The sequence below is a fragment of the Mycolicibacterium tusciae genome (genome assembly GCF_002086795.1).
GTDB lineage: Bacteria > Actinomycetota > Actinomycetes > Mycobacteriales > Mycobacteriaceae > Mycobacterium > Mycobacterium tusciae.
Genome location: NZ_MVIM01000005.1, coordinates 56,179 through 113,849, shown reverse-complemented (window position 1 = coordinate 113,849; position 57,671 = coordinate 56,179). Strand labels below are relative to the sequence as shown.

56 protein-coding genes and 1 pseudogene (2 of these 57 only partly in view) are annotated in these 57,671 nt (G+C 64.7%); 22 read left to right on the top strand and 35 right to left on the bottom strand.

Annotation, left to right across the window (positions count from 1 at the left end):
* Positions 1-185 carry the 5' end (the start) of an aldehyde dehydrogenase family protein gene (locus BST47_RS11365; RefSeq protein ID WP_083125648.1) on the bottom strand. Its footprint begins 1,330 nt before the window's first position, so only the first 185 of its 1,515 coding nucleotides appear in the window; it begins with the start codon at positions 183-185; its stop codon lies off the left edge, out of view.
* A gap of 145 nt (positions 186-330) precedes the next feature.
* Between BST47_RS11365 and BST47_RS11360 the strand changes: the two genes are divergently transcribed.
* Positions 331-1,632 carry an acyl-CoA dehydrogenase family protein gene (locus BST47_RS11360; protein ID WP_083125647.1) on the top strand — a complete coding sequence of 434 codons (1,302 nt, stop codon included), beginning with the start codon at positions 331-333 and terminating at the stop codon, positions 1,630-1,632.
* A 42-nt stretch (positions 1,633-1,674) separates the two neighbouring features.
* The gene (locus BST47_RS11355; RefSeq protein ID WP_083125646.1) at positions 1,675-3,039 is read left to right on the top strand and encodes a cytochrome P450; all 1,365 of its coding nucleotides are present in this window, start codon (positions 1,675-1,677) and stop codon (positions 3,037-3,039) included.
* Positions 3,040-3,048: 9 nt separating this feature from the next.
* On the opposite strand, the gene BST47_RS11350 is transcribed toward BST47_RS11355, so the two are convergent.
* From BST47_RS11350 to BST47_RS11340, 3 genes are read right to left on the bottom strand one after another with little or no spacing between them, the layout of a single operon-like run.
* The gene (locus BST47_RS11350) at positions 3,049-4,608 is read right to left on the bottom strand and encodes an acyl-CoA synthetase (protein WP_234809666.1); all 1,560 of its coding nucleotides are present in this window, start codon (positions 4,606-4,608) and stop codon (positions 3,049-3,051) included.
* Entirely contained in the window at positions 4,608-5,813 is a 1,206-nt protein-coding gene (locus BST47_RS11345) for a CaiB/BaiF CoA transferase family protein (RefSeq protein WP_083125645.1), read from the bottom strand. Before BST47_RS11345 ends, BST47_RS11350 begins: the two co-directional genes overlap by 1 nt.
* Positions 5,810-7,306, bottom strand: a complete 1,497-nt coding sequence (locus tag BST47_RS11340; protein ID WP_083125852.1) for an aldehyde dehydrogenase family protein — start codon at positions 7,304-7,306, stop codon at positions 5,810-5,812. Before BST47_RS11340 ends, BST47_RS11345 begins: the two co-directional genes overlap by 4 nt.
* Positions 7,307-7,442: 136 nt before the next feature.
* On the opposite strand from BST47_RS11340, the gene BST47_RS11335 reads away from it, so the two are divergent.
* From BST47_RS11335 to BST47_RS11285, 11 genes and pseudogenes are all read left to right on the top strand, one after another.
* Positions 7,443-7,685 (top strand): ferredoxin, encoded by a 243-nt coding sequence (locus BST47_RS11335; RefSeq protein WP_083125644.1) that lies wholly within the window; start codon positions 7,443-7,445, stop codon positions 7,683-7,685.
* 56 nt (positions 7,686-7,741) lie between these two features.
* Positions 7,742-8,887, top strand: coding sequence for an amidohydrolase family protein (locus BST47_RS11330; RefSeq protein WP_083125643.1), 1,146 nt, complete (start codon positions 7,742-7,744; stop codon positions 8,885-8,887).
* Positions 8,888-8,977: 90 nt separating this feature from the next.
* Positions 8,978-9,412, top strand: a complete 435-nt coding sequence (locus BST47_RS11325) for a Zn-ribbon domain-containing OB-fold protein (RefSeq protein ID WP_083125642.1) — start codon at positions 8,978-8,980, stop codon at positions 9,410-9,412.
* Positions 9,409-10,566, top strand: a complete 1,158-nt coding sequence (locus tag BST47_RS11320; RefSeq protein ID WP_083125641.1) for a thiolase C-terminal domain-containing protein — start codon at positions 9,409-9,411, stop codon at positions 10,564-10,566. The genes BST47_RS11325 and BST47_RS11320 overlap by 4 nt, the downstream gene beginning before the upstream one ends.
* Positions 10,563-12,146: a FadR/GntR family transcriptional regulator gene (locus BST47_RS11315; RefSeq protein WP_083125640.1), complete on the top strand. Its 1,584-nt coding sequence runs from the start codon at positions 10,563-10,565 to the stop codon at positions 12,144-12,146. The genes BST47_RS11320 and BST47_RS11315 overlap by 4 nt, the downstream gene beginning before the upstream one ends.
* A 49-nt stretch (positions 12,147-12,195) precedes the next feature.
* On the top strand, positions 12,196-13,452 hold the full coding sequence (locus tag BST47_RS11310; protein ID WP_083125639.1) for an amidohydrolase family protein: 1,257 nt from the start codon (positions 12,196-12,198) through the stop codon (positions 13,450-13,452).
* Entirely contained in the window at positions 13,453-14,208 is a 756-nt protein-coding gene (locus BST47_RS11305; protein WP_083125638.1) for an SDR family NAD(P)-dependent oxidoreductase, read from the top strand.
* 6 nt (positions 14,209-14,214) lie between these two features.
* Positions 14,215-14,574, top strand: coding sequence for a DUF4286 family protein (locus BST47_RS11300; protein WP_083125637.1), 360 nt, complete (start codon positions 14,215-14,217; stop codon positions 14,572-14,574).
* A complete protein-coding gene (locus tag BST47_RS11295) occupies positions 14,568-15,602 on the top strand; it encodes a phosphotransferase family protein (protein WP_420094035.1) in 1,035 nt (344 codons plus the stop codon). Before BST47_RS11300 ends, BST47_RS11295 begins: the two co-directional genes overlap by 7 nt.
* Before the next feature lie 19 nt (positions 15,603-15,621).
* Positions 15,622-16,625 (top strand): annotated as a pseudogene (locus BST47_RS31620) (LLM class flavin-dependent oxidoreductase).
* Positions 16,626-16,713: 88 nt separating this feature from the next.
* Complete coding sequence (locus BST47_RS11285) at positions 16,714-18,147, top strand: WS/DGAT/MGAT family O-acyltransferase (RefSeq protein WP_083125635.1); 1,434 nt, start codon at positions 16,714-16,716, stop codon at positions 18,145-18,147.
* Here the strand turns inward: BST47_RS11285 and fadD12 are convergent.
* Both fadD12 and BST47_RS11275 read right to left on the bottom strand, forming a co-directional pair.
* Complete coding sequence (gene fadD12 / locus BST47_RS11280) at positions 18,144-19,715, bottom strand: acyl-CoA ligase FadD12 (RefSeq protein WP_234809679.1); 1,572 nt, start codon at positions 19,713-19,715, stop codon at positions 18,144-18,146. The two genes, BST47_RS11285 and fadD12, sit on opposite strands and share 4 nt — an antisense overlap.
* A 63-nt stretch (positions 19,716-19,778) precedes the next feature.
* Positions 19,779-20,579: a lysophospholipid acyltransferase family protein gene (locus tag BST47_RS11275; protein WP_083125634.1), complete on the bottom strand. Its 801-nt coding sequence runs from the start codon at positions 20,577-20,579 to the stop codon at positions 19,779-19,781.
* 98 nt (positions 20,580-20,677) lie between these two features.
* On the opposite strand from BST47_RS11275, the gene BST47_RS11270 reads away from it, so the two are divergent.
* Both BST47_RS11270 and BST47_RS11265 read left to right on the top strand, forming a co-directional pair.
* Positions 20,678-21,754 (top strand): NAD-dependent epimerase/dehydratase family protein, encoded by a 1,077-nt coding sequence (locus tag BST47_RS11270; protein ID WP_083125633.1) that lies wholly within the window; start codon positions 20,678-20,680, stop codon positions 21,752-21,754.
* A gap of 17 nt (positions 21,755-21,771) precedes the next feature.
* Positions 21,772-22,605, top strand: coding sequence for an SDR family NAD(P)-dependent oxidoreductase (locus BST47_RS11265; RefSeq protein ID WP_083125632.1), 834 nt, complete (start codon positions 21,772-21,774; stop codon positions 22,603-22,605).
* A 72-nt stretch (positions 22,606-22,677) separates the two neighbouring features.
* On the opposite strand, the gene BST47_RS11260 is transcribed toward BST47_RS11265, so the two are convergent.
* The 9 genes from BST47_RS11260 to BST47_RS11220 all read right to left on the bottom strand — a co-directional run bounded on the left by BST47_RS11260 (position 22,678) and on the right by BST47_RS11220 (position 32,618).
* Positions 22,678-23,484, bottom strand: coding sequence for an SDR family NAD(P)-dependent oxidoreductase (locus BST47_RS11260; RefSeq protein ID WP_083125631.1), 807 nt, complete (start codon positions 23,482-23,484; stop codon positions 22,678-22,680).
* Between the two features lie 9 nt (positions 23,485-23,493).
* Positions 23,494-25,896 carry a CaiB/BaiF CoA-transferase family protein gene (locus tag BST47_RS11255; RefSeq protein ID WP_083125630.1) on the bottom strand — a complete coding sequence of 801 codons (2,403 nt, stop codon included), beginning with the start codon at positions 25,894-25,896 and terminating at the stop codon, positions 23,494-23,496.
* 5 nt (positions 25,897-25,901) lie between these two features.
* Positions 25,902-26,870 carry an enoyl-CoA hydratase/isomerase family protein gene (locus tag BST47_RS11250; protein ID WP_083125629.1) on the bottom strand — a complete coding sequence of 323 codons (969 nt, stop codon included), beginning with the start codon at positions 26,868-26,870 and terminating at the stop codon, positions 25,902-25,904.
* Positions 26,871-26,880: 10 nt separating this feature from the next.
* A complete protein-coding gene (locus tag BST47_RS11245) occupies positions 26,881-28,017 on the bottom strand; it encodes a M24 family metallopeptidase (protein WP_083125628.1) in 1,137 nt (378 codons plus the stop codon).
* 3 nt (positions 28,018-28,020) lie between these two features.
* Positions 28,021-29,196, bottom strand: a complete 1,176-nt coding sequence (locus BST47_RS11240) for a M24 family metallopeptidase (protein ID WP_420094034.1) — start codon at positions 29,194-29,196, stop codon at positions 28,021-28,023.
* Positions 29,197-29,267: 71 nt separating this feature from the next.
* A complete protein-coding gene (locus tag BST47_RS11235) occupies positions 29,268-30,464 on the bottom strand; it encodes an amidohydrolase family protein (RefSeq protein WP_083125627.1) in 1,197 nt (398 codons plus the stop codon).
* A 42-nt stretch (positions 30,465-30,506) separates the two neighbouring features.
* Complete coding sequence (locus BST47_RS11230; RefSeq protein ID WP_083125626.1) at positions 30,507-31,742, bottom strand: cytochrome P450; 1,236 nt, start codon at positions 31,740-31,742, stop codon at positions 30,507-30,509.
* Between the two features lie 10 nt (positions 31,743-31,752).
* The gene (locus tag BST47_RS11225; protein ID WP_083125625.1) at positions 31,753-31,947 is read right to left on the bottom strand and encodes a ferredoxin; all 195 of its coding nucleotides are present in this window, start codon (positions 31,945-31,947) and stop codon (positions 31,753-31,755) included.
* Positions 31,944-32,618: a TetR/AcrR family transcriptional regulator gene (locus BST47_RS11220; protein ID WP_234809663.1), complete on the bottom strand. Its 675-nt coding sequence runs from the start codon at positions 32,616-32,618 to the stop codon at positions 31,944-31,946. The genes BST47_RS11225 and BST47_RS11220 overlap by 4 nt, the downstream gene beginning before the upstream one ends.
* 116 nt (positions 32,619-32,734) lie before the next feature.
* Between BST47_RS11220 and BST47_RS11215 the strand changes: the two genes are divergently transcribed.
* Positions 32,735-33,457 carry an alpha/beta fold hydrolase gene (locus BST47_RS11215; protein WP_083125623.1) on the top strand — a complete coding sequence of 241 codons (723 nt, stop codon included), beginning with the start codon at positions 32,735-32,737 and terminating at the stop codon, positions 33,455-33,457.
* Here BST47_RS11215 and BST47_RS11210 read toward each other — a convergent pair.
* Genes BST47_RS11210 through BST47_RS11165 form a run of 10 tightly spaced genes read right to left on the bottom strand, consistent with a single transcriptional unit; the run spans position 33,454 to position 44,030 of the window.
* Positions 33,454-34,266 (bottom strand): SDR family NAD(P)-dependent oxidoreductase, encoded by an 813-nt coding sequence (locus BST47_RS11210; protein ID WP_083125622.1) that lies wholly within the window; start codon positions 34,264-34,266, stop codon positions 33,454-33,456. The genes BST47_RS11215 and BST47_RS11210 overlap by 4 nt on opposite strands.
* Positions 34,263-35,102 (bottom strand): alpha/beta fold hydrolase, encoded by an 840-nt coding sequence (locus tag BST47_RS11205; protein ID WP_083125621.1) that lies wholly within the window; start codon positions 35,100-35,102, stop codon positions 34,263-34,265. Before BST47_RS11205 ends, BST47_RS11210 begins: the two co-directional genes overlap by 4 nt.
* Positions 35,099-35,692, bottom strand: a complete 594-nt coding sequence (locus BST47_RS11200) for an NADPH-dependent FMN reductase (protein ID WP_083125620.1) — start codon at positions 35,690-35,692, stop codon at positions 35,099-35,101. The genes BST47_RS11205 and BST47_RS11200 overlap by 4 nt, the downstream gene beginning before the upstream one ends.
* A 9-nt stretch (positions 35,693-35,701) precedes the next feature.
* Positions 35,702-36,691, bottom strand: a complete 990-nt coding sequence (locus tag BST47_RS11195; RefSeq protein ID WP_083125619.1) for a cyclase family protein — start codon at positions 36,689-36,691, stop codon at positions 35,702-35,704.
* 10 nt (positions 36,692-36,701) lie between these two features.
* Positions 36,702-37,514: a coniferyl-alcohol dehydrogenase gene (locus tag BST47_RS11190; protein ID WP_083125618.1), complete on the bottom strand. Its 813-nt coding sequence runs from the start codon at positions 37,512-37,514 to the stop codon at positions 36,702-36,704.
* 3 nt (positions 37,515-37,517) lie between these two features.
* Complete coding sequence (locus tag BST47_RS11185) at positions 37,518-38,849, bottom strand: LLM class flavin-dependent oxidoreductase (RefSeq protein WP_083125617.1); 1,332 nt, start codon at positions 38,847-38,849, stop codon at positions 37,518-37,520.
* Between the two features lie 4 nt (positions 38,850-38,853).
* Positions 38,854-40,614 (bottom strand): FAD-binding protein, encoded by a 1,761-nt coding sequence (locus BST47_RS11180; RefSeq protein WP_083125616.1) that lies wholly within the window; start codon positions 40,612-40,614, stop codon positions 38,854-38,856.
* Positions 40,611-41,531: a 3-carboxyethylcatechol 2,3-dioxygenase gene (locus BST47_RS11175; protein WP_234809662.1), complete on the bottom strand. Its 921-nt coding sequence runs from the start codon at positions 41,529-41,531 to the stop codon at positions 40,611-40,613. The genes BST47_RS11180 and BST47_RS11175 overlap by 4 nt, the downstream gene beginning before the upstream one ends.
* Positions 41,479-43,167, bottom strand: coding sequence for a bifunctional 3-(3-hydroxy-phenyl)propionate/3-hydroxycinnamic acid hydroxylase (locus tag BST47_RS11170; protein ID WP_083125615.1), 1,689 nt, complete (start codon positions 43,165-43,167; stop codon positions 41,479-41,481). The genes BST47_RS11175 and BST47_RS11170 overlap by 53 nt, the downstream gene beginning before the upstream one ends.
* Positions 43,164-44,030 (bottom strand): alpha/beta fold hydrolase, encoded by an 867-nt coding sequence (locus BST47_RS11165; RefSeq protein WP_083125848.1) that lies wholly within the window; start codon positions 44,028-44,030, stop codon positions 43,164-43,166. The genes BST47_RS11170 and BST47_RS11165 overlap by 4 nt, the downstream gene beginning before the upstream one ends.
* A 157-nt stretch (positions 44,031-44,187) precedes the next feature.
* Between BST47_RS11165 and BST47_RS11160 the strand changes: the two genes are divergently transcribed.
* Both BST47_RS11160 and BST47_RS11155 read left to right on the top strand, forming a co-directional pair.
* Positions 44,188-44,901, top strand: a complete 714-nt coding sequence (locus tag BST47_RS11160; RefSeq protein WP_083125614.1) for an IclR family transcriptional regulator — start codon at positions 44,188-44,190, stop codon at positions 44,899-44,901.
* A gap of 23 nt (positions 44,902-44,924) precedes the next feature.
* Positions 44,925-46,532 (top strand): FAD-dependent oxidoreductase, encoded by a 1,608-nt coding sequence (locus BST47_RS11155; protein ID WP_083125613.1) that lies wholly within the window; start codon positions 44,925-44,927, stop codon positions 46,530-46,532.
* A 22-nt stretch (positions 46,533-46,554) separates the two neighbouring features.
* Here the strand turns inward: BST47_RS11155 and BST47_RS11150 are convergent, their stop codons facing one another.
* From BST47_RS11150 to BST47_RS11130, 5 genes are all read right to left on the bottom strand, one after another.
* Positions 46,555-46,851, bottom strand: a complete 297-nt coding sequence (locus BST47_RS11150) for a cytochrome C oxidase subunit IV family protein (RefSeq protein WP_083125612.1) — start codon at positions 46,849-46,851, stop codon at positions 46,555-46,557.
* A gap of 3 nt (positions 46,852-46,854) precedes the next feature.
* Entirely contained in the window at positions 46,855-47,442 is a 588-nt protein-coding gene (locus BST47_RS11145) for a cytochrome c oxidase subunit 3 (RefSeq protein ID WP_083125611.1), read from the bottom strand.
* The gene (locus tag BST47_RS11140) at positions 47,439-48,275 is read right to left on the bottom strand and encodes a hypothetical protein (RefSeq protein ID WP_165799772.1); all 837 of its coding nucleotides are present in this window, start codon (positions 48,273-48,275) and stop codon (positions 47,439-47,441) included. The genes BST47_RS11145 and BST47_RS11140 overlap by 4 nt, the downstream gene beginning before the upstream one ends.
* Complete coding sequence (locus BST47_RS11135; RefSeq protein ID WP_083125610.1) at positions 48,272-48,979, bottom strand: hypothetical protein; 708 nt, start codon at positions 48,977-48,979, stop codon at positions 48,272-48,274. Before BST47_RS11135 ends, BST47_RS11140 begins: the two co-directional genes overlap by 4 nt.
* A 74-nt stretch (positions 48,980-49,053) precedes the next feature.
* Positions 49,054-50,352, bottom strand: coding sequence for a glycosyltransferase (locus BST47_RS11130; RefSeq protein ID WP_083125609.1), 1,299 nt, complete (start codon positions 50,350-50,352; stop codon positions 49,054-49,056).
* A 52-nt stretch (positions 50,353-50,404) separates the two neighbouring features.
* Here BST47_RS11130 and BST47_RS11125 point away from each other — a divergent pair, with 52 nt between their 5' ends.
* From BST47_RS11125 to BST47_RS11115, 3 genes are read left to right on the top strand one after another with little or no spacing between them, the layout of a single operon-like run.
* The gene (locus BST47_RS11125) at positions 50,405-51,091 is read left to right on the top strand and encodes a TetR/AcrR family transcriptional regulator (RefSeq protein ID WP_165799771.1); all 687 of its coding nucleotides are present in this window, start codon (positions 50,405-50,407) and stop codon (positions 51,089-51,091) included.
* A 22-nt stretch (positions 51,092-51,113) separates the two neighbouring features.
* Positions 51,114-51,716, top strand: coding sequence for a TetR/AcrR family transcriptional regulator (locus BST47_RS11120; protein ID WP_083125607.1), 603 nt, complete (start codon positions 51,114-51,116; stop codon positions 51,714-51,716).
* Entirely contained in the window at positions 51,694-52,158 is a 465-nt protein-coding gene (locus tag BST47_RS11115) for a nuclear transport factor 2 family protein (protein WP_083125606.1), read from the top strand. The genes BST47_RS11120 and BST47_RS11115 overlap by 23 nt, the downstream gene beginning before the upstream one ends.
* On the opposite strand, the gene meaB is transcribed toward BST47_RS11115, so the two are convergent.
* Positions 52,155-53,030 (bottom strand): methylmalonyl Co-A mutase-associated GTPase MeaB, encoded by an 876-nt coding sequence (gene meaB, locus BST47_RS11110; protein ID WP_083125605.1) that lies wholly within the window; start codon positions 53,028-53,030, stop codon positions 52,155-52,157. The two genes, BST47_RS11115 and meaB, sit on opposite strands and share 4 nt — an antisense overlap.
* 85 nt (positions 53,031-53,115) lie before the next feature.
* Between meaB and BST47_RS11105 the strand changes: the two genes are divergently transcribed.
* On the top strand, positions 53,116-53,856 hold the full coding sequence (locus BST47_RS11105; protein ID WP_083125604.1) for an SDR family NAD(P)-dependent oxidoreductase: 741 nt from the start codon (positions 53,116-53,118) through the stop codon (positions 53,854-53,856).
* Positions 53,857-53,858: 2 nt separating this feature from the next.
* Here the strand turns inward: BST47_RS11105 and BST47_RS11100 are convergent, their stop codons facing one another.
* The 4 genes in view from BST47_RS11100 to BST47_RS11085 are tightly spaced (at most 1 nt apart) and all read right to left on the bottom strand, a layout consistent with a single transcriptional unit that may run on beyond the window.
* Positions 53,859-54,626: an enoyl-CoA hydratase/isomerase family protein gene (locus BST47_RS11100; RefSeq protein WP_083125603.1), complete on the bottom strand. Its 768-nt coding sequence runs from the start codon at positions 54,624-54,626 to the stop codon at positions 53,859-53,861.
* A gap of 1 nt (position 54,627) precedes the next feature.
* Complete coding sequence (locus BST47_RS11095; RefSeq protein ID WP_083125602.1) at positions 54,628-55,716, bottom strand: acyl-CoA dehydrogenase family protein; 1,089 nt, start codon at positions 55,714-55,716, stop codon at positions 54,628-54,630.
* Complete coding sequence (locus BST47_RS11090) at positions 55,703-56,515, bottom strand: acyl-CoA dehydrogenase family protein (protein WP_083125601.1); 813 nt, start codon at positions 56,513-56,515, stop codon at positions 55,703-55,705. Before BST47_RS11090 ends, BST47_RS11095 begins: the two co-directional genes overlap by 14 nt.
* Positions 56,500-57,671: the 3' portion of a zinc ribbon domain-containing protein gene (locus BST47_RS11085; protein WP_165799770.1), read on the bottom strand. It continues 364 nt past the right edge of the window; the window shows 1,172 of its 1,536 coding nt (coding positions 365-1,536); its start codon lies beyond the right edge, outside the window; the stop codon is at positions 56,500-56,502. The genes BST47_RS11090 and BST47_RS11085 overlap by 16 nt, the downstream gene beginning before the upstream one ends.

Here is a 57,671-nt window from a genome sequence, read left to right as displayed (position 1 = left end):
GTGCAGTCTGGTGCATAGCCCAGAATCTTGCCGGTCGCGGGGTTGACGGACGGCAGTCGCTGCGCGCTCTCCGCTTCGACCAACTCGCCGTCGATCAACATGCGTCGATCGATCCGTCGGCCCGCGCCCTGGCGTTCCCGCAAGCTTGAGCCGCCTGCGGGCGCCGTCGCCGCCTGAGGTGGCATGGCGCCTCCCGCGATAGAAAATAGTTGACTAGGTCTGTTATACCCCACTACCTTGTCCGGAGAGGTCAGCATCCGCCGAAACCCAGCATGCGCTGACTCGAACTGGCTACATTCGATTTTTGTAAACCGTTGTGCAGGAGACGGGATGGCTTGGGACTTCAAGACGGACGGCGCATATCAGGAGCTATTGGACTGGGCCGACGACTTCGTCCGTGACGAAGTGGAGCCGCTGGACTTGGTGTGGCCGGGTCAGGAGTTCGTACCTCTCAACAGCGCCCGGCGCAAAGCGATCGACCCCCTCAAGGACCAAGTGCGTAGCAAGGGGCTGTGGGCAACCCATCTAAGCCCTGAACTCGGCGGCCAAGGGTACGGGCAACTCAAGCTGGCTCTGCTGAACGAGATCCTGGGACGGTCGATGTGGGCGCCGATCGTGTTCGGGTGCCAGGCTCCCGACACGGGCAACGCCGAGATCATCGCGCACTACGGCACCGACGACCAGAAACAACGCTATCTGCAGCCCCTGCTCGACGGAGAACTTTTTTCGAGCTATTCGATGACTGAGCCCCAGGCAGGCGCGGACCCCACCCGATTTCAGACCCGGGCGCATCGCGAGGGTTCCGACTGGGTAATCAACGGATGGAAGTTCTTCTCGTCCAACGCGAAGACGGCGTCGTTCCTGATCGTCATGGTAGTCACCAATCCGGACGTCAGTCCGTATCAGGGAATGTCGATGTTCCTGGTGCCTACGGACACGCCCGGAGTGAGGATCGAGCGCAATGTCGGGTTGTACGGTGAGCCCGAGAACGAGGGCTCTCACGCTCTGATCCATTACGACAACGTCCGGATGCCCGCCGACGCGTTGCTCGGCGGTGAAGGTCAGGCGTTCGCGATAGCGCAAACTCGCCTTGGCGGCGGACGAATTCACCATGCGATGCGCACCATCGGCATGGCGCGACAGGCCCTCGACATGATGTGTGAACGTGCGCTCAGCCGGGAAACCAGCGGAAGCCGGCTGTCTGACAAGCAATTCGTGCAGGGGTTCATCTCGGACTCGTATGCCCAACTCATGCAGTTTCGGCTGTTCGTGCTCTACACCGCCTGGGAGATCGACGAGTTCAACGACTACAAGAAGGTACGCAAGGACATCTCCGCGGTGAAGGCGACGATGCCCACCGTGCTGCACGACATCGCTTGGCGAGCAATGCAAGTGCACGGCGCGCTGGGTGTGTCCAACGAGATGCCATTGTTCAAGATGGTCCATGGCGCTGCGGCGATGGGTCTGGTCGACGGCCCGACCGAGGTACACAAAACCACAGTCGCCCGCCAGGTGCTGCGCGATTACCACCCGGCCGAAGGGATGTGGCCGAGCGAATGGCTCCCCGCAAAACGCGACGCCGCTCGATCGAAACTCGCCGAATATCTCGAACTCGAGGTCGGCAACCAATGAAAGCCGCAACGTGAGCACGATGACAAACACGAGGAGCACGCCTTGACCATTGAGGACGTCGTGGACAGCGATCAGCGCAAGCGGCCGCGAATCGAATTCGACAGGCACAGTCCCGAATTCCGGGAGCGCTTTCGGGAGATCGCTGAGACGATGCACGAAAAATGCCCGGTCGCATGGAACGACAGCTACGGAGGCTATTGGGTAGCGGGCGGCAGTGATGCGGTATTCGAACTCGCGCGTTGCCCCCACATCGTCAACGAGCATGACGTCGACGGCACGAAACGCGGATACCAGGGCATCTCGATTCCGATGCCTGCCGAAGCGGCAGGCGTTCGTGGCGGGTTTCTCGAAATGGACGGTGATGAGCACCGTACCTACCGCACCGTCATCAATCCGTACCTGTCGCCGGCAGCGGTGAAACGGTGGCAGCCGTTCATCGACGACGTCGTGCGTGCGTGCCTCAACGAGAAGATCGAGGGTGGCGAAATCGACTTCGTGGATGACCTCGCGAACGTGGTGCCTGCCGTTATCACGCTAGCCATGCTGGGCATCCCGATTCAGAAGTGGGCCATGTACAGCGACCCCGTGCACGCGTTCGTCTACACGAAACCGGATTCGCCGGATCGATCGCGTGTCATGGAGGAGTACATGACAATGGGTATCGACCTGATGAACACGCTGGCCGAGATCCGCGAGAGCCCCCGACCCGGCCTCATCGAGGCACTGCTTCAGACACGGGTTGATGGGGAGGTACCACCCGACATGGACTTGTTGGGTGTATTGAACCTGCTGATCGGCGGTGGCTTCGATACCACGACAGCCCTGACTGCGCATTCACTGGAGTGGCTTTCCGAGAATCCGTCCGAGCGCGCTCGGCTCATCCGCGATCGCGACGCGATGTTGGACGGGGCTACCGAAGAATTCCTTCGGTTCTATACGCCGGCGCCCGGCGACGGACGCACCATGGACACCGATATCGAGTTGATGGGCGTCAACTTCAAGGAGGGCGACCGGGTTTACATTTCATGGGCCTTCGCGAACCGCGATCCCGAGTTGTTCGAGCATCCTGATCGAATCATCCTGGACCGCAAGTCCAACCGTCACTTCGCGTTTGGCCTCGGCGCGCACAGGTGTATCGGTTCGAACGTCGCGCGGGTCGTTTTCAAGTCGATGCTCAATGGTGTACTGGGGCGTATGCCGGACTTTCGTTGCGACCCAGCGCGCACGGTCCACTACGAGTCCATTGGCGTCATCCAGGGCATGCGAAAATTGCCGGCGACATTCACCCCCGGGCCGAGAGTCGGTGCGGGACTGGACGAGACGCTCGATCGTTTGGAGCGGATCTGCAAAGAGCAGGGTCTAGCCAGACCCATCACCGAGTTCAAGGGGATGGCCGTCATCGACTGAACCTGGGGCTCAGATCACGCGTGAGTCGCGGCCCGCCCAGTAACGGTCTCGTAGCAGCCTCTTGTAAAGCTTGCCATTCGGGTCACGCGGCAAGTGAGCCACAAAGTCGACAGTCCGCGGGCACTTGTAACTCGCCAGCTCAGCCCGACAATACTCGATGAGTGCCGACGCCAGCGCTGCATCTTGCGCCGCGCAGTCAGTGAGCTGCACAACGGCTTTCACCGCCTCGCCCATATCCTCGTCCGGCACACCGATGACGGCGACATCAGCCACTGCTGGATGGCCGGCTAACACATTCTCGGCCTCCTGCGGATAGATGTTCACCCCGCCGGAAATAATCATGTGGGCTTGGCGGTCGGTCAGGAACAGGTAACCGTCCGCGTCGAGGTATCCCACGTCGCCAAGCGTTCGCCAACCGTTGTCGTTAGCTACCGATTCGGTCTTGCGGGGGTCGTTGTGATACTCGAATGCCCTACCGCCCGCGAAGTACACAACTCCAACTTCACCAGGACCCAGGTCCAGTCCGTCAGGTCCCACGATGTGACACTCGTTGAGCGGCTTCCCCACCGAGCCGGGATGATCCAGCCATTCCTGCGCCGAGATAAGCGAAGCGCCGAGATCCTCTGTCCCTGCGTAATACTCGTCGATGATCGGTCCCCACCATGCCAGCATCTGCTGCTTCACCTTGACCGGGCAAGGGGCGCCTGTATGCAGCACCCGGCGCAGACTCGACACGTCGTAACGCGCGCGGACTTCCTCGGGTAGCCGAAGCATGCGAACGAACATCGTCGGAACGAACTGCGCGTCCGTGACCCGGTACCTCTCGATGAGCTCGAGGCACTCCCGCGGATCGAACTTCTCCATCAGCACGACAGTGCCGCCCACCCGGTGCCACGACAACGAACCGACCAGCGGCGCAGAGTGATACAACGGCGCCGGACAGAGATAGACCGCACCAGGGTCTCCCCCGCCGGTGAGCCCGAGTGCGATCTGGGCTAGCACCGACGCTGGATCGCCGAATGCCCTGCCGGGCAGCGGCTTGCGTACACCCTTCGGAAAGCCCGTGGTGCCCGACGAATACAACATCTCGCGGCCCTCGCACTGGTCCTCCAGCTGAGGCGACGATGCGGCGAGCACGTCCTCGTACCCTTCGAATCCGGCGATTTCACCGCGGGTGCATACCCGCACCGGAAGACCCGATACATCGAGACCAGTGACCACATCACACAACTCCGCGCTCGACACCAAGGCCGAGGCGTTGCAGTCGTCCAGAACATACTGCACCTCGCCGGAGCGCAGGTGACTGTTGATCGCGGTGTAGTAGAGGCCGGCGCGCTGCGCCGCCCACGCGACTTCGAGGAACGCACGCTCGTTACCGAGCAAGATGGCGATGTGATCGCCGATCCGTAGCCCACGCGCGCGAAGAGCACTCGCAAACCTTCTGGAGCGCTCATCCAGTTGTGCATACGTAATCGTCTCGCCACCATGCCCCATGACGATCGCGGGCAACTCCGGCGTTCGAGCGGCAACCCATTCCGGCGACATGGACGTCATTCCCGTGTCTTTCATCAGGTGACCGCGCCGCGCGCCTTCAGCTCGATGATGTCGTCCCAGTCCAGACCAAGGCCCTCGAGGATCTCGTCGGTCTGCTCTGCGAATCTCGGGGCCGGACGCGGCTCAGGTGCCATCACGTCGAACTGCACCGGATTGGTCACCAATTCGAGTTCACCAGCCTGCACCAGGTATTCGTTGGCGCGGACCTGGACGTCCTGCGCGACTTGCAGGGTGTCCTGGACCGGCGCCCAGGGTCCGGACAGTGTCGAGAACCGCTCGCTCCACTCGGCTAGTGTGCGCGCGGCCATCGCCTTGCCGAGCAGATCCACGGCCTCCGCGGTGTTGGCCGCAATCGACTCGGCGGTCGCAAATCGCGGGTCCCCGACCAACTCGGGAAGGTCCATGTGCCGGCACACGTCGGTCCAGAACTTCGTCGGCTGCATCATCACAAAGGAGATGTACCGATTGTCGGCGGTGAGATAGAGGCCTACCAAGGGATTGTTCGGCGCCCTGTTCGCATTGGCGGGCTGAGCGACGAGCCGCTGTCCAAGATGGTTGGTGAGCGCGATCGTGTGGCCCATCGCCCAAATTCCGCTGCCCAGCAAGGAGACGTCGATGACGGACGGCTCGCCGGTGCGCTCGCGCTTCAGCAGTGCCGCCGCAATGCCGCCGGCCAAGTTGGTGCCCGAGATCGTGTCGCCATACGCCGGCCCCGGCAGGCTGATCATGCCTTCGACATCCGGCGGCGTGATGGTCGCGGCCGCACCGCCACGGCACCAGAAAGCGGTCATGTCGTAACCACCCTTGCCGGACTCCGGTCCCCGTGGACCCAATGCACTACCCCTGGCATAGATGATGCTGGGGTTGATCTCCCGGATATCGTTGACATCGATGCCGAACTTGGTTCGGGCGTCGGGCAGGAAGCTGGTCAGAAACACGTCGGCGCGCCGCACCAGGTCGTACAGCACGTCTCGCCCTTCTGGGATCGACATGTCCAGCCCGATGCTGCGCTTACTCCGATTGGCGTTGTCCACGTTCGGGTTCGGTTCACCCTCGACGACCAGCGCTCCGATCTGACGCAGTCCACGCTGCGGGTCACCCGTCACCGCGTGTTCGACCTTCGTGACGTCGGCACCCCATTCGGCCAGCACCGCTCCGGCGGTCGGGACGAAGCCGTACATGGCGACTTCGAGAACGCAAATGCCCTCGAGCGGCTTCATTGAACCGCCGCCGCGAAAGTCTTGCGCTCCAGGAACTCTTCGAAACCGGCGACACCCAACTCGCGACCGACGCCGGATTGTTTGTAACCGCCAAACGGACAGTCCGGCCCGGAGTAGTCGCCGCCGTTGATGCACAGCGTGCCGGTCCGGATCCGCCGCGCCAGCGCGATCGCCCTCTCCTCGTCACCGAACACCCCGCCGGAGAGTCCGTAGATCGAGTCGTTGGCGATGCGGACCGCGTCGTCGTCATCCTCATAGGGAATGACAACCAGCACCGGTCCGAACACCTCCTCCTGCGCGATCTCGCTGTGTGGATCGACATTCGTGAGCAGAGTGGGTTCGTAGAAGTAGCCGGGGTCCACCTTCCTTCCGCCGGTGACCAGAGTCGCGCCGTCGACAACCGCCCGCTGCACCATGCCGTCGACCTTGTCGCGCTGCCGGTCGTTGATCAGCGGGCCCATGTAGTTCGCCGGATCGGCCGGGTCCCCGTAGGTCACCATCGCGAAGTTCTGCGCGAGCATCTCGACGATCTCGTCGTGGTGTTGGCGCGGCACCAGCATCCGGGTCATCAGTGCGCATCCCTGACCGGCGTGCGACGTGGTCATGAACGTCGACATCATTGCGGCACTGCCGAAGTCGGCGTCATCGAGCACGACCATGGCCGATTTCCCGCCGAGTTCGAGGAACACCTTTTTCAACGTCTCGCTGGCCGCGGCCATGATCCGTCGGCCGGTCGCAGTGGATCCGGTGAAGGTCACCACATCCACGTCCGGGCTGGTCGTCAGCACCGCGCCCACGTGCGGATCGGCGCCGCTGATCACGTTCACGACACCAGCCGGAATGTCGGTGTGCTTGGCGATCAACTCGCCAATCGCCAGTGTGACCAGCGGGGTGTCCGGCGCACCTTTGAGCACCACGGTGCAGCCCGCCGCCAACGCGGGAGCGAGCTTGGCCAGCGCCAGTTGGTTGGGATAGTTGTAGGCGATGATCGCCGCGACAACGCCGGACGCTTCCCTTTCCACCCAGCGGCGATGCTGCTGTCCCCGGCTCTCGACCGTGCCGAGATCCTCGATGAACTCGTAGTTCTTCAGTAAGTCGGCGTAGTACCCGACCACCTTGATCGGATTGTCGAGATGTGGGCCCTCAGTCAGCATTCGGGTGGCACCCACCTCCTCGATCGTCAGCGCTCTGAGTTCTTCACTGTGGTCGAGCAGCGTTCTGTGCAGCTGCTCGAGGCAACGGGTACGCAGCCCGACGTCGGTCGACCACTCAGTACAGTCAAACGCCCGCCTGGCGGCCGCGATCGCCCTTTCTGCATCCGCAGCGGATGCATCGGGCGCATAACCGACGACCTCGCCGTTCGCAGGATTACTGGACGAAAAGACGCGCTTGCTCTCCGCATCGACCAGCTCGCCATCGATGAGCAGCTGCCGGTCCGCTGTCGGTCCCACAGAGGTCACCGCTGGAGTAGCGGCGGTGTTCTGAACTGGCATCAAGCCTCCCGCAATCGTGATAGCGCGGACCCCGCAGCGACCCGCTCCATGGCGAGGACGACGATAACACCTAAATAGTTGACTAGGTCGTCTGTCTGCGGTTAGGTATTCGAGGAGTACATGAGGAGGGCGAGTCGTGAAGGTGCGAGTGGATGCAGACCGCTGCCAGGGGCACACACTGTGCGCAATGATCGCGCCGGACATGTTCGAGCTCAGCGAAGTCGACGGTAGCTCTTCGGCCATCGCCGAAGTCGTGCCGACCGATCAAGAAGCGCGCGTGCGGGAAGCCGCACAGTCGTGTCCGGAGCAGGCCATCATTCTTGAGGAGGTCGCGGGAGACTCGGCGCCGCAGCCCGACCGCGAACAAACGATGCAGTAGAGCGCCGATCCGCGAAATACGCTCACTACGACCGACTTCGAGCCTAGGGGAAACCGATGGCCGCACCATCCGCCGTTCAGCGCACGGCACCCGCCGAACACATCGCCGTTCGTTGTGTCGACTCCGACGTGCATCCAGTTCCCAGGAGCGGTGAACTGACGCAATACATCCCGGAACCATGGCGCAGCAAGTACTTCCTCAGCCGCCCCGTCGGCGAGCAGATCTACTACGATGCCCCAGATTACGCACACGCCCGCGCAATGCGGGTGGACACGTTCCCGGCTGACGGGGAGTTCGCCGGCAGCGACCCCGACCTGGCGTTCAGGCAACTGATCCTGGAAGCCGGCGTCGACATCGCGATACTCGAACCGATCCACGGCAGTTGCCGGCTCACCGAGGCAACCGCCGCGATCTGCCATGCCCACAACACCTGGCAAGCCAACCACTGGCTCGACAGCCACAACAACTGGCATCAGCGGTGGCGCGGGTCGATCTGCCTCGCGATCGAAGAACCCGAAGAATGCGTCCGCGAGATCGAACGCTGGGCCGGACACCCCTACATGGCCCAGATTCTCATCAACGCCGAACCTCGGCCGTCCTGGGGGCATCCGAAGTACGACCCGATCTGGGCCGCGGCAACCAAACACGACATCACGGTCAGCTGTCACCTGGGCCGTGGCAACCACGAGGAACTCCCGATGCCGCCGGTCGGCGTGCCCAGCTACAACCACGACTTCATGGTCACCTACTCACTACTGGCCGCCAACCAGGTGATGAGCCTGATCTTCGACGGCGTGTTCGACCGCTTCCCGACGTTACGTGTTGTCTTCATCGAACACGCCTTCACGTGGATCCTGCCGCTGATGTGGCGCATGGACGCCGTCTACGAGGCGCGCAAATCGCGGGTTGAAATAAAGCGCAAGCCATCGGAATACGTTAAGGACCACATCAAGTTCACCACCCAGCCGCTGGACTACCCCGACGACAAAACGGAACTGCTACGCGCATTCGAATGGATGGAGTGCGACAAGATCCTGCTCTACAGCTCGGACTACCCGCACTGGACCTTCGATGACCCACGCTGGCTCGTCAAGCACCTGCCCGAACACGCCCGCGAGAACGTGATGTTCCGTAATGGAATCGCGACTTTTCACCTGCCCGAAACCGTCCCGGCGCTCGAGGGTCAGGTGCGCGTCATATGACGACTACTCCTTCTCCGTAAATAGTCGACTCGGTCGTTGCTTTTGGGTTAAGTAGTTAAACCGCAAGACGTGAGGAGATCTGTGGTTCAGATGGAGGCCCGGCCGGTCGACCCTCGACCCCTGCCGGCGCCCGACGACGTCAGCGGCTTCTTTTGGAACGCTGCTGCGGAGCATCGGCTGGTGCTACAACGCTGCGCTTCCTGCTCGAACCTGCAGTATCCCCCCGAAGTGTGCTGCCAGCGTTGTCAGGCGGAGGAGTTCGAGCCGGCCGAAATGACCGGACGAGGCGTCATCTACTCCTACGCGGTGGTGGATCGGCCGCTGCACGCTGGATTCGTCGATGCGCTTCCCTATGTCGTCGCGCTCGTGGAGCTCGCTGAACAACCCGGGCTGCGGATACTGACAAACCTCGTCGATGTCCCGGAGGGGACGGAGGTTCGTTGCGGCATGCCCGTCGAGGTGACCTATGAGGACCGGGGCTCAATCACACTGCCGCAGTTCAGATTGTCCGGAGCGCGCCGGTGACGTCATTGACTCGGCCAGTGGCCATCGCCGGCGTCGGCTACTCGGATCTGAGCCGGAAAGGCGAGCCTCAGCCCAACTCACTCGCGATCGCCGCGGCCAAGGCGGCATTGTCGGACGCCGGGCTTCCCGCAACCGAAGTGGACGGCATATTCGAGTATAAGTTCGGCCCGGAATCACCTGGGGCCCAGGACATGGCGCGCTTGCTCGGCATACCCGATTTAGCTGCCTTCGCCGACATAATGGCCTCGAACCCATCCGGGCTGGGCGGCGTCCTCGCCGGCGTCATGGCCGTCGCGTCCGGTGCGTGCGAGACCGTCCTCGTCTTTCGATGCCTCACCCGTACCGCCGGCCATCAGGGTGGTGTGGCCAGCGGACCTGACCAGATCACCGGGCGCGACCAATTCCTCACTCCCTATGGTTATCTCGGTGGAATTCTCGTAAATCTCGCGCTGAAGAAGCGCCGTTGGATGGATGAGCACGGCCGGCCCGAGGAGGATTTCGGCCGCATCGCCGTCAACGCGCGACGGTGGTCAGCGCTCAACCCCCGCGCAGTGCTGCGGGAAACGATGACGATGGAGGACTATCTGTCGTCGCGCATGGTCGTCGACCCCCTTCGAGTGCTCGATTGCGACTATCCGGTGAACGGCGCCGTGGCCACCCTGATCACCACTGCCGAACGTGCGAAAAATCTGCGGCAGCCCGCCGTCCTGGTCGAGGCGATGAGCTATGCCACGGGCCGGGGTGCGGATTGGGTGTTCGACGTTGACTTCCTCTACGGAGGCATGTTTGAGTGCGCCGAGCGCCTGTGGCAGCGCTCGGCGCTGACCCTGAATGACGTGGACGTGGCTCAGGTGTACGACGGTTTCACACCGGTGACCGTCGCCTGGCTGGAGGCACTCGGTGCGTGCGGCCGGGGTGAGTTCGGCGACTGGGTCGGTGATGGCAGCCGACTCGGACCGGGCGGAGACTTCCCGCTCAACACCGCGGGTGGACAGCTCGCGGAGGGCCGACTTCACGGAATCGGCTTCCTGAACGAGGCCGTCCTTCAGCTGCGAGGCCAGGCCGAGCGCCGCCAGGTTGCCGGTGCCCGGGTCGCCCTTGTTGCCAGTGGCGTGTATCCACAATGTGGCGCGATGGTGTTGACTGCATCATGACCGAACGCCCCAATGCGCAGACACACGACGTCGACACCCCGATGCTTGTAGACAGCCGCGATGCCGTCTGGCGTGCACTGCCCCGGCGTAACACCCGAAAGGTCTCACACCTCCTCGCCGACGACCTTCGGCGCCAGATCCTCAGCGGCCAACTCGCCGCAGATCAGCAACTCCCACCCGAACCAGAACTAACCGCTGCGCTGCAAGTCTCGCGCGAAACCCTGCGTGAGGCCCTGCGAATTCTTGAGTCTCAGCAGCTCCTCAAGATCAAACGGGGCCGGGGTGGCGGCGCAGTCGTCCGGCGACCGGGGTTGGATGCTGTCGCTCGGTATGTGGCGCTGCTGCTACAGCTGCGAAAGACAACGCTGGCTCACCTTGAAGAGGTGCGCTCGGTCGTCGAACCACCGGCCGCCGAACTCCTCGCCACGAACACAGGTTTCGACGACATCGAAACCCTCGTCGAACTCCACGATGCCGAGCGGGCCGCCACGGACCCGCTGTCGTTCGTGACCGCGATGTCGGCGTTCGACCAGGCTGTTATCGAACTCTCCGGCAACCAGACTCTGGCGGTCATCGCTGGCGTGTTCCGCGATATTCACGCCGGGCAAGTCTATTCGTCGATCGGGAGCAACGACTCGGTAGCCGCCGAGCAGTTCGCACGTCGGGTGATCGTCAGCCACAGCGCGTTCCTTGATGCCGCGCGTCGGCACGATGGTTCCCTGGCTCAAAACACCTGGAGCGATTACCTTTTCACGACCAATCGCATGCTGGTGAGCAGAAACATCAGCCGCCAGCCGATCGACGTGGCGCCGCTCTGGCGCGCCCGAGCCCAGGACAGCCGCGGATCTGCGCCGCGTCGGGCCTCGGTCGTGGCGACAGAGATCCGGGCTCGCATCGCGGAGGGCCGCCTCGGCGAGGGCGATCGCCTACCACCGCTGCCCGAACTGGCCAGCGAGTTCGACGTCTCGCGACCGACCCTGCGAGAGGCTCTCCGCATCTTGGAGATGGAGTTCTTGCTAGACCTGCGCACCGGTGACCGATCAGGGGCTGCTATCCGCACTCCCTCGACCCGCGTTGCCGCCCAACTGGCTGGCATCGTGCTGGAAGCGCGTAGCACCACCCTCGCCGATTTCTACCGCGCACTTCGGCTCATCGAGCCGTCGATCATGGGCCTGGTCGCTTCGCGGATCGGCGCCAAGCAGCTTAACGCGCTGAATGCGGTGAACACCGAGCTCGCCGAATGTTGCGATGATACTGGGCGTTTCGTCGCGACGTACCGAGAGGCGGAAATGGTCGCCTTCTCTGCGGTCAAGAACCCCGCCCTGACCGTGATCTCCGAAATCCTGCACTGGGTCCGGGTTGCCATCGAGCCGGGTGTCACCGCCGACGTCACGGGCATACCGGGGGTAACTCGAACCAACCGGCGCGCCCAACGCCTCTTCGCCCAGTTCGTCGACGCCGCGGCAGAGCACGATCCCGCCCGCGCCACGGCGGTCTGGGCGCAGGCCCTTGAGGCCAACGCCCCGTGGGCCGAGGAGTCGGAGTTCAGCCGACGACTGGTGCTCGACCTGATGGGATGACTCACGCGTCTCGCATCATGGCGAAGCGCGTCCGAAGTTAAGGAGAACGATGAACGTCGACGATCTGATCCTGGTGAGCGTGGACGATCATGTGATCGAGCCGGCCCATATGTTCAAGGGACGGGTGGCAAAGAAATACGAGGACAAAGCCCCGCGTTTTGTCCGCCGCGATGACGGCACGATGGCCTGGGTTTACGAGGGCCAGGAGATCCTCAACCCGGCGCTCAATGCCGTAGCGGGACGCCCCCCCAACGAGTTTGGCATGGAGCCCACCAGCATCGAGGAGATCCGGTTGGGTTGCTATGACATCGACGCCCGGGTCAAGGACATGAACGCCAACGGTGTACTCGGTTCCATGTGCTTCCCGTCCTTCCCGCGGTTCTGCGGCCAACTGTTCATGGACACCGCCGATAAGGATCAGGCCGCGGAGATGGTGCGCGCTTACAACGACTGGCACATCGAGGACTGGGCTGGGACGCACCTAGGGCGAATTATTCCTTTGGGCTTACCGATGATGTGGGACCCTCAGCGCACCGCCACCGAGGTACGGCGCCTCGCCGCAAAGGGGTGCCATGCCGTGACCTTCTCCTCCAGCCCCTACGACTTGGGACTGCCCAGCATCTACGACGAACACTGGGATCCGTTCTGGGAGGCCTGCGCCGAAGAAGGCACCGTCGTGTGTATTCATCTCGGGTCGAATTCAGCGCCGCCGATGACCTCGCCCGACGCTCCCATTGAACTCATTTACACACTGTCGCCGATCGGATTGTTCTCCGCCGCAGCCGATCTACTATGGAGCCGGGTTTTCCAGAAGTTTCCGTCGTTGCGGGTGGCTTTGTCGGAAGGCGGTACGGGCTGGCTGCCGTACTTCTGCGAGCGGGTGGACTACATCTACAAGCACACCCAACACTGGAGCGGAATGGATCTCGGTGATCAACTGCCGTCTGAGGTCTTCAAAGAACATGTGATCTGCTGCTTCATCGATGATTTGGTGGGCATCGAAACGCGACATCATCTGAACATCGACAACATCACCTGGGAGTGTGACTACCCACACTCGGACACCACGTGGCCACACGCTCCGGAGATCCTGATGAAGTCGTTCGTCGATGTTCCAGACGACGAAATCAACAAGATCACCCACCTCAATGCGATGCGGCACTTCCGCTTCGACGCGTTCGCGCACATCCCGCGTGAAGAGGCCACAGTGGGTGCGCTACGCGCTCATGTCGGCGACTGGGACATCAGCGTGAAATCGGTGAAGGAACTTCGACCCGCCATGGCCTCTTCCGAGCGGGCGTTCTAGATGCAGCTACGCGACAAAGTCGTTGTCATCACCGGTGCGGGTAGTGGAATTGGTGAGGCGTGTGCGCACCGGTTCGCCAGCCAGGGTGCGAAAGTCGTTGTCACCGACCAGAACACCGAGGGAGTCGACCGAGTTTGTTCGGCGGTCGATACCGTCGGGCTGGCGTGTGATATCACCGCCGAGGACAACGTCCGCGCCGTCGCCGAACTGGCACGCCAAACCTATGGCGAGATCGACATCTGGTTCAGCAACGCGGGCTTCACCGGCACAGCTCAGCACGGCACCATTCCCGACGACGAACTGTGGGAGCTCAGCTGGCGGCTGCACGTGATGTCTCATGTGTTTGCCGTCCGCGAAGTGCTGCCGTCGATGCTCGAACGTGGCGACGGCTATCTGCTGCAGACCGCGTCAATCGTCGCATTGGCCCTGCACCCCGACAAGCCGGCGTACTCAGTGAGCAAGAAAGCGGCGCTGGGATTTTCGGAGTGGCTGGCCGCCACGTATCGCCCCAAGGGGATCAAAGTCTCGTGCTTCTGTCCCGGTCCGATGCTCACGCCCATGCTGCTGGCCGACGGGATACCCGCCGACCACCCCATGCTGCAGGGGGCCGCAACCCCGGCGCAGGTCGCGGACCGCTTGGCCGATGCGATCGCAGCCGAGCGCTTTCTCATCCTGGACTCGACACTCGGTCAGGATCTGTTGACCGCCAAGGCAACCGACTACGAACAATGGATCACATCGATGGAGCAGGAATAGGAACACATGATCGACAAATTTATCCAGATCGTCTTCTCAAATCCGTTGGAGGGCAGGGACGACGAGTTCAACGAGTGGTACGACAACGTTCACATTCCCGACTTGCTCGCCATCCCCGGCATGGTGTCGGCGCAGCGCTACGATCTGAAAGAGGCCGAGATCTACCACATGGAGGGCTCAGTCGCGCCCGAGCATCGGTACGCCATCATCTACGAGATGGAGGGTGACGTCGATGCGATCCTAGGCAAAATCCAGGAGGGCGTGGCCGCCGGAAAGATCAATATGGCTGACTGCCTTGACATGTCAAGTTGGCGACTGTCGTTCTGGAGCCCCCGCGGCGCCAAGGCCACCGGAGTGCAATCTTGAGCAGCACGGTGGATGTTCAGCGTCTCAGCCGGTGGCTCGACAGCCAACACGTCGTCGGAGAAGGTGAACTGGCGGAGCTGTCGCAACTGGCTGGTGGGTCGCAGAACGCGCTCTACGTGATCCAGCGCGGCGGGAGCCGGATGGTCATGCGGATGCCGGGTGAACGCGCCGACGATAAGCGACTCAACGAACTGCGGCGCGAGATCCGGTTGGTACGCGCCTTGGCGGGCACAGACGTACCGCACGCGGAGTTGATCGCCGCCGACGAGTCGGGCGAGGTCTTCGGCAAGCCGTTCTACGTGATGGCCGAGGTCGACGGGTGGAGCCCGATGGATGGTGGGTGGGCACCGCCGTTCGACACCGATCTCGAGGCGCGGCGGGGTCTGGCGTTCCAGTTGATCGAGGGTGCCGCGAAGCTGGCCCGGGTGGACTGGCGCGGACAAGGCCTCGAGGGCTTCGGGCGGCCCGAGGGTTTCCACGACCGCCAGGTGGACCGTTGGCTGTCATTCCTGAAGGGTTTCCAGGTCCGGGATTTGCCCGGATTGGACGTGGCCACCGAATGGCTACAGGCCAACCGGCCCGAGCACTTCACCCCGGGCATCATGCACGGCGACTATCAGTTCGCGAACGTGATGTACGCCCACGGGTCGCCGGCTCGGCTCGCAGCGCTGGTCGATTGGGAGATGACGACTATCGGTGATCCGCTACTGGATCTCGCCTGGGCGGTGCTCGGATACGACGGCGACGAGCCGAAGACAGACTTTTATCTGCCGATGGAGGGTATGCCGCCCCGCAGTGATCTGTTGGAACACTACGAGAAGATCAGTGGCCTCCCAACTGACAACCTCGACTACTACCTGGTGCTGGCCAACTTCAAGATCGGCGTAGTGCTGGAACGCACCTACGCGCGGAACGTGGCGTCCCCCGACGGGGACCGCGAGGTTGCCGAGGCGTTCGGGACGATGGTTCTGCAGTCGATCGCCACTGCCGCCGACATGGCCCGGTCTCTGGCGGGCAGCGTCGGCTGATGCCCGGCGGGCGAAAACCATGGCGATGACCTTCGGCTACCTCTACGACTTTCGGAATCCCGCCCCGTGGCGTCGCCCGTCGGCCGATGTCTATCACGAAACACTCGACGTGGTCGCATTGAGCGAGACCGTCGGCTTCAGAGGTGCGTGGGTACCCGAGCATCACGGCGCAGACGACGGATACCTGCCGACCCCGAACCTGATACTGGCCGCAATGGCCGCGCGGACGTCGACTCTACGCATCGGTGCGGCGGTCGCGATCGCCCCGCTCTACCACCCGGTTCGCTTCGCCGAGGAATGCGCTGTCCTCGACATCCTGTCCAATGGCCGGCTCGAGACAGGACTCGCCATCGGGTACCGGCCCACGAGTACGAGATGTACGGGGAGAATTTCAGCCACCGTGGCAGCCGCTTCGACGAGTTTCTGACCATCGTTCGCGCACTGTGGGCGGGCGAAACGGTGAGCTTCACCGGGCAGCACTACACGGTGAAAGACGCCCGAATTACGCCCGCACCACCGCGCGGACGGATCCCGCTCTACATCGGCGGATTCACCGACCGGGCGCTCGAGCGCGTGGCCATTCATGCCGACGGTTACCTCGGAAACGAAGAGTTCTGTGATTCCTATTTCGACAAACTACGACTGCATGGAAAGGATCCGGCCACCGCGGCTATCCGCATCCCGGGATTGTTCCTGACGGTCGCTGACGATCCCGGCGAGGCTCTCGAAGAACTTGCTCCTTACTATCACCACGTGTTCGCCACCTACGGCGCGTGGATGAACGAGGACAATGCGATCGGCATCGAAAGTCCCGCGACACAACCGATGGATCTGGATGCCTTCAAATCGAGCGGCATCCTCCAGATCATGACGCCGGAGCAGGCCGTCAGCTACTTCACGGCGATGCAGGAACGGATACCGGTCGAGCATTTCATGATGATGCGGCCGCCTGGATTGCCCGCGCAGCGCTTTGTCGAGTACGCGCAGCTTTTCGCGGAAAAGGTGATCCCCGCTTTGCCCTAGTAGCCGCCCAGCGCACTCTTGTTGTACGTAAACGTCGAGAAGGCGCGTCAACAACCGTACGCTCGGCGCTGTAGGGGGTGATTGGGAGATGAAGCGACTCAATGGCATGGACGCGATGCTGTTGTACAGCGAGACGCCGAATCTGCACACCCACACGCTCAAGGTGGCAATCATCCATGCCGCCGACTATCCGGGCGAGTTCACCTTCGACGTGTTCCGCAGGACCGTGGCCCGTCGGCTGCACCTGCTCGATCCGCTGCGCTACCGGCTGATCGACATCCCGTGGAAGCTGCACCATCCCATGTGGATCGAGGACTGCCCCGTCGACCTCGACTACCACCTGCGCCGTGTCCAGGTGCCCGCTCCCGGCGGCCGTCGCGAACTCGACGAGGTGATCGGCCGGATCGCCAGCACGCCGCTGGACCGCACTCGTCCGTTGTGGGAGTTCCATTTCGCCGAGGGCATGGCCGACGACCGCTTCGCGCTCATCGGCAAGGTGCACCACACCCTGGCTGACGGCGTGGCCTCGGCGAATCTGCTCGCCCGGCTCATGGACCTGACCGGCTCGAAGGCTGACGAGAATGACGACTACGCCGTCTGTGAAGAGCCGACGACGACCGAACTGCTGGCGGCGGCGGGTCGCGATCACGTCGCACACGTCGCGGCGCTGCCCGGACTGGCGCGCGACGCAGCCAAGGGATTCACCCGGCTGTGGCGGCGCAAGAAGGAGCGCACCGACAATCCCGACCTGGCGAAGATGTTTCACACACCACCGACGTTCCTCAACCATGTGGTCTCTCCGACGCGGACCTTCGCCACCGCGTCGCTGTCGTTGGCCGAGGTCAAGGAGACCGCCAAGGCACTGGGCGTCACGTTCAACGACGTCGTCCTGGCCACTGCCGCGGGCGGCCTGCGAGAACTGCTCTTGCGGTATGACGGACGCGCGGACCGTCCGCTGATCGCGTCGGTGCCGGTCAGCACGGACCTGTCACCGGATCGCGTCACCGGCAACGAGATCGGCGGGCTGTCGGTGTCATTGCCCATCCACGTCGACGATCCGATCGAGCGGGTGCGGCTGACCTCGCTGTCGACTGGCCGCGCGAAGGAGGACTACGAACTCCTCGGACCAAAGCTGCAGGGACAGCTGATGGAGTACCTGCCGCCTCCGGTGACCCCGGCAATGCTTCGATGGCAGTCGAAGCGCGCCGCCCACAACCGGCTGATGAACGTCGCGGTGTCCAGCGTTCCCGGCCCGCGCGAGCGTGGCCACATCGGCGGCGCGCCGGTCAGTGAGATCTACTCCATCGGGGTGCTCTCGGCGGGCAGCGCGTTCAACATGACGGTATGGAGTTACGTCGACCAGGTGGACATCTCGATCCTGTCCGACGACGAGACCTTCAACGACATCCACGAGGCCACCGACGCGATGATCCATGGGCTGAACGAGATCCGCGCGGCCGCTGGGTTGCCGCCGCTGAGCACCGTCGACACTGCGATGGCGCCTGCCCCCGCGCTGGGCTAGGAGTTGCGTAGTTCGTTGCGCAGGATCTTGCCGGTACTGCCACGGGGCAGTTCGTCGAGCACCGTGATCTCGCGCGGCACTTTGTAATTGGCGAGGTTCTCGCGCACGTGTTGTTTGAGGGTGTCCGGTGTCGCCGACGCGCCCGGCTCGAGCACGACGAACGCGACCAGTCGCTGGCCGTACTGCTCGTCGTCGACGCCGAGCACCGTGGCCTCGGCCACCTCCTGGTGCGCGGCCAATGTCTTCTCGACCTCGATGGGGTAGACGTTCTCGCCGCCCGAGACGATCATCTCGTCGTCTCGGCCGACCACGAACAGCCGGCCGGCCGCATCGAGGTAGCCCACATCCCCCGACGCCATGAACCCCTCGTGGAAGTCCTTGGTGGTGCCCGAGGTGTACCCGTCGAAGAGTGTGCCGCTGCGCACGAAGATCTGCCCGGTCTCACCGGTGGGCACCTCGTTCGACGACTCGTCGAGGATCCGGATCTCGGTGCCGTCAGCGGGTTTTCCCGCGGTGTCGGGTGCGGCGCGCAGATCCTCGGGCGTCGCGGTGGCGATCATGCCCGCCTCGGTGGCGTTGTAGTTGTTGTAGATCACGTCGCCGAATTGGTCCATGAACTTGGTGACGACGTCGGGGCGCATGCGGGACCCCGATGCGGTGGCGAAGCGTAATGACCTACCGCTGTATCGGTTGCGCACGTCGTCGGGCATATCCATGATGCGGTCGAACATGACGGGCACCACTGCCAGGCCCGTCGCGCTGTAGCGATCAATCAGGTCCAGCGTCGCTTCGGGGTCGAACTTGCGCCGCGTGATGATCGGACAGGCCAGCAATGCTGCGAACAACAGCTGCGAGAACCCCCATGCGTGGAACATCGGCGCGACGATGACGATGGGTTCCTCCGCGCGCCAGGGGGTCCGGTCCAGCACCGCCTTCAGATCGCCGGCGCCACCGCTGCCCGCAGAACGCTTGGCGCCCTTGGGTGTTCCCGTCGTGCCCGACGTGAGCAGAATGATGTCGCTCTTACGCTCGCTGGGCCCGGGCCGCTGACCGGCATGACGGTCGATCAGCTTGTCCACGGTCAGCTCGACGTCGGTGCGATCGGTCCAACCCAGGATGCGGGTGGTTTCTGGCCTGCCCTCGAGCGCCCGGCTCACAATCTCTGTGAACTCTTCGTCGTAGATGACGACATCGGCGCCCTCACGTTCGACGACCTCGGCGAGTGCGGGACCGGCGAACGACGTGTTGAGGAGCAGGACGTCGGAGCCGATGCGGTCGGCTCCCACGAGCGACTCGATGAAACCCCGGTGGTTACGGCACATCACGGCAACGGTTTTAGGAGCCGCGCCGGCGGCATCGGGACCGAGTGCCGCTCCTCCCAACTGCTGCAGCGCCGCGGCGAGGGCATCGCAGCGGTCGTCGATCTGCTTCCAGGTGAGGGTGCCGCGCTCGTCGATCAGACCGGGCCGGTCGGGACACCGCTGCGCGGCCGTCGCGAAGCCCGATGTGGCGGTCATGCCGACCCGGCGTACCGCCGCACCCATCCGTAGATACCGGTCGGGGCGCATCGGGGCTATCAGCCGTGCGCGCCAGAGCGTTCGAAGGAGTCCCAGAGTGTCTGCCACGATCCGTCAGCCAAGCACAGGGAAGCGGCGTTCGTTGCCGAGTTCGTCGAGCGCCTTCTGCATCACAGCCCGGACGTGGAGATCGACCATCTCGATATCGGGGTCCTCGCCGAACTCGGCGGCGATGTCGATGGGGTCGAGGACCCGGGTGACGATCTTGGACGGCAACGGCAGGTTCGGCGGGAAGAACACCGACACCCCGAACGGGAATCCCACGCTGATCGGAAGAATCTCCGCCCGCAGCCGATGGAGGCCGAGCCGCCGGGCGATCGAGTCGCCGCGGACGAGGAACAGCTGCGTCTCCTGCGCGCCGATCGAAACCATCGGCACGATCGGCACTCCGGTGTCAATCGCCGTCCTGACGTATCCCTTGCGGCCGTTGAAGTCGACGACATTCTCGGTGAACGTCGGGCGGTACGAATCGTAGTCGCCGCCGGGGAACACGAGCACGAGGGCACCGTCGCGAAGTGCCTGGGCGGCGTTCTCCCGATTGGCTTCGATGACGCCGGCACGATGCAACAGGTCGCCGACGGGGCCGAAGAAGATCGCGTCGTGGCCGAGGGTGTAGACCGGACGGTCGAAGCCGAACTTCTTGTAGAACTCCGGCGCAAACACCAGGACGTCGGGGGTGAACATGCCACCGGAGTGATTGGAGACGACCAGTGCGCCGCCCGCCGAGGGGATCCGATCCAGATCGCGCACCTCGGCGCGGAAGTAACGCTTGATGAGAGGACCGACGCGGTCGACGATCTGCCGGGTGAACCCGGGATCCCATTTGGAGACCTTCTTGTCCGCCGCGTCGCTCATGATGTGTTTGTTCCCAACTTTGTGCCCCGTTACCCAGGGCACATCGAGTAGTAGTACTCTCCGAAAAAGAGAATAACATATCCGCAGGTAGGAGACATATGTCGGACACCGTGCTCGTAACCGGAGGCTTCGGCCTCGTCGGCTCCGCGACCGTGCGGCGGCTGGCGGCTACGGGGCGGCACGTGGTGGTAGCCGACCTGGAGACACCCGCCAACGTCAAGGCCGCGCACAAGCTCCCGGCAGGCGTCGAAACGCGGTGGACCGATCTCACCGACACCGAACAGGTGCAGCGACTGGTCTCCGAATCCGCCCCGTCCGCGATCATCCACCTCGCCGCGATCATCGCCCCCGCGATCTACCGCATTCCCAAGGTGGCGCGGCGGGTCAATGTCGACGCGACGGCGACCCTGGTCGGCATCGCCGAGGCGCAACCGAATCCGCCCAGGTTCGTCCACGCGTCCAGCAATGCGGTGTTCGGCCCCCGCAATCCGCATCTCACTCCCCTGCCGCTGACGAGCGACGACCCGATGCGACCCGTCGACATCTACAGCGGGACCAAGGCAGAGGCCGAGGAGATCGTCCGGTCGTCGAGCCTGGAGTGGGTGGTGCTGCGATTCGGCGGCGTGCTGAGCGCCGATCTCACGGCGCTGCCGCTCAGCGCCGACGCGATGTTGTTCGCGAGCGCACTGCCGAGCGACAACAGGGTGCAGACCGTCGACGTCCGCGATGTCGCATGGGCATGTGCGGCGGCGACCACCGCGGATGCCGCGGGCGAAATCCTCCTGATCGCCGGTGATGAGTCCCACCGCCGCTGCTATGGCGACCTGGCGCCGGCACTTGTCGAGGCGTTGGGCATGGCGGGTGCGATTCCCCAGGGAAGGCCCGGCAACCCTGCCAGCGAGACCGACTGGTTCGTGACCGACTGGATGGACACCACGCGCGCGCAGGAAGCGCTGCAATTCCAGCACTACTCGTGGTCCGAGATGATGGCCGAGCTCACGGACACGTTCGGGTGGAAGCGATACCCGGCGCGCCTGATCGTGCCGGTCGTCCGGGCGGTGATGACGCGCCGGAGCGCTTACTGGAAAGCTCCGGGTATCTACGCCGATCCGTGGGGCGTCATTCGCGCCGAATTGGGCGATCCGTCGTGGGATCCGCCGAACGGACCGCGCTGACCGCATAGGGTCGCGCCGTGGACAGTTTTCAAGGGCGCGCTGCAGTCATCACCGGAGGGGCGAGCGGAATCGGCTTCGCCACCGCACACGAATTCGCGCGTCGCGGCGCCCGTCTCATGCTGGCCGACATCAATGAAGCCGGTCTGCAGGAGGCGGTGTCGGCGCTGCGCGACGACGGGTTCGACGCGCACGGCGTGGTCTGCGACACCCGCAAGCTCGACGACGTCGTCCACCTCGCCGACGAGGCGTTCCGAGTCTTCGGCACCGTGCATATCGTCTTCAACAATGCGGGCATCGCGTATGCGGGGTCGATCGCAGAGACCAGCCACGACGACTGGCGCTTCGTGATCGACGTCGACCTGTGGGGACCCATCCACGGTGTCGAGGCGTTTCTGCCGCGCATGATCGCGCAGGCCGAGGACAGCCACATCGTCTTCACATCGTCGTTCGCCGGTCTCATCCCCAATGTGGGACTCGGGCCGTACTGCGTCGCCAAGTACGGCGTCGTGGCTCTGGCGGAGACACTCTCACGGGAGGTGCGGGCCAACGGGATCGGAGTTTCGGTGCTCTGCCCGATGATCGTTGCCACCGATTTGATGTCCAACAGCGAGCGGGTGCGGAGCGCGGACTACGGTCCTGCGTCGACGTCCGGGCCTCCGCAGGAGCTGCCGTCCGCGTCGACCGATCCGGAGGTTCGCGCCGAGGACGTCGCGCGGCTGACGGCCGACGCGATTCTTGCCAACCGCGTCTACGTCATCCCGCATCAGGCGTCGCGCCCCTCGATCCAGCGCAGATTCGAGCGCATCGACCGCGCCTTCGATGATCAGATCGCTGAGGGCTGGACGCACTAGGTGCTTAGCGGGTTGATCCTTTGCACCAGGTGCGTGCGATCAACCCGGTAGTGCCACACGACCGCACCGGCCCTAGCCCGGACCAAGCTGGTAATCGCCAGTCTGCGGGTGGTGATACCAGCCGCTCGCGGCGTGCGTGCCACCGTCGACGTGGATGGTCTGGCCGGTGATATAGCTCGACAGCTCGGATGCGAGAAAGACTGCGGCCCCGGCCATCTCATCGACATGGCCGGGCCGGTTCATCGGAATGCCGGGAGCATCGCTGTCCTGCATGCTGCCGCCGGACAACGCGATGATGCCTTCGGTCAGTGTCAGATCGGGGGCCAAGGCATTGACGCGGATATTGTGGGTCGCCAGCTCGAGGGCCGCGGTCTTGGTGTAGTTGATGACGCCGGCTTTCGCCGCCGCGTACGCCGCATAGCCCGGTGCCGCACGGGCGCCCTCGATCGACGTGACGTTGATGACGCTGCCGGGGATGCCGACCGCCACCAGACGCCGCGCCACCCGTTGCGTGCACAGCAGCACATGGCGAAGGTTGCTCTTGTACAGCGCATCCCAGCCGTTCTCTGTGGTGTCCAGGAGCGGCGACTTGAACACTCCGCCGGCGTTGTTCACCAGAATCGAGACCTCGCCGAGGTTGTCGACGGTGCGCTGCAGTGCCGCATCGACCTGCCCGCTGTCTCTCACGTCGACGACGATGCCCAGTGCACCAAGACTTTCCGCGGTCGAGGCGCAGGTCTCGGCGTCGCGTTCCCAGATGGCGACCTTGGCGCCGAACGCCGCCAATCCTTCGGCGACGCCCCTGCCGATGCCGGCGCCCCCACCTGTCACCACCGCGACTCGGCCGGTGAGCAGGATGTCCGACGGTTCGATGGCCACCGTTCGAGGCTAGCCCGTCTTGGCCTTGCTGGGCCCCATCGCCGGGGCATGTCCGATCACGCCCTGCGCTTCGAGGTCGGCGATCGCCTCGTTGGTGAGTCCCAGCTCGGACAGGAGTTCGTGATTGTGCTGGCCGAGTAGCGGAGCCGGTGCGGTGTGGACGCGCTCCGGGCCGCGCGACAACGTGAAGGGCAGGGTGCTGTGCGGCGTTCGGGCGTTGACCGGATGCCCGACGTCCTCGAAGAAGCCGCGGGCCGCCAGTTGCGCAATCTCGGTCTGGCGGTGCGGTTGCATTACCTTGGCCACCGGCACACCGCGTTCCCACAGCGTGTCGACGATGTCGTCACCGGTGCGGCCGGCGCACCATTTCGCGATGTGCTCGTCGATGTCGTCGTGACGGGCGCGCCTGCCCGCCGAGGTGCTCAAGTCCGGGTCCGCTGCCCAGTCGTGACGGCCGACGGCTTCGCAGAGACCCGCCCATTGCTCGTCGGTCTCCGCCGCGACGGCAACCCAGCAGTCGGCACGCCCGAACTCGTCGATCTCGTTGGTGCGGTACAGGTTCTGCGGTGCCGCGGTCGGTCCGCGGTTGCCGTCGCGGTTCAGCAGTGCACCGTAGGCGGAGAACTCGATGGGTTGTTCGGCGGCCACGCTCAGCGCGGCGTCGACCATCGCGGCCTCGACGAGCATTCCTTGCCCGGTGCGCCGCCGGTGCTCGAGCGCCACGAGCAAGGCGTTGAGAGCATGGATGCCGGCGTTCGGATCGCCGACAGAATAAGGCTCGTAAGGGTTGCGGTCGGGATATCCGGTCAGCCAGCTGATTCCCGATGCCGCTTCGATCACGTAGGCGAAGGCGGGGTTGTCGCGCCACGGACCGTCCAGCCCGAATCCGGGCATCCGCAACATCACGGCGTCGGGCCGAATGGCCTGCACGGCAGCAAAATCCAGGCCGATCTGATCGATCACGCGGGGCGTGAAGTTCTCGACGATCACATCGCAGGTGGCGATGAGGCGATTGAGTAAATCCCGACCTGCTGCGCTCTGCAGGTCGAGCGTCAACCCCTTCTTGTTCGTGTTGAGCCCGGAGAAGATCGGCGACTTCTCCCACCATTGGTCCTCGGTGACGGGGATGCCTGCGATGAGCCGGGTGCCGTCCGGACGCCGGGTCGACTCCACGTGGATGACTTCGGCGCCGAGCATCGCGAGGATGTGTGTGCACGACGGACCCGCCCAGAACGTCGTCATATCGAGCACGCGCAGCCCCTCGAACGGGAGACCCGCCGAAGGCTCCTGGCGACGACCCGGAACATCATCGCGCGAGCGGTAGTGCTCGGTGTGTTCACCCAGCCGCGGCGCGGGTTCCGGCGCGCGAAGCACCATCGGCGACGTCCGGTAGGGATGACCGGGCTGGGAGAAGCCATCGCGGGGGTTGACCACGAAGGAGCCGCGCTCGACGAAGTGATCGAGGCCGGTGACGTTGGCCCCGTTGGCAACCGGGGCGTTCGGTATCCGGAACGCGGTGGCCAGGTCCCTGATCTCGTCGACGGTCTGACTCTCGACCCACGCGTACAGCTCATCGGACTTCTCGTTGGCCTGCTCGGTGATCGACAGCGGCGAGTCCTCGTCGATCCAGTCCTGATGCCCCGTCATCGCGCACAGGTCGAACCATTGCTGCGCGGTGCCGCACCCGATGTCGATGAGACCGTCCTTGGCCCGGGCGATCCCGGGCACCGTCAACCGCCTGGCGTCGCGCCATGGCCTGCCGAGCATCTCGTAGTAGGCCACCGGGTAATAGGTCAGGCCGAGGATCTGGGTCTCCAGCATCGACAGGTCGACCAGTTCCGCGCCGCCCCGCAGTCGCGACGCCAGCGTCGCGGCGCTCGCGTAGGCACCCGCCAGGTACTCGCCGACCTGCCCGCCGACGTACACGGGTGCGCGGTCGGCCGAGCCGCGACCGAGGCCGACGATACCGCCGGACCACGCCTGCAGCGTGAACTCCGTTGCGGGACGGTCAGACCACGGTCCGTCGAGACCGAACGGGGTGATCGAGGTGACCGTCAGGTGCGGGTGGGCGGACAAGATCGCGGCGGGCGTGAGCACGGAGTGTTCAGCGACCGAGGACCCGCGCGACCACACGACCGCGTCGGCGCCGTCCAGCAAAGCGTTGACATAGTCGATATCGGCATCAACGTCGGTGACCACGCTGTGCTTCGAGCACGCCAGAAAACTGAACAACGCACCGTCGTCACCCGGTGCGATCTCGGCACCGGAGGCCGACCATCGGCGCAGTGGATCACCCTCGGGCGGCTCGACTTTGACAACCGTGGCGCCGGCCTCGGCGAGCAGTTTGGTGCAGTAGGCACCCGCGATGCCGACGGACAGGTCGATGACGGTATAGCCGTTCAGCGGCCCCACAGGTGTTACGTGTCCTTCTTGCGGTTCGACTTGCTCAGCCGGAAGTCCGGCGGGAATTTGCTGTCGTTGTCGTTGACCGCGGCGGCCAGCCCGCTGTCGATTGACTCCATCATGTCGAGATCGTCCGAATCGTCGTTGGCGACACCGCTACCCATGGATTCGAAGAACGCCGACAGCAGGCTGCCCATGTACTCGCCCTGGTGCTGCTTGTAGACCTCGAAGAAGATCTTCTGTTGGAACACGGTGTCGACGGGCCGGTTTCGGGCGCACGCGCGCGCATACTTGTCGACCTCAGCCTCGAGCTGATCCCGCGCCACCACCTTGTTGAGGAAGTTGCAGTCGTACATCTCGGCGGCGGTGAACGGGCGCCCGGTGAAGACCATCTCCTGGAACTTGCGCAGACCCATCATCTGGATCCACGTCCACATGCGCGGTCCCCAGCCGTAGTAGCGGAACGAGGGGTGCCCGAAAAGGGCGTCATCGGAGGAGATCACCAGATCCGCGTCGGCGCATTGGTAGAAATGCCAGCCGTAGCAGTAGCCCTTGGCCTCGACGATGCTGATTTTCTTCAGCTCCTGCAGCGGCCGATTGCCCGCCTGCACGTTCGCGTACCACGCGCTGATTGTCGCCCCGCTGCGGAACGTTCCCGACGGCGGATAGTTCACCTCGCCGACTCCGTCGTCCTCCAGCCGCAGCTCGGCCAGTCGCAGGTCGGTGTTGTCGTACCCCTCCATGAACTCCGGAAGGTCGGCACCGCTTCCGAGGTTGTCACCGACGCCGCGGATCACGACGACCTTGACATCGTTGTCGACGGTCGCCGCGCGCAGCAGATCCGCGTACCGCAGCCGTGCCATCGATGTCGGTGCGTTGAGGTACTCGGGACGATTGAAGGTGATCGTCGCGATCTTGGTCTTCGGGTCCTTGTCGTAGAGGATGAGCTCTTCTGGGGATGGTCGACTGCCGTTCTCAGACATGGGTTCTCCTTCAGCTGATTCCGGCAGCGGCCTGCGCCGGCGAGGGGCTGGCCGTGAGCACTTCGGCTCCGGTGTCGGTGATGAGTACGGCGTCGCGACGGAAGACCGCCCCGACGCCCCGTTCCCACACGTAGGCGGTGACGGCGAGCACGGTGCCCGGCTCGAGCCGTTCGTCAGCCGAGGTCTGCGGCAGGTCGGGCGAGATCACCGGTGGGTCGAAGCCGAGGCCGAGACCGTGTGCCACGGGTATCGGCGGCAGTGCCTCACCCGCGGCATCGTAGGCCGCAAGCAGACCGCCGGCCGAAGCGCCGGGTCGGCACGCGTCGATCAGCCTCTCCCACAGCTCATTCGACCGACCGAAGAGCGCATCGGCGCCGCGAACGTCACCGACGGGCCATGTCCTGCCGACCTCACCCACGTAACCGTCGGCAAGCGCGCCGGCGGCGAAGGCCACCAGGTCCCCCTCGGCGATCCTGCGGTCGCGCCGACCGACGCGCCACGAGTGCTCGGGCGATGTGATCCACGCGCCGTCTTGGGTCGCCGAGGTGCTGTATCCGCCCGCGGTCATCGCCTCCATGAGGACGCCGTTGAGTGCCTGTTCGGTGGTGCCCACCGCGAGCGCCGATACCGCCGCCGCCAGCCCGCGCCCGGCGACGCCGAGAGCGCCTCGCAGGACCCGGATCTCGTCGGGCGTCTTGATCCGCCGGGCGGCCTTCATCGCAACCTCGGCATCAAGGAGTTCCGCGTTGGGGAACGCAAGCGGCAGCAGCTGCGCGAACGACGGCGACATGGCGTCGGTTCCGACGCGTCGCGCCGTCGCCGCGCCGTCGATGCCCTTGAGCACGTCGACGATGGTCATGGGGTTCCAGGCCAGTCCGTAGAGATGGTCGTGGCCGATCTCCTCGGGAATGCCTTCATCCCACGTGCTGTTGAGGTGGATTTCACCTGTGGCGCGCACCAGCACGCAGATCGGCGCGAAGGGACGGGTGCCCGCCACCCAGAGTTGCGGCGCACCCGTCACGTAACGGACATTGGCCTGGCGCCCCAGTACCAGAACGTCGAGATCGTGGGCGTCCATCGCAGCGATGGCGCGCTCACGCCGGCCCGTGCGCAGGGCGAGGTCGTCGGGGACGATTTCTTCAGCCATGGGTCAACTCGGTCCGTAGGGTGCGTAGGGGTAATCGGTGATGGACTGGTAGCCACCCTCGGTGATGATCACGATCTCCTCAGCGCGGTAGCCGCCGGTGCCGTCCTCCCACACGACGGGCTCGAGCACGAGCAGCATGCCAGCCGGGAACACAAAGTTGTCGTCGAACTGCTCGCCGAGATCCGTTCCGATCATCGGCATTTCGGCGGCGTTGGTGCCGATGCCGTGGCCCAGGTAGAAGTGCGGCAGCCACGGCTTGGTGCCGCCGTTGGCCGCAATGGCCGCGCGTGCCAGGTCACCGCCCGTCGCGCCGGCCTTCGTCACGGCGAGCACGGCGTCGAGAATCGACCGCCACTTTGCGAAGTTCGCGTTCTGCTCGGGCGTAGGGTCCTGCCCCACCACCCAGGTGCGGCCCCAATCGGAGCAGTACCCCTCGAACGTGATGCTGATATCGGTCCACAGCACGTCGCCCTTGGCCAACGGCTTCTCGGTGGGCAGCAGCGGCAGCGCCAGGTCGCCGGTGGTCGTCCAGACCGCACCGCTGCTACGGGTAGTCGGCATCACCTGCCAGATGCCTTCGATCATGTTCGTCGTGGCGCCAAGCTCGAAGGCGCGCCGCACGAATCGCGCCGAGAGGTCCATCTGGCTCACGCCCGGGGCGACCAACGGTTGGACATCGAGCAGAGCCTGCTCAGTGATGCGGCAGGCCCTTCTGACGGCGGCGATCTGATCCACGGTCTTGACCAGCTTGGCAGGACCCACGACGAGCGCGGCATCTGTTGGCGGCCCGGCGGGGAACAGCCGTTCAGCGGCTCGTCGCATGGCCCCGGTGAGCTCGTCAACCGCGACGGAGGCACCCGTCGGGACCAGGCCCGCGAGCACCTTCGCGAAATGGTCGACGCCCTCGTCGAATTCGAGGTACAGCGGACCGTGGATGTGGTCCGCGGGAATCTCGGTGTCGAACGCGCTGCCCTCGGCGAACGGCATGTACAGGTGCGGATGCTCATCGTCGGCGAGCACGATCGCGACCGGGCGCTCGACATGGGACAGCCCTGCGTCGAGCAGAGGCCAACTCGCGCCGGTGGCGTAAACGACGTTGCCGTTGCCGAGTAATACGAGCGCGTCGACGCCCTTCTCCCGCATGGAATCGCGCAGGCGGGCACCGCATTCGCGGTACATTCTGGCGCGATCCGGCAGATCTGGAATGTCGAGCAGAGCCAGACCCGCTGACGACGGAGACGACACGGCTGTCACGAGATACCCAGGAACTTCTTGATGTTGGTGGACACGATCTTCACCGCGGCCTCAGGGCCTACCGCGTCGACGACCGCGGCCAACGACTTCTCGCTGTAGCCGAAGGTGCTCTCGTTGTGTGGGTAGTCCGACGACCACATCACGTTGTCGACTCCGATGCGGTCGATGAGCTGGAGGCCGAGCGGATCGACCATGAACGAGGCACACATGTGGTTGTCCCAGTAGTGGCGGACGTCGTGTTGCAGTTCGTGGTTGAACATGTGCCGGTAGGAAGCCAGCATGTGCTCGGCGTCTTGCAGTGCGGTTGGCACCCAGGCGATCCCACCCTCGAACCAGCCGATCTTCAGTGACGGATGCCGGTCGAGGATTCCGGAGAACACGTACTTGGCGAATTGTTCGCGGAAGGAGTCGACGTTGACCATCATGCCCACCACGACACTGTTGTTCTGGCACGGCGTCTTGGGTGGCGTCTCCCCGATGTGGTGGCTGACTGGGACGCCGGAAGCCTCGATCTCGTCCCACACCGCATCCATGTCGGTGCTGCCGTAGTCGTAGATGTTGCCCTCGTCGTCCTTGCCGGGATTCAGCGGCAGCAGGAATGTCTTGAGCCCAAGGGCTTTCAGTTCCTCGAGGGTGCTTTTGGTGCCCTTGGGATCCCACCAGTTGATCAATCCGACGCCGTAGAAGTGACCGTTGGATCGCTCCTGCAGGTCGGCGATGTGTTCGTTGTAGATCCGAAACACGCGCTCCCGCAGCGACTTGTCGGGGTAGTGGAACAACGCCAGTACCGCGTTCGGGAAGGCCAGCTCCGTGTCGATGCCGTCCTCTTTGAGCTCACGGATTCGCGCTTCGATGTTGTTGGAGGCGGCACCGGCGAGATCGTCGTACTGCATGAGCACGCGGCCGAAGTCGCCGCCCGTCCAGGCCTTGCCCTTCATGCCGACCATGTACGCGCCGTCCTCGTACCAGATGCGCGGCGCGGCGCCCTTCAGTTCCTCGGGGAATCGCTCGTAGAAAATGTCGTCGGCGACCGAGATGTGGTTGTCCGCCGAAAAGATCTCGGTCCCCCCGGGAAGCCCAGTGAGCCCGCCCTCCGAGGCGTGCCCCTGGCGGTTCTTGGGGGCGCCGAATCCCTCCGGCGGATAAAGGGTAATTGGGGGGTGGGCGGGCGGTGGCACTGTTGGGGTTGACATCGTCGGTACTCCAATCGGGCTGTCGGATAAGGCTGTTGGTGACTACCAGGTCACCGGAAGTTCGTAAACGCCATAGGCGAGGCGGTCGTGCTTGAAGGGCACCTCGTCGAACGGAATCGCCAGCTTGAGCGTAGGGATACGGCGCAGCAGGGTGTGGAAGACGATCTGCAGTTCGGCGCGGGCGAGCTGCTGACCAACGCACTGATGCCGGCCGTAGCCGAAACCGAGTTGCTGACCGGCATCGCGGGTGAAGTCCAGCTTCTCCGGTTCCGGGTAGGCGCTCGCGTCCCAGTTCGCCGGCGCGAGATCGATGATGATGCCCTCGCCCGCACGGATGGTCTCTCCGGCGATCTCGATGTCCTCGATCGCCACCCGGCGCTGCCCGTTCTGGATGATCGACAGGTAACGCATCAGCTCTTCGGCGGCATTCGCGATGAACTTCGGATCGTCGGAATCGCGAAGCAGTGCAGCCTGTTCGGGGTTCTCCAGCAGGGCGAGCACGCCGATACCGATCATGTTCGCCGTCGTCTCGTGACCGGCGATCAGCAGGCCGGTGCCCAACTGGGCGGCCTCCTTCACGCTGATCTCGCCCGCGGTCACCCGTTCGGCCAGGTCGGAGACCGCGTCCTCGGACGGGTTCTCCATCTTCTTCTCGACCAGATCGATGAGGTACTTGTGGAGGCTCATCGCCCCCTTCTGGCCTTCTTCCGCGGACGCGTAGCGGGCCAACCCGACGTTGGCGTGGTGCTGGAAGAACTCGTGGTCCTCGTAGGGGACGCCGAGCATCTCGCTGATGACCTTCGTCGGCACCGGCAGCGCGAGTTTGGCCACGATGTCGGCGGGTTGCGGGCCCCCAAGGACGTCGTCGATGCACTCGTCGGTGACTTCCTGGATGGTGGCACGCAGGGCCTCGACACGCTTGAATGTGAACGGCTTCGACAGCATCCGGCGGAATCGGGTGTGCTCCTCGGCGTCGGAGGTGAACACCGACCGCGGCCGCTTGTTCACCGTCGACAGCATGTGCTCGTTCCAGTGCGGGAACCCCTCACGCCGGTCGTCCACGCTGACGCGAGAATCCGAGAACAGCGCCCGCGCCACCTCGTGGCCGGTGACCAGCCACGGCGTGGTGCCGTTCCAGATCCGCACCCGCGACAGCGGCTTGGCCTCACCCATCTCGAGCATCGGCAGCGGCGGCGCGAACGGGCAGCGGGCGGCCCTTTCCATCGGGTACTCGGGGACGTCGGCCGAAACGTGTTCTGTGGCAAGGGTGTCTGACATGAATTCTCCGTCATTCCTCGATATGAATGGCCAGCGCTGGGCAAGCCGCGGCGGCCTTTCGGGTTTCTTCGGCTTGATCGGGTCCTGGCTCCTCGACGAGAAGCTCGACCACACCGTCGTCGTCGCGCTGGTCGAACACGTCGCCCGCGTTCATCACGCACATCCCAGAGGACACGCACCTGTCCTGGTCGACACTTACCTTCACGGCCGCTCCGTGACGGGCGCCTGCCAGAGGCCCACGATCGCGTCGATGAGTCCGGAAGCGACCGAGCTCCAGGTGGTTCGTGGCATCGGCGAACTGTGAGTAATGTGCGCGCCCTCGGCGAACGCGCGCTCGAAGTCGGCGCAGGTGTGCATCATCAGGTTGCGGACCATGATGTTGCGCTCGGTGACGACGGTCATCGGCAGGTCGGGCAGGCAGCGTGTGATGCCCTGCACGACCAGCAGCACCGAGGGCGAAGCCAGCGCGTCCTTCACCACGATCTTCTGGTAGGCCGGGTCGGCGAGCGCCTGGGCGGCGAAACGCGCATACCAGGTCGGGTTCCCGAGCTGATCGAGGTGGTCGGTGAGTGAGCACACCAAACATGCGATCCAGTCCCGCAAGTCGGTCGAGTCGGCCGTGTCGGCGACCATTCGCGCCAGCATTCGCTCCATGGGCACGCGATGCTTCTGCTCGATCGCGCGCACGAGGTCGGTCTTGGTGCCGAAGTGGTAGCCGACCGCGGCGTTGTTCCCCTGCCCGGCGGCCTCGCTGACCTGCCTGTTGGAAACCGCGTACACACCGTGTTCGGCGAACAACCGTTCGGCCGCAGCGAGGATCGCCTCGCGCGTGATGCTGGCGCGCTCGGTCCGAACGGTCCTGCTGGCAGTGGTCACGGGATCAGTCAACCGCGCCGAAGCGATTAAGTCAAGCGACTGATTTAATCCGTCCGGTGGCGATTACGGGCCTCCCGCCTGCGCCGATGCCGCCACCGCATAGAGTCCCGCTGACCATGCCCAACTCGCGATTCACCGACAACCGCGACGCCCGCATCCACTACCTCGACTCCGGCGGCGACGACGGTGGCGCGCCCGTGGTCTTCGTGCCCGGCATGACGTGCGTGGCCGAGGACTACGCCGAAGTCCTGTCCCTGTTCGGCCGCCGAACCGTCGTGATCGACCTGCGGGGCCATGGTCGCAGCAGCGCTCCCGTGAGCGGATATGACGCGACCACCTTGAGCACCGACGTCGGCGCGGTGGTCGACGCCATCACCGACGGGCCGGTTCACGTGGTGACGTTCTCTCGGGGCACGACCTACGCGCTGACGTGGGCGCTCGCGAACTTCGAACGCATTCGCTCCGTAGCGATCGGCGACTACGTGCCCGAGGAGAAGGTGCTGACTCCCGAGATGTCGCGCCGGCTGCTCGCCGGTCGCTGGCGCGGAACGCCGGTGAGCGAGCGGCTCGACGTGGACGCCGCCAACAAGACGTTTTTCGCCGCACAGGAGCGGTCGATGTGGGGTCGTCTTGCCCGAGAACAACTTCCGCTGCTCGCCGTTCGCAGCCGCGAACGCCTCCTGGTGGGCGATGCGCAGTGGTCGCGATACCGGACGCTGTTCCCGCACGCGCAGCTGGTCGATTTCCCCGACTCGCCCCACGACATCTTTCGACCCGACCGCGGCCGATACCCCCGGCTGGTCGCCGAACATGCCGACCGCGCCGACGAGGGCCGCTAGTCGGACTTGGGCTTACGCGGGACGACCTTGCCCGCGGACGTGCCGCCGTCGATCGGCAGGACGGTGCCGGTGACATAGCGTGAGCGGTCGGTGGCGAAGTACAGCGCTGCTTCGGCGACGTCCTCCATCGTGCCCTCGCGTTTGAGTGGGCGGTCGTTGCGCATCTGCTCGCGGATCTTCGCCTCGAACTGTTCCAGCTTCTCGAGGTCCGCCCCCGTCGCCGACTTGCGCACGATCGCGGTTCGGATGTTGCCGGGCGCGATGGCGTTCACCCGAATCTCGTAGTGCGCCAACTCGATTGCTGCCGACTTGGTGAACTGGATGACGGCCGCCTTCGACGCCCGGTACGTCATCACGCCGCCGCCGGCCTGGATGCCGCCGATCGACGTCAGGTTGATGATCGAACCGCCGAGGTGCTGCGACATGTGTCGCGCTGCGTCACGGGTTCCCGCCATCACCGCCAGCACGTTGACCGCCATCACCTTGTGGAAGTCCGCAAGGTCGTCGTCGAGGAACCGGCGGTGCATCGTGCCCGACACCCCCGCGTTGTTGACCATGACGTGCAGGCCGCCCAAACGGTCGACGGCCGTCGACACCAGGGCACTCACCTGATCGACGTCGGACACGTCGGCTTCGACGAACACTGCATTGGCACCGATGTCTGCGGCAAGTGCGGCACCGCTTTCGGTGTCGACGTCGCCGATCAGTACCTTGGCACCCTCGGCGGCGAACCTGCGTGCCAGCCCTTCCCCTAGACCCGACGCGCCTCCGGTGACGATCGCGACCTTGCCGGCCAGTTCGTCTGTCATGTCGCTGCTCCTTCGCGCTGCTCGGCCAGGAACGCCAGCAGCAGGTCGTTGACCGCCGCGGGCTGTTCGATCTGCGGGCAGTGCCCGGCATCGGGAATCACCGCCGAACGCGCGGAGGGGATCTGCGCGGCGATCTCGGCCGCCCAGCCGCGCGGGAGCAGTTTGTCGCCGCCGCCCTCGACGATCAGCGTTGGCACGGTGATCCGGTCGTAGGCCCGTGCGCTCGACGGTAGCGGCGGTGGTTCCAGCCCGGGCCGGCGAAACCTCGCCGCCGCCAGTGCTTCCCACGCACCAGGCGCGATGCTCGACTCGTATCGTCGCTGCACGTGCGCCTCGTCGGTCACATAGGCGGGGTCGTGAAAGAGGGCTTCGACGATGCGGCGCATGGCTTCTGGCGTGGCGTCATAATCGTAGAGCGCGGCCGAATGCTCGTTGCGTTGGATCTCGCCTCCACCGCAGATCATCACCATGCTGCGGGCGGGGAGCACCGGCGACTCCGACGTGGCGTCCACGAACAAGTTGACCGCACCCATCGAGTTCCCGACGAAATGCGCCGACTCGACGCCGACGGCATCGCAGAACCGCGCGATGTGGCGGATCCGCATACCCCGGCCGTCGTTGAAGTCGATGACCTTCGCGGACTCGCCGAAGCCGAGCATCTCCAGTGCGAGGACGCGATTCTGATGAGCGAGCGCGGCGATATTGTTCTCCCACGCGATCTCGGCGTTGACACCGAACTCACCGCCGTGCAGCAGAATGACCGGATCGCCCTGTCCTGCCTCGAGATATCCCGTGACAAGGCCGTCGACCACAATGGTCTTCCGCACTGCGCTCACGTGGTTTCCCACGCGGTCTGCGCGAAGGTGAGCACCTGGGTGGCCAGCATGTCGAGTTGGTCGCAGATCGAGGAGTCCTTCAGCTCGCCTGCGTCGTCCCAGATCTTGTCGGCGGAGTTGATCGCCACACCGAGCGGTGTCGGCCAGGCCCGCAGTGCGTGTCCGATGGAACGCAGCTGGCCAAGGGTGCCCACTGCCGCCTGCCAGCCGTAGGCGCAACTGATGCAACCCCACGGCGTGTTGTCGAGGTAGACGCGCGGATCCTCTCGGAGATCCTCGATGTAGTCGAGCGCGTTCTTGACCAAACCCGATATCGCACCGTGGTATCCCGGCGACCCGACGACGACGGCGTCGGCGTCGCGCAGGGCACTGACCAGTTCGAGCGCCTTCGGGGTGCGCTCCAGCTCGTGTGGTGCGTACATCGGGAGGTCCAGGTCAGGCCCGCTGAAGAATCGGGTGCGTCCGCCCTGGTGTTCGACCGATGCCAGGCAGTAGCGAATCGCCCGCTCGGTCGATGAGTTGGCGCGAAGCGTTCCGCCAAGGCCGACGATCAGCGGCGCGCCGCCGCCGGTGGTTGTGCTTGCGGTCATGACTCCTACCTACTTGATTGCAATCGGGTTCACGGGCGATCCGACAGCGCCGGTCACCCTCAGAGGCGGTGCGATGAGCTGGAATTCGTAGACTCCGTCGGCCGCGCAATCCTCCGCCAAGGCCGTCAGATCCCAGTATTCGCCAAGCATCAGCCCCATATCACGAAGGCACAGCATGTGCATCGGCAGGAAACAGCCGTCGATGCCGGGGACTGGGTTCTCCACCATCAGGTTATCGGCCGCGACCGCCGCGACTTCGTGATCATGCAACCACGACGCGCAGGTCCAGTCCAGGCCGGCGCCGGGTTCAGCACCGTCACGGGTTTCGAGAAACCTTGCCCACCAACCGGTTCGGATCAGCACGATGTCGCCGCGCTCGACGGTAACTCCCTGGTTGCGGGCGGCCTCGTCGAGTTCGGCGGGGGTGATCGGGTCGCCGAGCTCGCAGAACGTCTGCACGCCGCGCAGGCGCACGATGTCCAGCAGCACGCCGCGGGACGTGATGCCCCGGCCGTCGACCTTGTCGATACCGCAGTGAAAGGCGCCGAGGCTGGTCACCGAACTCGCGGGGAATCCGTTGTACAGCTTGTCCTCGTAGTAGACGTGCGACAGCGCATCCCACTGGGTCGCGGCCTGCAGAGGCATGATGATGACATCGTCGTTGAATCGCATCGGGCCGCTGGTCCAGTACTCGCTCAGCTCCATCGCGGCGGGATTCTTCAACCAGGGAGGGCCGTACTCGGCCAGCGTGCTGGCATCGCCGCCGTCGATCGTCATCACGTGGAGGGGGTTCTGCCGGAAGTGGAACGCCCCCTGCGGGCCTGACGATCCGAAATCGACACCGAGTGGAAAGAGCTTGCCGTGTCTGACCAGACCGGCCGCCTGGGCGACCTTCTCCGCCGTGATGAAGTTGAGCGTGCCGATTTCGTCGTCGTCGCCCCAACGCCCCCAGTTGCGGACGTCGTCAGCGACCCGCCGGAAGTCGGTCATGCTGGCCATAGTTCGCCTCTCATCGTCGCGTCACCGATCCCGCCAGGTCTGTCTCGCCGGTCGTGCCGCCGTCCACCCAGATCACCTGTCCGGTGATGTAACTGGCCGCTTTGCTGTTCAGGAAGACCAGCACGCTGGCCTGTTCTTCGGGCGTGGCCGCGCGACCCAACGGCGTGTGGAAGGAGTCGAGGAACTCCTGGCCATACGCCGACCGCAGTTGGTCGAGAATCGGGGTGTCCGTGACGCCGGGCGCGGTGCAGTTGATCCGGATTCCCTTGGCACCCAGCGCCACGACATTGGCCATCCCGTACAGGATGATCGCCTCCTTGGATAGCCGGTAACCTCCTCCATCGGCGACCGCCTCCTGATGGCGCTCACACCATTCGATTCCCTCGGCCATCGTGTCAGTCTCGACCAGGCCCGCGGTGACCGCGGCGTTCTCCCGATAAGCCGACGCGGCCAACGACGACACACAGGCGATGGCAGACCCCGGTGGCATCGAGGGCACCAGCGCCTCGGTGAATCGCCGCGTACCCAGGAAGTTGATGGTGACCACCCGCAGGGGATCGCGGATCCCCGAAGACACCCCGGCGATGTTGAACACGGCATCGACGCGACCGCCGATCGCCGCCGCCGCCGTGTCGATCGACTCCGGATCGTGGAGATCGAGCGAGATGAACTCGCCGATGTCGAACTCGGGCGGCCGGATGTCGAGGCCGATCACCTCGGCACCGAGACCGGCGAGCTGCCGCGCCACATCGGCGCCGATGCCCGAAGCACATCCGGTGACGACGACCCGGCGGCCGTCGTAGCGCCACAGCTCGTCAGTCACCGATCAACTCTTATCAGCGGCAGGATTCCTGCTCGTCCACCCCTCGCCCGCTTTGAGTTTCGCCGCCGCCGCCTCGATACCGGCGTTCATCTCATCCATCGCCAGCGACACCTCATTGGCGGTGTAGTTCTCGCGACCGGTGGGCAGACCACCGAAGGCGTAGGTCTCGTCGAACAACGGCGCCTTCGACTTGGGCCTGCGCGCCTCGGCCCTCGCGAGGACGGGCTCGAGCCGCTTGGCCTTCTCGGCCCTGGCCTTCTCGTCGCGCTCGATGAACTCGGGAAGGACCTCCTTGCCCATCAGCTCGATGGACTCCATCGTCTCCTCGTGTCGCCGCGGCGTCAGGAGCAGGATCAGTTCGTCGACACCGCTTTCCTCGTAGCCGCGCAGGAACTCGCGCACCGTCGCCGGGCTGCCGATCGGGCCGCGGTCCGGGCCGTAGACGATGCTCGGATCCTTTTCGATCTCCTCGAGGTGACGTTCCCAGACACCTGTTCGGCCTGGGGTGTGCATGCCGGTCATGTAGTAGTGCATGATTCCGAACGCGAAGAAGCCTCCGCCCTTTCCGAGCCTTTCGATGGCCTGCTCGTCGGTCTTGGCGACCATCATCGACAGGTCGCCGCCGATCGCGAGGATGTTGGGGTTCATCTGCGGTGTGACCGGTACGGCGCTCTCTTCGAACTCCTTGTAGTACCCGTTGACACGCTCGGTGAGCGGGCCGGGACCGGTGTAGGCGAAACTCAGTGCACCGAGCCCCTTTTGGGCGGCCATCGACACTGAGGCGGGGCGCGTGCAGGCGACCCAGACCGGCGGGTGCGGCTTCTGCAACGGCTTGGGAACGACGTTACGCGGGGGCATCTCGACGTGCTGGCCCTTGAAGCCGGTGAACGGCTCTTCGGTCATGCAGCGGATCGAGACCTCTAGGGCCTCCTCCCACATCGCACGCTTGTCGGCCGGATCGATGCCGAACCCGCCGAGCTCACCCACCGAGGACGACTCGCCGGTGCCGAATTCAACCCGCCCGTTGGACAGCAGGTCGAGGGTGGCGACACGCTCCGCCACCCGCGCGGGATGGTTGACCGCGGGAGGCAGGTGCATGATGCCGAATCCGAGGCGAATGTCCTTGGTGCGCTGGCTTGCCGCCGACAGGAAGATCTCGGGGGCAGTGGAATGACAGTACTCTTCGAGGAAGTGGTGCTCGGTCAGCCACACCGTGGAGAAGCCGGCCTTGTCGGCTGCCTCCACCTCGTCGAGGCCGTCCTGGAAAAGCTTGTGCTCGTCGTCGTCACTCCACGGCCGCGGCAGCGGGAATTCATAGAACAGTGAGATCTTCATTTCGTTACCTTTCGATCTTGAGTGTCGAACCGGTCTGTGGCCCAGGCTGAAGAGCGTTGTCGGGCAACTGGTCTGCGATGTGCTTGGCGGCCACGTAGCCGAAGGTCATGGCCGGCCCGATGGTCGCGCCCGCACCGGCGTAGCTGCGTCCCATCACCGCGGCCGACGTATTGCCGACGGCGTACAAGCCCTTCACGAGGCTGTCATCGGAGCGGAGCACGCGCGCGTACTCGTCGGTGCGCAGCCCACCCGAGGTGCCGAGGTCGCCGAGGATGATCTGAAACGCGTAGTACGGTGGCTTGCCCAGCGGGTACAGGTTGGGGTTGGGCAGCGTGGAGTCGCCGTAGTAGTTGTCGTAGGCGGAGTCCCCGCGGTTGAAGTCGTCGTCGTGACCCTTACGGGCCAACTCGTTGAAGCGATCGGCGGTGGCGCGTAGCTGTGCAGGGGGTGCGCCGATCTTGGTCGCGAGTTCCTCGAAGCTGTTGGCCTCTACTACGACTCCGGACTCCAGCCATGCCTTGGGCACCTTCCACCCAGTGGGTACCGGCGCGAACGGCACCTTCGGGATGGGCAGATGGCCGCCAACGACATAGCGATGGAACGAACGGATGTCGGTGACGAGCCAGCACGGGATGTGCGCGATGCCGGAGTTGTGTCCTTCGATCATCGCGTGGGCGAAGTCCATGTAGGGCGCCGCCTCGTTGATGAACCTCTTGCCCTCGGCGTTGACCACGAATTGTGACGGCATCATTCGCTCGTTCAGCATGAACTGGAGCCTGCCGTCGGGCCAGCACATGGCGGGGAACCACCACGCCTCGTCGAGCAGGTCGGTCGAGCCGCCGACCTTCTCCCCCGCCCTGATCCCATCACCCATCGACGCGGGATTACCGAAGCTCCAGTCTTTCTCGAGAAGCGGCAGATGCTGCCTGCGCCACTCCATGTCGTGGTCGAAGCCGCCGGCGGCAAGGATGACACCGTGCCGCGCACCGATGCGCTGAGCATGACCGTTGCGCTCGACCACCGCACCCGTGACCGTTCCGTCGACGTCGGCGATCAGCTCGGTCATCGGTGCGCTCAGCCACAGCGGGATGTTGTGTTCTTTGAGCGCCAGACGCATCCTGGCCGCCAACGATTGGCCGATTGCGGCCATGCGGTCGCCGAAGACCCGAGCGCGAAACATCCGCCAGATGAGCTTCATCAGCACGGCCTTTCCGCGCCAGTTCTGTCGCACCTGATAGAACAGCCGAAGATCTTTGGGGGCGAACCAGATCCCCTTGGGCGCCAGGGCCAACGGCCGTAGCAGATTCTGCTCCTCGTCACCCAGCTCGCGCAGATCGATCGCGGGAACGTTGATGGTGCTGCCCAACTCTGAGCCGCCGGGGAACTCGGGGTAGTAGTCGGCGTACCCGGGCTTCCAGACGAATTCGAACCACCGGCTGTGCCGCTCGAGGAACTCCATCATCTCCGGCGCGCTGTCGACATAGGCGCGCAGCCGTGCGTCGCTGACCAGGCCGCCGGTGATGCGCTGCAGGTATTCGAACACGCCGTCGGGATCGGGTACGTAGCCGGCTTCGCGTTGCGACGGCGCCCCGGGTACCCAGATACCGCCGCCCGACAGTGCGGTGGAACCACCGAATTGCGGCGACTTCTCGACCACGAGCGTGTCGAGGCCCCACGCATCGGCGGCCAGCGCCGCGGTCATTCCACCACCGCCGGAGCCGATGACGAGCACATCGACGGTGTGGTCGAACGAATCGGGGGTCATGGGTTGCACACCGCCGTCCTCACGGCGAATCCGGCGATGAGTTCCGGTGCCGCGCGATAAAACCGGTGACCCGTCTGGTATCGACCGTGCGCCGCCAGCGCAGCGAACGCGGCGATCCACGTCCGGATTTCGTGTGCCGAATGACCGGCCTGCTGCTCGATCCAGCCGTTCGACCAGGCATCCACCTCGTCGAGGCGATTCGAGTCGACCAGGTCTAGAAACGCCTGATCCCATTCGGGGTTCAGGGGCTGCAGCGGGCTGTCCCCGTGCGCGAACGCCTGCGCAGCGTCCATCACCGCCACCTGTCGCGCCTGCCGCTGCTCCGGCGTCATCGGTTCCCCACCCACGATGCGCGCGAGCGCGGCCGGCGGTGCGGTGGCCAGCGTCGGCACCGGCGGATCGTGGGACAAACCACCGGAACCCACGACGAGCACGCGCTTGCCCAAGGTGGCCAGGAAGATGCCGACGGCGGCGCCGAGTGCCCGCACCCTGCGAAGCGGGCCGAGCGGGGTGGCGACCGAGTTGATGAAGATCGGGATCACCGGCCGCGACGTCGCGTCACCGAAGAGCTTCTCCAGCGGTTGCACCGTGCCGTGGTCGACGTCCATGCCGGCCGAAAGCGCCACGTCCACACCAGATTCGAGAACCGCACGCGCGCAGTCGTTTGCGATGTCCCCGGGAACATTCAACGGGCCGGCATAGGTGCCGTAGTCGCCGACACCCTGGGCTGCGGTACCGATGCAGAACGGAGGCATCGTCCGGTAGAAGAAGCCGTTGTAGTGGTCTGGTGAGAAGACCACGACCAGTTCGGGATCGAAGTCCGCGACGAAGCCGCGCGCGGCTGCCATCGCGGACTCGACGTCGTCAAGAAGATCCCGCGACGGTCCCGGAAGGTTCAGTAGCGGACTGTGCGACATGCAACACAGGGCCAGTGTCGCCATGGGAACTCGAGCCTCCTTCCTGGGTCAAACAGAGGACGTCGAACAGCGATGTGCTCAGTTCTGGCGCGCGCTGCGCGATACAAGCGCCCGCGATGCAGCGATCGGGGCGCACGAACAGCACGGAGTCGGTGAAGACGTCGAACCACGACTTGAGCGCGCCTGTCCGGTCACCGACGACCGTCACGTCGGTGTCATCGTGGCCGGTCCAATGCAGCTGGGTCATTGGCCGTGCTTCGATGAAGCTGGCCCCCAACGCCTTCCAGCGGCTGAACACCTCGTCGCCGAGAACGGCACGCAGATTGTTACTCCAGCACAGTACGGCGAAACCTGCACCGAGGACGTCGTCGAGCAAGACGTTCTGATCCTCGCGCGTATCGACGCGTGGCTGGATGAACAGCGTCCCCGTCGGTGAGTTCTCCGGACTGTTCTCGGCGTGGAACACCGCACCCTGCTGATACCGCGGCATCGGCTTGAACCGCATCTCGAGCACGTAGCGCTTCAGCGTCGGCACGAGTGATGCGCCGTGGATGACGCGGTCGCGAAGAGCGGCCACCCTCCGGTTCGTCGGTGAGATCACGCGCCCCACCATGGTGGACAGGTCGATCATCGCACGTGCATGTTTGCGGCGTTCGATGTCGTAGGTGTCCAGGAGGGCGTCGTCGGCCTGGCCGTTGACCACCGCGGCAAGCTTCCACCCGAGGTTGGCGGCGTCACGGATGCCGCTGTTGTAGCCCTGACCCTGCCACACCGGCATCAGGTGCGCTGCGTCGCCCGCCAGCATCAAGCGTCCCCTTCGGAACGAACCTGCGATTCGTGAGTGGTGGGTGTAGACGCGGTGGCGGATCATGTCGACCCGCTCGGGATGCGGAACCCGTTGCGCGAGCATGCGTCTGACGAATGCCGGATCATCGGCGAGTTCGTCGGTTTCGTCGTCGTGAATCAGGAACTCGAAGCGGCGGATGCCGTGGGCGATGGAGATCGACACGTACGGCCGTTTGGGATCGGCGCCGACCTCGCTGTTCGGGTGGCCGAGCGGATCGTTCGCGACGTCGACCACCAGCCAGCGCGTCGAGGACGTGGTGCCGTCGAACGACACTCCCATCAGCCGTCGGGTGGCGCTGCGCCCGCCGTCACACCCGACAACGTAGCGGGCCCGCACGGTCTCCTTGCCGTCAGCGAATTCGAGCGTGACACCGTCGGGGGTTTCGACGCAGTTCTCCATTCGGTGCCCCCACCGCACGCCGACATGATCGAAGCGGTCGAGCCCGCCGCACAGCTCGGCGTCGACCATCGGCTGGACGAAGCCATTGCGCTTGGGCCAGCCGAACCGCGCGTCCGGCGGTGCCATCTCGGCGAGCAGTCGGCGTTTGGCGTCGAAGAATCGTAGGATCTGGTTCGGCACGGTGTGCGGCAGGACGCGGTCGACCAGACCGATGGACTGAAACGTCCGCAGCGCCTCGTCGTCCAGTCCAACCCCACGGGGATAGTCGATGAGGGTGTCGCGCTCTTCGACGATCAGCGTCCGGACACCCTGCAGCCCAAGGATGTTCGCCAGAGTCAGACCGGACGGCCCGGCTCCGACGATGGCGACGTCGACCTGGTCGGGACTCATGCGCGCCCCAGCAGGAAGTCGAGGTGCAGACGGTTGAAGGTCTTGGGATCTTCGTACTGCGGCCAGTGTCCGCACCCCGGCATCAACTCGAACCGTGCGTCGGAGACCATCGAGGCGATGCGGCGCCCCTCGGCAACGTCGGCCGTCGGGTCATCACTGGTCCATACGACCATGGTCGGCGCGGTGATCGACCCGTACTCCTTCGGGCCCAGCAGGTTTCGCGCGCGGATCTCGGGGTCCTGCAGTGCCATGATGTCCTTCATCGCCGCGGCGAATCCCGGCTGGCGGTACACGCGCTGTCGGCTGGCGACGATGTCGTCGTAATCCTTGGACTTGTCGGCCATCAACCATTTGATGCGCGCCTGCACGGTGTCCCACGTCGGGTTCTCGGCGGCGGCCATCGACAACGTGATGATGCGCTTCATGACCTCGGGATCGGCCTGCGATCCGCCCGCGGTATTGAGCACCAGCCGGTCGATGCGATTCGGATGATCGGCTGCGGCGCGTGCGGCGACCCAGCCCCCCAACGACTCACCGCTGATGTGGGCGCGCTCCGCGCCGATGGCGTCGAGAAACGCCATCAGATGGGAGACGTAATGATGCACTTCGAGAGGATGCCCGGGTTTGTCGGTATATCCGTGACCCAGCATGTCGATCGACCACGTCGAGAAATGCTCGGCGTGCGACTCGAGATTCCGGACGTAGGCCTCCGCGTGCCCGCCCGACCCGTGCAAGAAGATCAGGGCGGGTTTCGCCGAGTCGCCGGCGTGCAGATAGCGGGTGCGGACGCCGGCCGCGTCGATGTACCCCTGCGAGAACGCGACCCCCTGGAGGTCACTCCAGACGCTCTCGAAGTCGAGCAGCGGAGACGTTTCCGGCACTCGTCAACCTCTCTTGACTGCGAGAATTCGATTCTCGTATCTTGTAAGCGATGTGCTCATTTATCGCACATACATGTGCACTATAGTCAGAGCATCACTCTCATGAGTGGTAGATGTCAAGGAAAGTCAGGTAGACGCCATGTCTGATTCGGTCGGCGGGGCGAGCCCCAATGCCGCACCGACGGGTGCGCCCGGCTCGCAGACGTTGGCGAGGGGTTTGGCCGCACTGCAGTTGGTCGCGACGTCCCGATCCGGTCTGACCGCTCAGCAGGTCGCCGACGACATCGGCGTGCACCGCACAATCGCGTATCGCCTGCTGTCCACGCTGTCTCAGTACCGGCTCGTAGCCAAGGGTGACGACGGCCGTTACCGTGCGGCCGCAGCGCTCGCGGTGCTCGGCGCATCGTTTGACAACCACTTACGCCAGCTGAGCCTGCCCACCCTCCGCGCGCTGGCGGACGAACTCGGCAGCACGGTGTCGCTGCTCGTCGCCGAGGGTGATCAACAGGTGGCCATCGCGGTCATCGTGCCGACGAATGTGTACTACCAACTGTCCTTCCACGAGGGCAGCCGGTACCCGCTGGACCGCGGCGCCGCCGGGCTCGCGCTGCTGGCGAGCATGCCGCCGCGACCCGGTGAACGCGATCTGGTTTCCCAGACGCGGCAACAGGGTTGGGTGATCACCCACGGCGAGGTCGAGCCGAACACCTACGGCCTGGCCGTGCCGGTACGCAGACAACCGCCGTCGCCGCCCACCTGCATCAACCTCATCTCGCACCGCGAGGACGTGGTGATGAACGGTAAGGACGCGGTGATCAGGGCGGCCAACGAATTGTCCGCGATCCTTTCCTGAGGATCGCCGAAAGGATTGAGCACGTGATCAATTGGGATCATGAGGTCGACGTCGTCGTGCTGGGTAGTGGCGGCGCCGGTCTCACGTCGGCGCTGACGGCGGCGGTCAACGGGGCCTCGGTGGAGGTGTACGAAAAAGCCGCGACCGTAGGCGGTACGACAGCGGTTTCCGGTGGCATCATCTGGATTCCGGCGCATGACCGCGCGGCCGAGGGTGAGCTGACGGTCGAGGATGCGATGAGCTACCTGCGTGCGCAGTCGCTCGGCTTCATGGACGACGACATGGTGGACACGTTCGTCCGCACCGGGCCGGAGATGCTCGACTTCGTCGAGGCGCACAGTGAGTTGCAGTTCGAGGTTGCCGAGGGGTTCCCGGACTACAAGCCCGAACTCCCCGGTGGACGCCCGTCGGGCGGACGGTCGCTGAACGCCAAACCCTTCGACCGGTCGCGGCTCGGCGAGTGGAGTGAACGCGTCACGTCATTCCCCGCCGACTTCAGCAATGTCGGGATCGACGCCGAGACACGCGCGCGCATTCATGCATCGGTTGACGAAGATTCTGGTGACTACTGCGTGGCTGGCACGGCACTGGTCTCCGGCCTGCTGAAGGGTCTGCTCGACCTGGGCATCGCGCCACACACGAACGCGCGCGCCGTCGAGCTGTTCGCCGATGCGTTGGGTATCACCGGCGTACGAATCACGCAGGGCGACGGCGAGTTCAATGTTCGCGCGCGCCGCGGCGTGGTACTCGGCACGGGGGGGTTCGAATGGGATCAGAAGCTGGTCGAGGCGTACCTGCGCGGCCCGATGCGCGGCGCGGTGTCCCCGCCGAACAACACCGGGGACGGCCTGCGTATGGCCATGGCACACGGCGCCGACCTGGCCAATATGGCCGAGGCGTGGTGGGTGCCGATCGTGCAGCTGCCCGGCGATACCTTCGAAGGACACCCGCGCAGCCGCAGCGTGCGGCTCGAACGCACCCGGCCCAGAAGCATCATCGTGAACCGTGCGGGCAAGCGCTTCCTCAACGAGGCAGGCGAGTACAACTCGATGGCCGGGCCGTTCCACTTCCTCGACCCGAAGCTCGGCTATGCCAACGATCCGGCGTGGATCGTTTTCGACTCACAGCACTTCAAGCGATACGGGTTCCTGGGCGTACTGCCCGAGGAGGAGGCGCCGGACTGGTTCGCGCCCTCGGCCGATCTCACCGAGCTCGGCGAGAAGACGGGTATCGACGCGGACGGCCTGGCGGCCACGCTCGCGGCGTGGAACGACAACGTCGCCCACGAACAGGATCCCGACTTCGGCCGCGGCTCGAGCGCTTACGACGGCTACTGGGGTGACGCCTTGGCCACCACCTCTGCGGGTAAGACCCTTGGCCCCATCGACACTCCCCCGTATTACGCCGTCCCGGTATCCATCGGTGCGATGGGCACCAAGGGCGGTCCGCGCACCGACCGCGACGGGCGGGTGCTGCACGTCAGCGGCGCGGCCATTCCGGGCCTCTTCGCGGCGGGTAATGCGATGGCGGGCGCGACCGGCAAGGCGTACGGCGGCGCGGGCGGGACGCTGGGCCCCGCCATGGTGTTCGGGTATCGGGCGGGGCTGGCGGTCTCGGCCCGCAGTTCTTAGCGCGAGCAGCAGACGCAGGAAGTCAGCCGGCGATCGCTGAGCCGACGAAGTAACTGCCCATCAGGCACACACCGATCAGGACGACCCAGCCGTCGGTCAGCCGGCAGAGAAGCGGCGGCGCGTGTCGCACTTCCATGAACTCGCGGAAGATGATGCGCACCTTGACGAGGGCGATCACGAGCGCGCTGACCGTGACCACGGTGCTGGCCTTCAAGGTCCCGTTCTCGTCGGCGGTGTGGTCGATCCAGACGTAGGCGAGTGTCATCGACGTCAGGATCAGCCACACGATCAGCAGTCGCTTGTTGAACGTGGTACTCACAAATCACCTCACGACGTAGAGCAACGCAAATATCAGAACCCACAGGAAATCGACGGTGTGCCAGTACGTCGCACCCGTTTCGACGAGCTGCTGCGAGCGCCGGGCAGGACTCCACAACTGGTAGACGACGACGCCCAGCACGACGAAGCCGATCAGCACGTGGATGCAGTGAATCGACGTCAGGAAGAAATAGTGTTGGAAGAACTCGTCACTGGTGAACGTGTTCGCCAATCGGATCTCCTTGATCCACTCGAGAATCTTGGACGCCAGAAAGACGAGCCCGAAGAAGACCGTGACGAAGGCGTTGATCAATGCCGACCGGTAATCGCCCGCCCGAGAGGCCTGGACGCACCGCGCGATCGCCCACGAACTCAACAGCAAGGCAATCGTGTTGACGATTCCGATACGCAGATCCAGATCCGACTGGGACTGCAGAAACAGTGCCTCGTTCTGGGTCCGGGACACCAGATACACCGAGAAGTAGCCCGTGAACAGAAGGGATTCGAAAAGCACGAACATCCACATGTCCGGCTGCCCCGGCACGAACTTCGCCGGGTTCTCCTCGGTGTGCGGCTCAGCGAGGTTCGTCATCGGACGGCCTCCACGGAATCCGTCTGCGCTGCCGCACCCTTGTCCGCAAGGTCGGGAAGTGGTCCGGTGCCGAAATCCTCACGTTCGATCATCTTGCGCAACAGGACGATGAACACGCCGGTGTAGAGCACGAACACCACCATGTTGATCCACCACGCGATGGCGCCGTTCCACGCGAAGGCGCCGCGCTGGAAGATCCACGCCGGCGCGACGACGACTTCGGTCAGGGCGTTGCAGAGGCTGAGATAACCGAACCATTTCGGGAAGACCCGGTTCTTGTCGATCAGGACGGCCACCATCCACACCAGCGAGCCGATCATGAACACACCCATGGTTCCGCTGAACGACAGGAACGCGAAATCGTATAGCCAGGCGATGATCTCGGGGTCACGGTCGGGTCGAAGGGCGGCGGCCGTCATCGCGATGGCCATCACCAACATGCCGGGGACGGCGGCCAGCGAGTAGATGATCAGATACGAGTACGCGAACAGCCGACTCACCGACATCCGACGCATCGAGTACGCGAGGATGGCATTCATCGGCGCGCACATACCCGAGATCAGGAACACGACAGCGAATCCGACAAGGATTCCCTGATCGTGGGCATCGAACCATCGCACGACCGTCGGCGTGTCCCACGCGGGACTGGGCGGCGGCTGCACGCGGGTGACGAAGAAGAACAGCACCCCGTAGAGCTGGTAGAAGACCACCATCACCCACCACGCGAACCACAATTCGCGTTTGGGGTGGTAGCGAAAATTCCACAACAGCTTGCTCACCCGTGAGTCGGCGGGCGGATCCGGCGCAGTCAACGGCGCGGTCGCGGTGCTCATGCGTCGACCAGATCCTGCGCGCGCTGCCGCTGAATCGTCTGCCCCAGAACGATTCCCATGACGACGATCCAGACGAAGATCGCGATGTTCTTGACCCAGAACGACAACAGGCCGTCCCACGCAAGCGGACCGGTGGACGCCAGCGCGGTGAAGGCCGCGGGGGCCAACGCGATCGCGATGAGGAGATTGACGTGTGCCACCCACGGTTTGAAGACCGGATGCTCCTGGTGGTCCCAGTAGATCGCCAGCGCCAGCAGGAGGCATTGCGCGATCAGGTAGGGCACGAGAACGGTGAACGTGAGCCACGCGAGATCGTTCAACAACTGGGTCAGTTCCGGCGCACGTTCCGGCCGGAACGAACCGAGCAGCCAGAACATGTTCGCGATCAGGAACAGCGCGGGCGGTCCACCCGCGCAGGCGATCAGGCTGTAGGACAGGATCGGCGTGCGGTGCGCCATCCGGCGGATCTGCATCGCCACGAGGATCACGATCGGGATCAGACCGACGCCAAACCAGTTGAACAGGATCATGCTGTACCGGATCCGCGCGGTCTCGTCTCGATAGAAGCTCGCGACCTCTTCTGCGGACATGGTGGGCGACATCGGGTGCAGGAAGCCGGGAAAGAGCAGAAACGCCGACACCCAGATGATGGCCACCACCGGCAACGTCCAGAAGAGGATCAACTCACCGTCACGTTGTCTCATCGTTGATCCCATCCCATGCAAAGCGTCGGTTGCCGATCGGCAACCGACACGGTAGCCGATCGGCTACTTGATGGTCAATGCTGGGTGGTCTCGGCCTCCGATGCAGCGACGAGCCGATCGACGATGTCGGCGAGGCCGGCGAAGCCGGGTGCTGCGGCCATGTCCGCCGCGACGCGACTGCTGGCCCGGCGATAGCGCGCGCCGTTCAGGACGTCCAGGATGGCTCGACGGGTGGCCTTCGGCGTCGGGTGTTCGGCTCTGATCCGCCGCCCGACACCCGACCATGCGATGCGGGCACCGACCGCGGGCTTGTCCTCTTTCCCGCCGGTGGCGACGATCGGCACCCCGTAGCGCAGCGCGTACTGGACTCCGCCGTATCCGCCGTTGGTCACGAAAACCGAAGTACGCGGCAACAATTCATCGTAGGGAAGGAAACTCGCCGCACGGGCGTTGGCGGGCAGCGGCGGCAACGTCTCAACGGGACGGCCGCCCGTCGCGACGACAACCAACAGATCCTGGTCGGCGAGCGCACGCAGCGTCGGCGTTATCGCTTGGTCGTAATCGGTATTGGCGACCGTGCCCTGGGTGACGTGCACGACGGGGCGCGTGTCATCGAGATCGGACCACCATCCGGGCAGTGGAGCCTGGGACCCGTTGGCGGACAACGGTCCCACGAAGCGGAGGTTGTCGGGCGCATCGGACATTGGATATTCGAAAGATGGAACCGTGAATTGCACGAGCGCATCGGCGTGACGGCCCCAGTCCATCAGCGTGGTTGGCCACGGGCAGCCATGCACCTCAATGTGCTGGTCGTTGATGACGTTGAACGGTCGCCGCAGAACCCGGCGATTCACTCTGGCCAACAGCCTATTTCGCGGCCGATTCAGAAATCGTGCAGGCGGCAGACCCATGCCGTACGGCGCGGTGTCAGGGCTCTCGAGGGGAAGGGGAATAATTCCGCACATGATTACCGCCGGCCGCACCGGCCGTGGGTCCCGCAAAAGGAACGCCGCCCCAAGGGAAACCGGGTCGGCGATCACGACGTCGGCGGGTTGCGCCGCGAGCGCCGCCGTAATCGTGGCGTACTGATACTTGACGGGCTTGGCGAAGACGTGCTCGATATCGTGCGCAGCCGCACTGGGCCCCTTCAACCGCGCGCGTTCGGGAAACCGCTCACTCAGCGGCGTGTCGTCGAAGTCGGCGTCGGGATGGACCTGCACGAAGGTCGCGCCCGTGGCGGCGACCTTGTCGGCGAACAGTGCACCGGTGACAAATCGGACGTGGTCGCCACGATTGACGAAGTTCTCGGCGACCGTCAACAGCGGCGCCACATGACCGTGCGCGGGGAAGCTGACGATGACGATCGATGACATTGTTCCCCCCGCCCAATCGGCGAATGACTATGGTGGTGTAGTATTCATTACTGTGTCACCCAAGTCAATATCCGCTCAGCCCTCGCGGGCGTACCGATCGCGACTGCGGCAGCAGCAGGCGGAGGCGACGCGGTCGCGGGTGTTCGCCGCGGCCGCTGAACTGTTCGCCGCCGACGGGTACGCGCGCACGACACTCGCGAAGATCGCCGCGGCCGCCGGGGTGTCCGCCGAAACCGTTCAGGGACAGGGCCCGAAGGCCGCGCTGCTGATCGCCGCGGTCGAGTACTCCGCGGTCGGCGTGGCCGGTGAAGAGAGTGTCTTGAACCTCGACATCGGCCGCCGCCTGCTGGAGATCGCCGACCTTGACGAGGCATTGGACTACCTTGCGGAGGCCGCGGTGGTCATCCACCAGCGGACCGCGCGGTTGGCGCCTGCACTCTTCGGCGGCGCCAACGCAGACCCCGAACTCGAGCGATATCTCGATGCCCTGATCGCGAGCATCAACAGCCAATTTCACCGGGTACTCGGCGCCCTCGGCGACCGAGAGTGGATCCGTGTCGATGTGCCCTTCGACGAACTGGTCGAAACTGCGGCGGTGGTCTGCAGCGTCGAGACCTACCTGCGGATCGTCCACCGCGACGGGTGGAGCGTCGACGCCTACCGCGCATGGTGTCGCCGCATGCTCGCCGAGACGGTTTTCGTCCCGTCGCGGTCGACTTCAAAACGGTCGTCGAAGTAGCCGATCGGCTACCCTCGTCGATGTGACGTCCACACAGGATGGCCTCAAGTTCAGCGAGATCACCCGCACCGCCGCCCAGACCCGCGTTCTCGATGCGGCGTTGAAGCTGATCGCCGAGCGCGGCGTCAGCGGAACCTCGTTGCAGATGATCGCCGACGAGATGGGCGTGACGAAGGCGGCGGTGTACCGCCAGTTCAAGACGAAGGAAGAGATCGTCATCGCCCTCACCGAGCGGGAGATGAGCAAGCTCGAGGATGTGCTGGAAGCCGCCGAGGCCGAAGGTCATCCGTTGCGGGCGCGGGCGGTGCTGCTCGACCGGATGGTCGAGCAGGCGATCGACCGCCGCGATGCCTTCCGCGTCCCGATGTTCGATCCGGTCATCATCCGCCTGCAGGCGGAGTACGAACCGTTTCAGCGATTCATCGAGCGTCTCTACGCCGCGCTGCTCGGCACGGAGGGCGGCGTCGAGGCGCGTCTGCATGCGGCGATGCTCTCGAGCGCGATCAGCGTCGCCGTCATGCATCCGCTGCTCGCCGACGTCGATGGCGAGACATTGCGCGCCCAGCTGAAGCAAATGACCAGCCGCATGCTCGGCATCCCCGATGACGTTGTCTCACATGAGTGATGAGCAGGTAATCCGAAGTCTCGTCCACCGGTATGCCGATGCCGCGTCTCGGCGAGACCCTATTGGGGTGGCGAGCACGATCACGACCGAGGGCACGTGGTACTCCCCGGAGTTGGGCCGGTTCGCCGGACGTGCAGCGATGGTCGCGTTCTTCACTTCGATGCTCGACGGTTGGAACGTCTTCCTGCAGGCCCTGATGTCCGGGGGAGTCGTCGTCGACGAGACGAATCCCGATTGCGCCGTTGGCCGTTGGTTCGTTCAGGAGACCGGCCAGCGCGCGGCGGGCACCAACCTGATCATCTCAGGCGTCTACCACGACGAATACACCCGTGAGGATGGGTCCTGGTTGATCCTGCACCGTCGCTACGATCCGCTGCTGCGAAGCACCGACGGGCAGGTGACGACGCAGCCGTTCCCGGCGGACGTGCCTACGATCGGTTAAGGCTCGACGGGGGCGACGAACAGTTGGTCAGTGGCGCCGTATGGATCTGACTCACCGTCGGCGACCTGCGACGCGAGGCGATCCAGATCGGGGTGACTTCGCAGGCGCGTCTGCGCCAGGGACAGGATCTGCGCACGCGCGCGCGCCATGCGGCGTTCCGGGCTGTCGGTGCGATGGTGGACCTCGATGACCTCCACCAATTCGGGGATGCCCTGTCCTTCTGCGGCCACGAGTTTCAGGATCGGCGCCTTCGTCTCGGCCTTCAGGTCGCGCACGGTCTGATCGGCACCTTCGCGATCCGCCTTGTTGACGACGACGATGTCCGCAACCTCCAGCAGACCGGCTTTCGCCGCCTGAACCGCGTCGCCCGCACCGGGATTGAGGATGACGATCGTCGGGTCGGCGATCGCGGCGATCTCGATCTCGGACTGTCCGACACCGACGGTCTCCAACACGACCAGGTCGTAGGACAACGCGGCGAGCAACCTGATCGCCGCCGGTACCGCCGCGGCCAGCCCGCCGAGGTGGCCGCGTGTTGCCACCGATCGGATGAGGACGTCGGAGTCGTTGATGTGCGCGGCCATTCGGATCCGGTCACCCAGCAGCGCTCCGCCGCTGTAGGGCGATGACGGATCGACCGCGAGCACCGCCACCCGCATGTCACGTTCGCGGTACGCGGAGACCAGCGCGCCGACCGTCGTCGACTTGCCCGCGCCCGGAGGGCCGGTGACCCCGACGACACGCGGGGCCTGTACCGCGCCCAGCGAATCGAGCACCTCTGAGCGCCGAGGACTTTCGACCAGGCTCAGCAGTCGGCCGGCCGCCCGGGTGGACCCGCTGCGTGCCGCCTCGATGAGCTCGTCGATGGACATCGCGTCCAGCTTATCCCGGGGTCCGGCCAATATGAGAATGTTATTCTCTCGATGAGAGAGTGACAGTTGCAAGAAGGGCGGCCACATGCGACTCACCGGCAAGGTCGCCTTCGTCGCAGGTGCCAGCCGCGGCATAGGGGCGACGGTTGCCGCGGCGCTGGCGTCCGAGGGGGCCGCGGTCGCGGTCGCGGCCCGCTCCGAGAAACAGGGCAAGGTGCCCGGCACCATTCATGACGTCGCCGAGCGCATCACGACAGCAGGTGGCCGCGCCTTGCCAGTGCAGTGTGACGTCACCAGCGAGGAATCCGTCGAGAATGCGGTGTCCGCAACGGTTTCGGAGTTCGGCGGTATCGACATCCTGGTCGCCAACGCTGGCGTGCTGTGGCTCGGCCCGATCGAGTCAACGCCGCTCAAGCGCTGGCAGTTGTGCCTCAACGTCAACCTCACGGGCGTATTCCTGGTGACGAAGGCCGTCATCCCTCACGTGAAGACGCGGGGCGGCGGATCGCTGATGGCGATCACCACGACCGGCGTCGGCATGATCGAGCACGGCTCGAACGCCTACTGGGTATCCAAGGCCGCGGTGGAGCGGCTGTATCTGGGCCTGGCCTCAGACCTCAAGGCGGACAACATAGCCGTGAACTGTCTGAGTCCGTCGCGGGTGGTGCTGACCGAGGGTTGGCAGGCCGGCGGCGGTGGCGTGGAGATACCACCGGAGATGGTCGAACCGCCTGAGGCAATGGCCAATGCGGCGGTACTGCTGGCTCAGCAAGACGCCGGCGGTATCACGGGCACGATCCAGCGCTCGGAAGAGCTCACCGCATAGCGCTACTTGTCCTTCGCGATCAGCCCGTCCACGATCTTGTTGAAGTCGGCAGTCCCGAACGAGACGTATTCGGACAGGTTCGCGTAGTCCAGCGACGCCATCACCGACTTCTCGAGCTGGATGTTCATCAGGCGCTTGGTACTCTCGAGCGCCTGCTGCGGCAACTCCATGACCTTCTTCGCACACGCGATCGCCTCGGCCAACGGATCCTCGACGACGTGATTGACCATGCCCAGCTCGAGCGCACGGGCGGCCTTGATACGAATCCCGGTGAAGGCAAACTCCTTGGCCTGCAACAGACTTATCTGCGACGGCCACACGAGGGGCCCGCCGTCGGCGGCCACCAGGCCGATCGATACGTGCGGATCGGCGAAGAACGCGCTCTCTGCCATGTAGACGATGTCCGAAAGGGCCGCCAAGCTGCAGCCCAGCCCGACGGCCGGACCATTGACGGCGGCGATGACCGGGATACGGCATCGAATCATGCCGATGACGAGATCGCGCCCGTGCTTGATCGTCTTCTGGCGCAGGGCTTCGTCGTTGCGCAACTCGTCCAGATAGTTGAAGTCCCCGCCCGCCGAGAAGGCTCGGCCCGCACCGGTGATCACCGCCGCCCGTGCGCCGGCGTCCTCGTTGAGCTCCTCCCAGATCTTGGCCAGGCCGACGTGCAGCGCGTCGTTGACGGCGTTGAGATCGTCGGGCCGGTTGAGCGTGATGATGCGGAGATCACCATCGGCCTTGACATCGATTTCGTCTGGCATGCCATACATTTCAGACCCCTAACCCGAGGATGCGCGACGCGATGATGTTCTTCTGAATTTGTGACGTCCCGCCCATCACGCTCTGCGCGCGGCTGTACATGTACGCGCCGAAGAGTTCTGGATCGCTCGTACCGACTGTGGCCAGCGCCGCGTGCCCGACTGACTGCTCGACCCACGTCATCAACAGTTTGTCCAGCGACCCCTGCGGGCCGTGGGTGATGCCGTCCAGTTGCTCGGACAGCCGCCGACGCACGTGCAGCCGTAACATCTCGGTCTGCACCCACGCCCACGACAACTCTTCCGGTGTCCTTTCGTCGGTTCGGGAGGCCAACTGGCGCACCAGCTTTCCATATCGCGCGGAGAATCCCAGCGTCGAGGGTTCGCGTTCATGGCTGACGACGGTCATGGCGAGCTTCCAGCCCTCACCGAGACTGCCGACCAAGTTCTCGGCGGGCACTCGGGCACCGTCGAAGGACACCTGGCCGAATTCCTTGGTGACGCCGCTGATCATCTTCAACGGTCGCTGCTCCACGCCCGGCTGATGCATCGAGACGACGAATGCCGACAGGCCACGGTGCTTCGGCACGTCCTTGTCGGTGCGCGCCAGCAGCAGGCACCAGTCGGCGACGTCGGAGTAGCTGGTCCAGATCTTGTGGCCGTGGATCACGTACTCGTCACCCTCACGGACCGCGGTCGTGGCCAGCGACGCGAGATCCGAACCGGCCCCGGGTTCCGAGAAGCCCTGACACCATCGTTCGGTGCCGTTGATCATGCCGGGCAGAAAACGCTGTTGCAGTTCCTTGCTGCCGTGATGACCGAATGCGACAACGAGATACCCGAGGCTGGGCCGTGCCGGGGCGCCCGCCTTGGCGATTTCTTCGTCGACGATGACGTCGTACACCGGGGGCAGGTCCTGCCCCCCGTACTCCTTCGGCCAGGACGTACCGAAGAAGCCCTGCTCGTACAGCGCCTGATGCCAGGCACCCTGCGCGGCCCAGTACTCGTCACCGGATGTCGGGAACTTGCCCTTCTGTTCGGTCAGCCAGGCGCGCAACCGTTTCCGGAACGCCGCCTCCTCCGTCGAATCACGGAAATCCAATGGTCAGCTCCTCCAGCTTCACGGGCCACGTTTCAGTGGCGGCCAGCACGCGCCGTAAATAGATGTGAGCGAGGCACTCCCAGGTGTTGCCGATGCCTCCATGCACCTGGATCGAGGTCTCACAGACGGTCAACGCCGCACGCGCGCAGTAGATCTTGGCCACCCGCGCCGCTTCGATGGCTTCGACCGCCGGCAACTCGTCGACCGCCCATGCGGCGTGGCGTAGCACGCTGATCGAGCCTTCGATGAGAGCCAGGCTTTCGGCCAGCAGGTGGCCGACGGCCTGATACGAGCCGATCGTCGCGCCGTACTGCTCGCGGACCTTTGCGTATTCGCACGCCAGCGCATGCGCGCCACGCGCTGCTCCCACGAGGTCGGCACAGGTGACGGTGAGCGCCAGTGCACGCCACCGCCCGGCGTCCTGTTCCGATAGCTCCCCGAGCTCAGCGGGTGATTCGACCACTCCGGCAAGGCTTCTCGTCAGATCGACGGATTCCTGTTCGTCGGACCTCGTCGGCGCCTGCACACCATGCGCCGTCAGTTCGTCGGCGAGCACCGGTCCCAGGAAGGGGACGTCAACGAGTCCGCGCGCGAACTCCTCGGCGACAATGGCAACCTCGACACCGGATGCGCCGTCCGAGCGCAAGGTACGGAACCCGGTGGCGTCCACCGCCTTCTCCAGGCGGGCGATCCGGGTCTGGTCATCGAGATCTGCGACCGAACCGGGCCCCAGATCGTCGGCCAGCTTGGCTGCGGCATCACGCAGCTGTTGTTGTTCACTTGTCAGACGGACGTCCACAGACGCTGCTCCTTACTTCTTGGCAATGTTCGCTTGGGAGGTAAGTTATTTCGCTCACAGCCGCCATCCATAACGGTGGTAGCTTGTGTCGTGGTGGGGCAGTTCTCCACCGTCCCGGCCCGTTGGACCAGAATCCGCTTGACCTCGTGTTTACTCGTGTAGCGGGTGATCTGGGGGTCGGTGGCCCGGTCACGGATGACGCGGGCCGCATTGATCTCCGTATCGAACACAATCCCTTGCTGCGGGCAGCCCGCAGTCTGACAGTAAACGTTCTTCCCGCGTCGCACACCAAGGTGTCCGCACGGGTGTACTTGTTGTGATGTGTAGGCCGGATTGACCAATGTCACCGCAGAACCTCTGCGGCTTGGCACCGACGCCAACGCGTCGGCCAAGAATGAACGCTGCCACGCCGCATACACCCGGCTAGCAGTACGACCGAACTTGCTCTTTCCGCGCAAACCCGACAAGTCCTCCGCCACGATGTGCGCGGTGGAATCAACCAAGTCGTGAACCGCCTGGTACACCGTATCTTTGGTCACCGCCCGGTCGTGTGACCGCTGCGCGGACAGTTTCTTGTGACCCAAGTTGTGCCGTTCAATCTTGCGCGCTTTCGCCTTTGCCGCACGAGCCGTCGCCCCGTCTCCCGCTTCCGCGGCAGCCGCCGCCCGGGCCAGATGGCGATTTCGCACAGCACGGAGTTTGTTGCGGGCTTTGCCGCGAGCACGGTCGCGTTCGGCCCGCTTCGCGATGGTCTGATATTGGCCAGCCCCATAGCGTCGACCGTCAGTTGTAGTGAATACCTCACTAACACCGGCATCGATCCCGTCACTGGGCGTGAGGTTCTTGTGTCGGGGGCGGATGCTGCACACCCGCTTGTCCGGGTATGCGCCGATGACCTGCCAGCTTTCGCGACCGTCTCTGCTGATTTCGATTGTCGAGGTCGGCACCAACTCTTCAGGCAGTGGGCCAAGGTTCAGCCGCAGCCGATCGCCTCGAGTGGGGGTCATCACCGCCAGCCATACCCGGCCCTGCGCATCGCGCTGAACGTCATAAGAACAGTTGTCAGCCACGATCCGCCCCGATCGCCGCGGCCGAGGTGACTTTCCAGCGAATGCCTTACGGCACTGCCGGGACAGCCATGCATCCTGACGCCAGC

Bases quoted from the DNA above. Each gene is read 5' to 3' on its own strand.
- BST47_RS11360 (WP_083125647.1), top strand. From the start codon at position 331: ATGGCTTGGGACTTCAAGACGGACGGCGCATATCAGGAGCTATTGGAC.
- BST47_RS11350 (WP_234809666.1), bottom strand. From the start codon at position 4,608: ATGAAAGACACGGGAATGACGTCCATGTCGCCGGAATGGGTTGCCGCT.
- BST47_RS11345 (WP_083125645.1), bottom strand. From the start codon at position 5,813: ATGAAGCCGCTCGAGGGCATTTGCGTTCTCGAAGTCGCCATGTACGGC.
- BST47_RS11340 (WP_083125852.1), bottom strand. From the start codon at position 7,306: ATGCCAGTTCAGAACACCGCCGCTACTCCAGCGGTGACCTCTGTGGGA.
- BST47_RS11330 (WP_083125643.1), top strand. From the start codon at position 7,742: ATGGCCGCACCATCCGCCGTTCAGCGCACGGCACCCGCCGAACACATC.
- BST47_RS11325 (WP_083125642.1), top strand. From the start codon at position 8,978: ATGGAGGCCCGGCCGGTCGACCCTCGACCCCTGCCGGCGCCCGACGAC.
- BST47_RS11315 (WP_083125640.1), top strand. From the start codon at position 10,563: ATGACCGAACGCCCCAATGCGCAGACACACGACGTCGACACCCCGATG.
- BST47_RS11310 (WP_083125639.1), top strand. From the start codon at position 12,196: ATGAACGTCGACGATCTGATCCTGGTGAGCGTGGACGATCATGTGATC.
- BST47_RS11305 (WP_083125638.1), top strand. From the start codon at position 13,453: ATGCAGCTACGCGACAAAGTCGTTGTCATCACCGGTGCGGGTAGTGGA.
- BST47_RS11300 (WP_083125637.1), top strand. From the start codon at position 14,215: ATGATCGACAAATTTATCCAGATCGTCTTCTCAAATCCGTTGGAGGGC.
- BST47_RS11285 (WP_083125635.1), top strand. From the start codon at position 16,714: ATGAAGCGACTCAATGGCATGGACGCGATGCTGTTGTACAGCGAGACG.
- fadD12 (WP_234809679.1), bottom strand. From the start codon at position 19,715: ATGCGCCCCGACCGGTATCTACGGATGGGTGCGGCGGTACGCCGGGTC.
- BST47_RS11275 (WP_083125634.1), bottom strand. From the start codon at position 20,579: ATGAGCGACGCGGCGGACAAGAAGGTCTCCAAATGGGATCCCGGGTTC.
- BST47_RS11270 (WP_083125633.1), top strand. From the start codon at position 20,678: ATGTCGGACACCGTGCTCGTAACCGGAGGCTTCGGCCTCGTCGGCTCC.
- BST47_RS11250 (WP_083125629.1), bottom strand. From the start codon at position 26,870: ATGTCTGAGAACGGCAGTCGACCATCCCCAGAAGAGCTCATCCTCTAC.
- BST47_RS11245 (WP_083125628.1), bottom strand. From the start codon at position 28,017: ATGGCTGAAGAAATCGTCCCCGACGACCTCGCCCTGCGCACGGGCCGG.
- BST47_RS11240 (WP_420094034.1), bottom strand. From the start codon at position 29,196: ATGTACCGCGAATGCGGTGCCCGCCTGCGCGATTCCATGCGGGAGAAG.
- BST47_RS11235 (WP_083125627.1), bottom strand. From the start codon at position 30,464: ATGTCAACCCCAACAGTGCCACCGCCCGCCCACCCCCCAATTACCCTT.
- BST47_RS11230 (WP_083125626.1), bottom strand. From the start codon at position 31,742: ATGTCAGACACCCTTGCCACAGAACACGTTTCGGCCGACGTCCCCGAG.
- BST47_RS11215 (WP_083125623.1), top strand. From the start codon at position 32,735: ATGCCCAACTCGCGATTCACCGACAACCGCGACGCCCGCATCCACTAC.
- BST47_RS11210 (WP_083125622.1), bottom strand. From the start codon at position 34,266: ATGACAGACGAACTGGCCGGCAAGGTCGCGATCGTCACCGGAGGCGCG.
- BST47_RS11200 (WP_083125620.1), bottom strand. From the start codon at position 35,692: ATGACCGCAAGCACAACCACCGGCGGCGGCGCGCCGCTGATCGTCGGC.
- BST47_RS11195 (WP_083125619.1), bottom strand. From the start codon at position 36,691: ATGGCCAGCATGACCGACTTCCGGCGGGTCGCTGACGACGTCCGCAAC.
- BST47_RS11185 (WP_083125617.1), bottom strand. From the start codon at position 38,849: ATGAAGATCTCACTGTTCTATGAATTCCCGCTGCCGCGGCCGTGGAGT.
- BST47_RS11180 (WP_083125616.1), bottom strand. From the start codon at position 40,614: ATGACCCCCGATTCGTTCGACCACACCGTCGATGTGCTCGTCATCGGC.
- BST47_RS11175 (WP_234809662.1), bottom strand. From the start codon at position 41,531: ATGTCGCACAGTCCGCTACTGAACCTTCCGGGACCGTCGCGGGATCTT.
- BST47_RS11170 (WP_083125615.1), bottom strand. From the start codon at position 43,167: ATGAGTCCCGACCAGGTCGACGTCGCCATCGTCGGAGCCGGGCCGTCC.
- BST47_RS11160 (WP_083125614.1), top strand. From the start codon at position 44,188: ATGTCTGATTCGGTCGGCGGGGCGAGCCCCAATGCCGCACCGACGGGT.
- BST47_RS11145 (WP_083125611.1), bottom strand. From the start codon at position 47,442: ATGACGAACCTCGCTGAGCCGCACACCGAGGAGAACCCGGCGAAGTTC.
- BST47_RS11140 (WP_165799772.1), bottom strand. From the start codon at position 48,275: ATGAGCACCGCGACCGCGCCGTTGACTGCGCCGGATCCGCCCGCCGAC.
- BST47_RS11135 (WP_083125610.1), bottom strand. From the start codon at position 48,979: ATGAGACAACGTGACGGTGAGTTGATCCTCTTCTGGACGTTGCCGGTG.
- BST47_RS11130 (WP_083125609.1), bottom strand. From the start codon at position 50,352: ATGTCATCGATCGTCATCGTCAGCTTCCCCGCGCACGGTCATGTGGCG.
- BST47_RS11115 (WP_083125606.1), top strand. From the start codon at position 51,694: ATGACGTTGTCTCACATGAGTGATGAGCAGGTAATCCGAAGTCTCGTC.
- meaB (WP_083125605.1), bottom strand. From the start codon at position 53,030: ATGTCCATCGACGAGCTCATCGAGGCGGCACGCAGCGGGTCCACCCGG.
- BST47_RS11105 (WP_083125604.1), top strand. From the start codon at position 53,116: ATGCGACTCACCGGCAAGGTCGCCTTCGTCGCAGGTGCCAGCCGCGGC.
- BST47_RS11100 (WP_083125603.1), bottom strand. From the start codon at position 54,626: ATGTATGGCATGCCAGACGAAATCGATGTCAAGGCCGATGGTGATCTC.